Source organism: Paeniglutamicibacter sp. GQ140 (genome assembly GCF_059759235.1).
The window spans coordinates 285987-341051 of the sequence record NZ_JCAXDW010000003.1 but is presented as its reverse complement, the minus strand read 5'-3'; the positions used below and the strand labels follow the sequence as shown (position 1 = coordinate 341051).

Sequence of the window (55065 nt, the reverse complement as noted above, 5' to 3'; positions counted from 1 at the left end):
GACGTTGCCGGATCCGTAGTCCAGGACGGTGACCGTCTTGGCTGCCATCTACAGCGCGCCCTTGGTGGAGGGGATGGCGTCGCCGATCCGCGGGTCGACTTCCACGGCGTCGCGCAGCGCGCGGGCCAGGGCCTTGAACTGGGCCTCGACGATGTGGTGCGGATCGCGGCCCGAGAGCACCTCGATGTGGGCGCAGATCTGGGCGTGGAAGGTCAGCGACTCGAACACGTGGCGGGTCATCGACCCGGTGAAGTGGCCACCGATCAAGTGGTATTCCTGGCCGGCCGGCTCGCCGCCGTGGACCAGGTAGGGGCGCCCGGAGATGTCGACCACCGCGCGGGCCAGGGCCTCGTCCAGCGGGGCGTAGGCGGTGCCGAAGCGGCGAATGCCCGCCTTGTTGCCCAGTGCGGTGCGCAGCACCTCGCCGATGGTGATGGCGGTGTCCTCCACGGTGTGGTGCACGTCGATGTGGGTGTCGCCGGTGGCGCGCACCGTGAGGTCGATCAGCGAGTGCTTCGACAGCGCGGTCAGCATGTGGTCGTAGAACGGGACGCTGGTGCTGATCTCCGAGCGGCCGGTGCCGTCCAGATCAAGTTCGACAAAGATGGAGGACTCGCTGGTGATGCGTTCGAGGCGAGCGCGACGACCCGTGAGTTTTTCGGCAGACATGCACATTCCTTTAGATCAGGCGTTGAGACGAGGATGCGGGGCGGCGGCCGGCAGGTGTGCGGCCGGGCAAATTCTGCAAGCCGCCCGCCGCCACCGGCTCCACCGCTCCAAGTTTAGCGTTAGAGCGTGTGAGGCCCCTGATGGAGCAGTTCCTCGAGACGGACAAGGAACGCGGTGGTTTCGTCCTCGGTGCCGGCGGTGACCCGCAGGTGTCCGGGAATTCCCACGTCGCGGATGATGACTCCGGCCTCGAGCAGCCCTTCCCAGATGGCCTTGGTGTCCTTGACTCCCCCGAAGAACACGAAGTTGGAGTCGCTGGAGGCCGGGTGCAGGCCCATGCGGGTGAGCTCGTTGACGATGCGGTCGCGTTGCACCTTGATGGCCTCGACGTTGGCCAGCAGGATGTCCGCGTGCTTCAGTGCCGCATTCGCCGTTGCCTGGGTGACGGCAGAGAGGTGGTAGGGCAGCCGCACCAGGCGGATGGCGTCGGCGACTTCCGGGGCCGCGGCCAGGTACCCGAGGCGGGCGCCGGCCAGGGCGAAGGCCTTGGACATGGTCCGCGAGACGATGAGCCGTTCGCGACCGGGCAGCAGGGAAAGTGCCGACAGGGTCCCGGTGTGGGCAAATTCCGCGTACGCCTCGTCGACGATCACGATGGCGTTGCTGGCCCGGCCGGCCTCGTAGACGGCTTCGACAACATCCAGGCCCAGCGCGGTTCCGGTGGGGTTGTTGGGCGAACACAGGATGACGATGTTCGGTGCAGCCTCGCGAACCTGCGCAGCGGCGTCCGCCGCCGAAAGTCCATAGTCGGCCGAACGCACGCCGGCAACGTAGGTGGTGTCGGTTCCGGAGGCCAGCAGCGGGTACATCGAGTAGGTGGGAGGGAAGCTCATGACGGAGCGGCCCGGTCCGCCAAAGGCCTGCAGGATTTGCTGGAGGACCTCGTTGGAGCCGTTGGCTGCCCAGACGTTGTCCGCTTCCAGCCCGTGGCCAAGATAGGCGGCCAGGCGTACGCGCAGCTCGGTGAATTCACGGTCCGGGTAACGGTTCAACCCCACGGCGGCCGCCGAGACCTCTTCGACAATGGCGCGATGCACTTCGGCGGGGACCGGGTGGGTGTTTTCGTTGACGTTCAGCTGGATGGGGACGTCAATCTGGGGTGCGCCGTAGGGTTCGAGACCTTGAAGATTTTCTCGCAGGGGCAGATTTGCCAGGCGATTTAGCCGTTCATTCACGGGTCAAGTCTACGGCGGGGGCAGGTGGGCCCGAGAATCATGGCCGGCGCCAAGGGTAATAATCGGTTCGCAATGAGCCGATGCGGCGCCCGAGGACACGGCCGGGGCAGGGCCCTAGCTTCCGGTGGGAACGAAGAGTTCGGCGCCCGGGAGCAGCACGGAGCTGTTGAGGTTGTTGAGGTCGCCGATCTGGCGGACCGCTTCGCGGGGTTCGAGTTGCGGTGCGAATTCGCGGGCAATGCCCCAAAGGGTGTCTCCCTCGATGACGGTTACGCTCACTGCGTTGACGCCCAGCGGGATGTCCGCGGAAGCATTTGCCGGGGAGAGGAACAGCCCCAGGAGCATGAGCACTGCGGCGCTCACCACGAAGATGGGAAGCCCGATCAGCACGAATTTCCCGCGGCGGGTCAGTCGTAGCGGAGCCAGCGACGGCTGCGGTTCGGGCAGGTAGTCGTTGGATGTAACAAGGTGGAGCGGGGCCGAGAAAGCAGTGTTTGCCACGTCTTTGCCTTTCCTCTGAATTCGCTGGTCCGACCGGGTCCAGTTGGCCCGCAATCGAACATGCGACGGTTATTCGAACGCACCTTTCGAACATGTGTTCGTAGTGCGTATCTTATTTCTAGCACTTTTCGACGACACGTGTCCAGATCTGTTCGAACAAATCTTTGAAAGCAGTGACTTTGTCTACTAGGATGGTGGTTGTGGGGCGATGTATTTACTACACCAGCCCACACCGACAATTTGCGGCACGCGCGGGCAACCGGCGACGATCGGGATGAGGCATTGACAATGACGACCGAACAACGAACCCCTCGACGCGACGCGAAGAGCCTGACAATCCGCCAGAAGAAGGTTCTGGAAACCATCCAACGCTCCGTGAGCAGCAACGGGTACCCGCCGTCGATGCGGGAAATCGGGGACGCTGTGGGACTTGCCAGCCTCTCCAGCGTGACCCATCAGCTCAGCCAGCTCGAGAAGCTTGGCTACATCAGGCGCGATCCGCGCCGCCCGAGGGCAATGGAGATCCTGCTGCCGCTGCAGCTCAAGAGCGAGGCAAAGCTGGAGGTCGTGGAGGGCCAGTCGGAGCTCAAGGCAGCCAACGGCATGAACGTCTCGGAGCTGACGACCTCCGCCGACACCGCCATGGTCCCCCTGGTCGGGCGCATTGCCGCCGGCGGGCCGATCCTGGCCGACCAGGCGATCGAGGACGTTTTCGCACTGCCGCGCCAGCTGGTGGGGCACGGTGAGCTCTTCATGCTCAAGGTCAGCGGCGACTCGATGATCGATGCGGCCATTTGCGACGGCGACTGGGTTGTCGTGAGGCGCCAGCCCACGGCCAACAACGGCGACATCGTCGCGGCGCTGCTCGAGGACGAGGCCACCGTGAAGACCTTCCGCCAGCGTGACGGGCACACCTGGCTGCTGCCGCAGAACTCCCGATACGAACCGATCCTTGGTGACGCCGCAACCGTCATGGGCAAGGTCGTATCGGTCATGCGTTCCGTCTAGGGCCGCAGCAACAACTCATCCCCAAAACACCCGTGGGGGCCGATCACCGGATCGGCCCCCACGGGTGTTTTGCTTCCCCTGCCCATCAACCGCAAACGGGACGGGCAGCGCCAGGGGCTCAGCCTTCGCTGAGCCGTTCGAGCGCGGAGATGACGGTGGCCTTGTTCGGCGTCGCCCACAGCGGCGGCAGCGAGGCGCGCAGGAAGGTCCCGTAGCGTTCGGTGGCCAGTCGCGAGTCCAGCACCGCAACCACGCCCTTGTCATTGACCGAACGGATCAGGCGGCCCGCGCCCTGGGCCAGCCGCACCGCGGCATGGCTCGCGGCCACGGCCATGAAACCGTTTCCGCCGTGCTTGGCGATATCGCGGCTGCGCGCCGAGGAAAGCGGATCATCGGGGCGCGGGAACGGGATCTTGTCAATGATGACCAGACGGCAGGCGTTGCCCGGGACGTCCACGCCCTGCCACAGCGTCATCGTGCCAAACAGGCAGGTGTCCGGTTCGGCCGAGAACTGGTCGACCAGCGCCTTCATGCTTGATTCGCCCTGGCACAGGATGGGGATGTCCAGGCGCGCACGCAGGATTTCCGCGGCTTCCTCGGCCGCCCGGCGCGAGGTGAACAGCGCCAGGGCACCGCCGCCGGAGGCCTTGATCAGGTCCTCGATTTCGGACAGGGTCTCCTGGGACATTTGGCGCCCGGGCTTGGGCAGGTGCTTGGCAACATACAGGATGCCCTGCTTGGGGTAGTCAAAGGGGCTGCCCACGTCGACGCCGTTCCAGGTCGGTGCTCCGTCGCCCACCAGGCCCAGGGAACCGGCAACCGGCTCAAAGGCGGCGCCGATGGCCAGGGTCGCGCTGGTGAGGATGACGGTGCGGCCGTCGAACAGGCCCTCGCGCAGCTTTCCCGCGACGGACAGGGGGGCAACCATCAAGGTCGGCTGGCTGGATTCGTCGGGCTGGACATAGCCCTCCCCCGGGCTGAAGTGGCCGGGCCGCGACGCCCAGATCACCTCGCGTTCCTCGGTCATTTCAAGCATCTTGGTGCATTGATCCACCAGGTACGTGACCTGGGAGCGGGCCATCTGGCGTCCGCCGTCGGCGGGCGCGTTGGCCTCGGGCTTCGAGTCGGAGAGGACCACGCGTGCGGCCTCGGCGATCTGGTTGATGGCAGCTTCCTGGTCCTCGTTCAGCCCGCGGGCCATGAGCCCGGTGGGGACGCCCTCCAGGGCACGCTGCAGGGCCTTGGCGCCCTGGTTCAGCGCGTCCACGCTCACCGAGCAGTGCTTGCGGGCGGCCGAGGCCGCGGTCTGGACCATGTTCACCGACAGGGGCCGCGTCACCGAACTGGTCACGCGGTCCTGCAGTTCGTGGGCCTCGTCAATGATGACGGTGTCGAAGTCCGGCAGCACGGCCAGGCCCTCGAAGGCAGAGACAGCCAGCATGGCATGGTTGGTGATCACGACGTCGGCGCTGGCCGCGCGGGCACGGGCCAGTTCGCTGAAGCACTCCGAGGCCATGGGGCACTTTTGGGACCCCAGGCAGTCCATGGCGCTGACCGATACCTGGCGCCATGCCTTGTCGCTGACCCCGGGCGTGATGTCGTCTCGGTCTCCGGTGTCGGTTCGTTCGGCCCACTGGCGCAGGCGCACCACTTCCTGGCCCAGCGCCGAGCCGGGGCCATCGGAGGACCCGCCGAGGACGGGGGTGCCGGATTCCATCGAAAACAATGCGCCTTCGTCGTCGTCCGGGTAGCCGCCGCCGAGCTTGTATTGGCACACGTAGTTGGAGCGTCCCTTGACCAGGGCCACGTCCATTTCGCGCGGCAGCTTGTCCTTCAGCGAGCTCAGCAGGCGGGGCACGTCGCGGCCGACGATCTGCGCCTGCAGCGCCAGCGTTGCGGTGGAAATCACCACGGGCTTTTCCGATTCCAGCGCGTGGGCCAGCGCGGGAACCAGATAGGCCATCGACTTGCCGGTTCCGGTTCCCGCCTGCACCAGCAGGTGTTCACCGGTCTCCATGGCCCGCACGACCTGGCGGGTCATTTCGTGCTGCCCCGGCCGGCTTTGTCCGCCCATGCTGGACACTGCCTCGTCCAATAGGGCGATGACCTCTGTTTCCTCAGCCATGAATACTAAATTGCTCCACTTCTGCGGCCATGCTTTCGCGGACCTTCACCATCATGCGGGTTCCCGATTCGGTGTGTTCGACGGCCAGGATCTCGGCCTCGGCGCCGTGGAGCTTGTTGACCACGTCGCCTCGATCATAGGGAATCATCAATTCTAGTTGGACATTGGGCCTCGGGATTGCGGCGCTGATCTTTTCGAGCAGTTCCTGGATGCCTTCGCCGGTGCGTGCCGAGACGATGGCGTGGTTAGGCTCGCGCTGGCGCAGGCGCTCGACCACGAACGGGTCCGCGACATCGGCCTTGTTCAAGACCATGAGCTCAGGGATGTTTCGCGCATCGACGTCGTTGAGCACCTCGCGGACGGCCTGGATCTGGCCTTCGGGATCCGGGTGCGCGGCGTCGACCACGTGCAGGATCAGGTCCGATTCGGCAACCTCCTCCAGCGTGGAGCGGAAGGCCTCGATCAACTGGGTGGGCAGCGACTTCACGAAGCCGACCGTGTCGACGAGCGTGTAGTTCAGTCCGTCGCGGGTCTCCGCCTGGCGGACCGTCGGATCCAGCGTCGCAAACAGGGCGTTCTCGACCAGGACCCCGGCGTCGGTGAGCCGGTTGAGCAGCGAGGACTTGCCGGCGTTGGTGTACCCGACGATGGCCACCGACGGCACCGCGTTGCGCTTGCGGTTTGCCCGCTTGGCCTCGCGGGCCGGCAGCATTCCCTTGATCTCCTTGCGGAGCTTTGCCATGCGGTCGCGGATGCGGCGGCGGTCCAGTTCGATCTTCGTTTCACCCGGGCCGCGGGAGCCGATGCCGCCGCCGGCGGCACCCACGCGGCCGCCGGCCTGGCGGGACATCGATTCGCCCCAGCCGCGCAGGCGCGGAAGCAGGTATTCGAGCTGCGCCAGTTCGACCTGGGCGCGGCCCTCGTGGCTCTTGGCGTGCTGGGCAAAGATGTCCAGGATCAGTGCCGTGCGGTCAATGACCTTGACCTTGACGACGTCTTCGAGGGCACGGCGCTGCGAGGGGGCCAGCTCGGTGTCGATGATGACGGTGTCGGCCCCGGTCGCGGCAACGATTTCGCGCAGTTCCATGGCCTTGCCCGAGCCCAGGTACGTGCCGGGATCGGGTTTCGCGCGGCGTTGGACCATCCCGTCGAGCACTTCCGAACCGGCGGTTTCGGCCAGGGCGGCCAGCTCACGCAGCGAGTTTTCCGCGTCCTGGGCGGTCCCCTCGTTCCAGATGCCGGCCAGCACGACGCGCTCGAGGCGCAGCTGGCGGTATTCGACCTCGGTGACGTCCTCGAGTTCGGTGGACAGGCTTGCCCCGCGCTTCAGGGCGCGGCGTTCGGCCAGCTCCTGCTGGTCCCCGTCGGTGGACGAATGCTCACCGGTGAGCTTGCTCAGCGCCTGGGCGCGGCCGGAAAGGACGCCCTCGTCCTCGGGAGCACCGAAGTGGGTGCTCTTGCTGGCGGCGGCCTTGTCGCTGGCCAGGATCCGTTCGATGGCTGCCTGGATCTGGGCCTCGTCCATGTCGTTGTCCTGCGGGCCGGAAGGCTGTGGATTGGTCATGTTCCCCTTAGTTTGCTGTAATCCAGAATAGTGCCCCGTACCGACAAGAGCGTCCTTGTGCGTGGATTGATTGCCGGGGTGTCCGTGTTCGTTGAATGGATGCATGGTTTGCTCCTTGCCTGGGGCGCCGGATGTGGAGAGACGTCCCAAAGGTGGTGTCCGTGTCATGAACCGGGCACGGGGCCCGTTCGGGATCGGATGGCGATTGCGTGGGTTGCCGGGCGGTGCGCACACGGCGGGGGCCGTGTCGATCCGGATGCCGGACGCCGCGCCGCGGAACCTTGTCTCGCAAAACGTCGTTGGTCTTGGAAGGTCGACTGCGGCGGGGTGACTTTTCGGCGCGACGCTCTCGGGCCCGGCAGGGGTCGACTTCCGGCCAAGGAGCAAATGGCTCTCTCGGGGAAGGACCGGGGACCGTCGCGTGTCCGGTGCGCCTTAAATGTAAGTCATACGGAAAACTCTATCACTTGCCCCGGCGGCGCGCATTGAGGCATCTCACACATTTTTGCGGCCGAATCCGGGGCCAGGGTTTGGGTTTGCCGCCCCCGGGCGGTTAACCTGCCAAGATGACCCCGGAACATTATTTCAGCGCCCAGCCTTCCACCCCAGAGAAGCGGCGCCACATCAGCGTCAAGTTGCGCGGCGCCGAGCACAAGCTGCAAAGCTCCGGCGGCATCTTCAGCCCGGACCGGATCGACAAGGGAACCGCCATTCTTCTGGACGGTGTTCCGGACCCCTCGGCCAGCGGAAACCTCCTGGACATCGGCTGCGGTTGGGGCCCCATCGCACTCTCGATGGCACTGGCCTCCCCCGCGGCAACGGTGTACGGGGTCGACGTGAATGAACGAAGCCTCGCCCTGACGCGTGACAATGCCGCGACCCTGGGCCTGAAGAACGTGGTCGTTGGGCTTCCGGAGGCAATCGACCCGGACCTGCAGTACAACACCATCTGGTCCAATCCGCCCATCAGGATCGGCAAGGAGGCCCTGCACGAGCTTCTGCTGCTGTGGCTGCCGCGACTTGCCCCGGGCGGGACCGCCTGGCTGGTGGTCCAGAAGAACCTGGGTGCCGATTCCCTGCAGAAGTGGCTGGGCACCGTCATGCCCGATGACTGGGGCATCGAGCGGGTCTCAACGGACAAGGCCTTCCGCATTCTGAAGATCTCACGCCCCGAGGCTTCCTAGTCCCCTGTGTGCCGATGGCCGGGTTCCCCTGGGGGAACCCGGCCATCGGTGTCAGATCTCGGTGATCTCGCCGCGGGACACCAGGACCGCGGGGCCGCTGAGCACCACGTGTTCCCGGCCCGTGGCACCCTGGGTGAATTCGATGCCCACCTCGCCGCCGGGCACCTGGACCTTCCAGTTGAGAATGTCCTGGGCGTGGGCCCAATGGCGGGTGGCCGCCGCGGCGGCGCAGGCCCCCGTGCCGCACGACAGGGTCTCGCCCACGCCGCGTTCGTGCACGCGCATGCGCAGCGACCCGACGCCGTCGGTGACGATGGGGTCGGCGGCCAGGACGTATTCGACATTCGTTCCCTGCGGGGGCAGCGGCTGGACGTCTGGGATCACAAAGAGTTCCAGGTCCTCCAGCTCGCCGGCGTTGGCCACGGCGACGACGGTGTGGGGGTTGCCCATGGAGATGCTCAGGGCACCGCGCGCCTTGTCCAGGCCGGTGGTGGTGACCCTCGAATCGAGCCCGTTTTGGGTGGCGGCCTGCTCGAAGATGAACTCCCAGGGGCCCATGTCCACGGCGTAGCCGTCCTCGAGCCGGGTGACGACCTTTACCCCGGCGCGCGTGCCGATGGGAAGCCGGGAGCCCACCGGAAGGTCCACCAGCTTTTCGCTCAGCAGGAAGTGCACGAAGACGCGCACCCCGTTGCCGCACATCTCGGAGATCGATCCGTCCCCGTTGCGGTAGTCCATGAACCAGTAGGCGTCCGGGCTAGTTTCCAGCACTTCCCGGCCCTCGGCCAGGGTGGCGGAGGGAACCGCGCGGATCAGCCCGTCCCCGCCGATGCCGCGGTGCCTGTCGCACAGGGCGGCGACCTGTTCGGCCTCCAGCCGGTGTTCATCGAGCGGATCGGCAATGAGGACGAAATCGTTTCCGGTTCCGTGCCCCTTGGCATAGGGAAGCCGCCCCACGACGGACTGCAGGCTTGGGGTGGTCACTGGTGTGGGGTCGTTCGCGATCATGGTTACAAGAATACGTGCCGCAAAACCCCGGCACCTATTTGGGTCCGGGCGGGACCCGGTGCGGAATCAGGATTCCCGGATGCGGGCAAGGACCCGGGATGCCAGGGTCCTGTCCGTGGGGTCGAACCAGCTGACCCGGTCATCGGCACCGAACCAGGTGACCTGGCGCCGGGCGAATTGCCGGGTCGCGATGACCGTCTTTTCCGTGGCGTCCTTTTCCGACATGGTGCCGTCGAGCACGGCCAGGAATTGCGCGTAGCCGATGGCCCGCGACGCGGTCTTTCCCTCCCGCAGCCCCTGGGCATCGAGACGGCGCACCTCCTCCAGCAGGCCGAGTTCGACCATCCTGCCCACCCGAGCCGCGAGGCGCTCATGCAGCGCGGTGCGGTCGATGTTCAGCCCGATCTGGAGTGCCGGGGCGTGGTATTGGCGTTGGGGCATGAACGAGCTGAACGGCTTGCCGCTGATTTCGTGGACCTCCAGGGCGCGGATCAGGCGCCGGTCATCGAGGTTCCTGGCCGCGGAGGCCGGATCCACCTCCGCCAGGCGTGCGGCCAACGGGGCAATGCCCGCTTCGGCGGCCTCTGCCTCCAGCCGCCGGCGAATTGCCGGATCGGTCGGCGGGAAGTCGATCTCGTCCAACGCCGCCCGCACATACAGGCCGGACCCGCCGACCAGGATGGGCACCAGGCCGCGGCCGCGGATGTCGTCGAAGGCATGGCGCGCCTCGGCCTGGAAGCGGGCGACGCTGGCCTCCTGGCGGACATCCATGATGTCGAGCAGGTGGTGCGGTATCCCGCCGCGTTCTTCCGGCGGAAGCTTGGCGGTGCCGATGTCCATGCCGCGGTAAAACTGCAGGGCGTCGGCGTTGACGATTTCGCCGCCCAGCTCCCGCGCCAGGGCGATGGACAGGTCGGACTTCCCCGTCCCGGTGGGGCCGACGACCGCGAGGACCGGCAGCTGCTCGGAAGCCATGCCCCTAGCCGCGCACCATCAGGGAGGGCATGCCCAGGTTGGTCTTGCCCCCGGCCGCGCCCGAACCGGGGGCGGGAACCGCGCAGCTCTCGGCCTGGGCGCGGTCCCAGGCGTCACCGGCGCGCGAACGGCGCAGCGAGTACTGTTCGGCGCACGGGTCGGAGACCAGGTGGAAGGCCGCGGCACCGGTGATCGGCACGGTGACCAGGTCTCCCGGGCGCGGCGCCTCGGCGCCGGCCGGCACGGAGAAGTGCACCAGACGCTGGTCGGTGGACCTGCCGGAGAGGCGGTGGGTTTCCCCAGCCTTGCGGCCGGACTGCTCGGTCACCAGCACCTCGACGGTGCGCCCGACCTGCTTGGCGTTCTCTTCCTTTGCAATGCGGTCCTGCAGCGCCGTGAGACGTTCGTAGCGTTCCTGCACCACGGCCTTGGGCAGCTGGTCGGGCAGGTCCGCGGCCGGGGTGCCGGGGCGCTTGGAGTACTGGAAGGTGAAGGCCGTGGAGAAGCGCGAGGCCTCCACCACGTCGAGCGTCGCCTGGAAGTCCTCCTCGGTCTCGCCAGGGAAGCCCACGATGATGTCGGTGGTGATGGCCGCGTGCGGGATCTGTTCGCGGACCTTGTCCAGGATGCCCAGGAACTTCTTCGAGCGGTAGGAGCGGCGCATGTCCTTCAGGACCTTGTCCGAGCCCGACTGCAGCGGCATGTGCAACTGCGGCATGACGTTGGGGGTCTGCGCCATGGCCTCGATGACGTCGTCGGTGAAGGCGGCGGGGTGCGGGCTGGTGAAGCGCACGCGCTCCAGGCCCTCGATCTGCCCGCAGGCGCGCAGCAGCTTGCCGAAGGCCAGCTTGTCGCCGAATTCGACGCCGTAGGAGTTCACGTTTTGGCCCAGCAGGGTCACCTCGATCGCGCCGTCGGCGACCAGCGCCTCGATCTCGGCGAGGATCTCCCCGGGCCGGCGGTCCCGCTCCTTGCCGCGCAGCGAGGGCACGATGCAGAAGGTGCAGGTGTTGTTGCAGCCCACGGAAATCGACACCCAGCCGGCATACACCGACTCGCGGCGCGTGGGCAGGGTCGAGGGGAAGACGTCCAGGGACTCGAGGATCTCCAGTTCCGCCTGCTTGTTGTGGCGCGACCGGGCGAGCAGGGTCGGCAGCGAACCGATGTTGTGGGTGCCGAAGACCACGTCGACCCAGGGGGCCTTCTTCAGGATGGTCTCGCGGTCCTTCTGGGCCAGGCACCCGCCGACGGCAATCTGCATGTTCGGGCGTTCGCGCTTCAGCGGTGCGAGCATGCCCAGGTTCCCGTAGAGCTTGTTGTCCGCGTTCTCGCGCACGGCGCAGGTGTTGAACACGACCACGTCGGCGACCTCGTCGGTCAGGGCCTCGTCCTTGCGTTCCAGCCCTGCGCCCTCCAGCAGGCCGGAGAGGCGTTCGGAATCGTGGACGTTCATCTGGCAGCCGAAGGTGCGCACCTCATAGGAGCGGGGCATCTCGTCGCCGTCAATCTGGGTCATCGGTTCATGCTCAGTCACCGTTCAAGGTTACCCAAAGTTTCGTGGCGCACCATCCCGGGGCCGGCAAACGTCCAGGCGGTGTCATTCGACGTCCTCCGACATCCCTGAAACAACACCACGCGTTCACCAGCGACCGGTCAGGTGAATCACGTCCGCGCCACGCCACCGGTAGCCACGGACGCCAGGATCCTTCCATCGCGTTGCTGTTCGGGCAGCTGCGCGTAGCTGCATCGGAGCGCGCCGTCCCCCGCGTCCGGATACTCCCCTCAGGCGTCCTCGAGCTCGGCGAGCCCTCGGTACGCGGCCTCACGGATGTGTTCCAAGAGTTCGTGAAAGCGGTTCGTTTGCTTCCTCAGTAACCTGCCGTTTTGGTAAAGCATCAGGTCATTCGCGCTCCCCGCGCCGCCCCTGAGGGATTCCAGAATCCCCTTGTAGATCCGGCTCGCTTCCGAGTCGGTCGACGCCGTGCCAAGTTCGATGGCTTTCACCCGAAAGATCTCGGACCAATCGGGTTGCGAATATTCGGCAAGGATCTCCGAAAGCTCCGTGACCATGCGAACGAGGTTTTCGATACCCAATGTGCCCGTTTTCCCTTCACGTCGGCTTTTCCCGTAATCCATGTCCCCACTATCAAGACGGTTTCAACTCGACGATTGGGAGCGTGGAACGCGGATTTCCTACATGCGTCGCTGTCGCAGCCGGCTGTAAATCCATCGATGGTTTTCGTCTTGATGACGAGTTCCGCACATCTTCATTTCCTCGCGCCGCGGTTCGCACGGCTGCGAACGGCCAGGGAGTCTGGCGCCTTTACCGTGGCCAGCGTCCCGCAGGGCACTGCCCCCGCGACTGGGCGCCACTGGTCGATCATCAGCCTGCATGCACTCGTGTCTAGCCGCGGGAACCGCCCCACCAACGAAAACGTCGGGCGCCGCGGACATGGCCGCTGGCAAATTTCCGCAGTTCGTCAATAAGTGCGTTGAAACGGTTCGTCGCCTCCGAGTTGACGGACCCGTCCGCATTCGTGACGGGCCTGTCGCTGATCGTCATCGGGCCCGCCCGGAGCGATTCCAGGACCTCCCGGCAGATTTCCGCCAAACGGTCGCGCGAAACGCCCGCCTCGAGTTCGCGGGCGAATTCGTCGTAGGCACGGGCCGCCTCCGGCAGTCGTTCCTTCTCAAGGTATCCGGCGAACTCGCGCATGATGCCAGCGATGTCCATGAATGGTTCCCTTTCTAGTTCAGCGGCCACGGTGATCCCTTCAAGGATGCTTCCGGCGCCTCGCCGATAGGCGGCGGAGCCAGCTGCGCTTGTTTCAGTCGGTAATCGGACCTGCCCTCAAGCTCGGCCAGCCCTGCATGTGCGAATCGGTCGAGATCCCGAGCGACGCCGGGGATTTCACGCGGAAGGTTTCAAAGCATTCCGGCCGCGAGTGTCCAGCGAGGATTTCGGAGATCTCCTGGATCATGTGGATCGGGTCTTCAGTGTTGTCGAAGGCAACATCAGAACGGCAGCCCCCAGGCGTCGCGCTCCAGGGGCCACATGACATGACGGTCCTACAGGATGTCCTCGTGGAACAAGGATTGCCACCGATACAACCCGCCGTCGTATTCGAGCAGGACCCGGCGATGGAGCAAATCGTGGAATTCCCGGCCCAGCAACGGTTCGATGAGTTCGCGGCTCTTGTCCGTCCGTTTCGTCCACTCGGGCCACCGCTGGCCCACGGGAGTGCATTCGACCTCCATGAGGCGGCGCTGGTCCCCGGTTTCGTCCGTCAACCACCGCTTGCGGATCTTGGGCAGGTTAAGCGTATGCGCCCACGCCCAGGCTGTGTCTTCTTCCGGCACAAACTCGTAGACGGCTTCCAACGCTGCAGGCTCGACGCCATGGGCTTTCCCCAAACGCTCCAAGGCAAACGCGAACCGCCGCGGCACCGCTACCTTCTCGGAGCGCACCGCTTCGGCCAAAAACCCCAGCGCCGCGCCGGGTTGGCCCGCGCCGACCAGCCCATAGGCGTGCACCCGTGCCTCGGCAGACAGGACGTCCCGGAACCACGAGGCAACCCACTGGACATCCATCAGGGCACGTCGTGCTTCGGCACCCTCGAGGGGCCATTGCTGGTCCGCTGCTCCGGGCCGGGACGAAACCCAGGCCCCACGTCGCCGTTCGCCTCCGGTCTGCCAGCGTGCCCGGTCCGCCGCGGAGACGACGCCCCGCGCCGCCGCTTCATCCATGCGCTCCTCGTTGGTCAGCAACAGCGATGGCCACGAGGTCGCGCTCAGCAGGCCGACGGGGTCCTTGTCCCGGACGCGGAACGCGGGAATCGCCGCGCCGGCCGGCATGGCCTCCACGTCGTAGACCCTGCCCCTGAAGATGTCTGCCGGGGCGTTTCCAACCCGGCGCACCCGGTACCCGGGGGCGCCATCGTCCGGTCCGGTGGAGTCGTGGTCCTGGTTTGTCATTAGGGAACCCTCAAGTCGCTGTTGGGCTGTTCGGCATAGGTGTACCCGCGGTAGCCGTTCACTTCCACTCGTTCCATTTGGTAGAACGGGCTTCCGTGCAGGTCGACCCCGATGTCCGTCAGGTTCTTCCCCTGGGCCATCTGGGACCTGATCCAGAGCCGGTTGACGTCAAGATCCACCCGATCCTGCAGCCAGGAGGCCGGCCGGTGCAGCACGTTTCCCTCGCTGGTTTCGAAGAGATTGCGGATCCGTGCCGGGGTCCCGTTGTAGTAGCCGGCCCCCGTCGCGTCGGCGAACGGCGTCACGCGCCCGTCCATCCACCGTCCCATGATCGCGGTGTCCGCATCGGGCCGCGTGGTCAGGGGGCGGATGACGTTGTTCACGACGGGGCCGGAACGCAGCAGCGCACGCCCGGCGTAGGTTCCGGCGCCGGCGCCGAACCCGCCCGTGGCCGCACCCATGCCCATCCCCGTCCCGGTGGCCTGGAGGTAGCCCAGCGGTGTGTGAGGTCCCGGCCCGGTGCCATAGGTGTAGGCATTTCCGGCTCCGCCCGACGTGGCTCCGGCCGCAACGCCTTCGGCGACGGCCGCCCTGACACCGTTTACCCCGAGCGCGCCCATGCGCCCGGCCATGACCGCGCCGCCCAGGCCGCCGGTCACCGCCATGACGGCGGTCTGGCCCCAGTTCACGTCTCCCGTGGTGGCCTTCTGGATGATGACGTCGGCACCGGCACCGATCAGGGCCATGCCCACCGGTCCGCCCACGCCGGTGGCCATCAGCACGCCGCCGGCCACGACCATGGCCCCTCCGGCAACGTATTCCCAGTTCTCGCTCATCCAGTCCCCGGCCGCGGCCAGGGCTCCGTTGTTCGATTCCCGGTAGGCGGTCAGCTCGGCCTCGGTCACCGGGCGCAGGCCCAGCGGGTCGATGGCGTGCAGCGGGTCGTTGCCGGCATACGAGTAGGGGTTTGACGCCCATCCGGCACCTGCCACCGGATCCAGCGGATCGACCGAGAGGAAGCCGCGCGTCGCGGGATCGTAGGCGCGGGCGCCGAGCCAGTCCAGGCCCGCCACCTGCACCCCGCCGTTGGCGCCGATGCCCAGGCCCGCAGGCAGGCCCGGCACGGTGCCGGCCGCCATGGCCCAGGGGTTCGTCGCCTCGGTCGGGTGGGCGCCGCGCCAGCCGGCTCCCAGCAGGCTGCCGTCAACGGCGGCCAGCCCGCCGGGCAGGGCGGTGACCGAACGCTCCCCGATGGAAACCACGCGCGGGGCGTACTCGGCGGTGTCCCACCAGAGCGCGGTGCCATCCACCTCGGCCAGCTCGCCCAGTGCATCCACCCACAGCGTGTGCAGCGCCCCGGATCCCTGCGGGTCGGTGTGCTCCACCGTGCGCAGGGTGCCCAGCCCGGACCATCCGTAGCGGGTGGCCCCGTCCGGTCCCGTGCCCGCGGTGCGCCTGCCCGAGGCGTCATAGGTGTACTCGGTCCTCCCCGCGCCGGTGGCGGTGGCCAGCAACTGGCCGGCCGCGTCGTAGGTGGAGGCGGTGGTGTGCCCGTTGGCGGTTTCGGCAACCATCCGGCCGGCCGCGTCGTAGCGCCAGGTGGTAACGGTTCCGTCGGCCTCCTGCATGCGTTCGAGCTGGCAGGCGCCGTCGTAGGCGTAGCGGGTCTCAGTCCCGCCGGTGCGGATCGCGGCGATGCGTCCGTCCGCATCGCGCACCAGCTCGGTGGCCTGGACCCCGTCCGGGGTGGTCACGGTGTGGCGCACCAGCGCCCCGGCCTCGTAGTCCCAGGCCTGCAGGGTGTCCCCCGCGGTGGCGCCCAGCAGCTTCCCGGCCGCGTCGTGGGCATAGGTGATGGTGCCGAACACCGGGTGTTCCACGGCCGCGAGGCGGCCGGCGGCGTCGTGCCGGTATCCGGTGCGCGTCCCCTGCGGGTCCAGCAGCGCGGTGCGCCGCCCGTCCGCGTCGTATTCCCAGGCCACGCCCGCACCGTCGCGGGTTCGGGAGACCAGCTGGCCGCGCCGGTTGAAACGCAGCTCGTGCAGCACGGACCTAGAATCTGGGCGGCTGCCGTCGGTGATGCGCACGGCGCGCTCGCGCGCATCGCGCTCGATCTGCACCAGGATCTGCCCGTCCACGGATGTGGTGGCCGCTCGCCCCGCGGCGTCGTAGCCCCAGGCGAGGCGCTGCCCGCCGGGGGCCCGCTGCCAGAGCGGGCGGCCGGCCGTGTCGTAGCCGGCAGTCGTGGTGCGGCCCAGCGGGTCGGTTTCCGACACGACCCGGTCCCCCTGGTCGTAGGTGCGGCGCACCACCGATCCCAGCGGGTCGGTGCTGGACACCAGGCGGCCGCGTTCGTCGTACTCGTAGCGGGTCACCCCGCCGAGGCCGTTGACGGCCTCGGTGAGCTGGCCGGCGGCGTCGTAGCGGAAGCGCCGCATGCCGAACACCGCGTCGGCGGCCCCGGTGAGCCGGCCCGCCTTGTCGTAGTCGTAGCGGGCGGTGCCGCGCGCCGGCAGGCTGCGGGAGATGACCCTGCCCATGGCGTCGTAGCGGATGCGCTCGGACTGGCCGTCGGGGAAGGTGCGGGCGACGATGCGCGAATCGGCGTTGTAGGCCAGGGTGGTGCGGGCCCCGGAGGCATCGATGTTCGCGCACGGGCGTCCGGCAGCGTCGTATTCGATGCGGGTCACCGCCCCGGTCGGGGACACCTGGGCGGTCACCCGGCCGGCGGCGTCGCGTTCGAGCCGGGTGAGCCCGCCCTCGCCGTCGACGAGCTCGACCACGCGTCCGCACAGGTCATAGGTGGCCAGCTCGCTGCTGCCGTCTGCCTGCTCGGAGGCGACCGGGCGGCCGTATTCGTCGCAGCGCAGCGTGCCGCGCTCGAATTCGTCGGCGACGCCGAACGCGCCGGCGGCCGGGTCCACGGAGAATTCCTGGCGCACCCCGGTGGGATCCACGACCGCGGACAGCTCCCCGTTCACCCCGTACTCCCGTGCCCAGCTGTTGCCCTCCGGGTCGGTGATCCCGGTCAACCGGGAGAGCGTGTCGTGGGCGAAGCGCCATTCGGCGCCGTCGGGCAGCTGCAGCGAGACCACCTGGCCCAGGTCGTCGAAGCGGCGCGCCACCGCGCGGCCCAGCGGGTCCACGGTGCGTTCCAGCTGGCCGTGGGCACCGTGCTCCATCACCGTGCGTGCGCCCAGCGGGTCGGTGATGACGGCCAGGGCGCCTCCGGGAGCGTATTCGAAGCGCCACAGCGCCCCGTCGGCGTCGCGGCGCGACGTCAGCCGCCCGGCGCCGTCGTAGAGGTAGGAGGTGCGGGCCCCGCCCGGGGAGACGGCCTCGGTGACCCGGCCGGCCTCGTCGCGGTGCAGCCGGGCGGTGTTTCCGAAGGCGTTGGAAATGGCCTTCAGGTCCCCGAACCGGTCGTGGGCGAACTCCATGACGACCCCGGTGGGATCGGTGATGCGCGCCAGCAGCCCGTGGTTCCATTCCAGCTCGGTGCGCCCGCCCTCCGGGTCGATGACCACGCTCGGGTTGCGCGCGGCGTCATCCGGATACTCATAGGTCACCACGGCGCCGGTGCCACTGACCACGGTCAGGGGCCGGTCCGCCGCATCGTAGCCAAAGTTGAATTCGGCGCCGGTCGGGGTCAGGGTGCGGATGCGCCGGCCGCGCTCGTCGTAGGCGTGCACGCTGAGGCTGCCGTCGCGTTCGGTGGCGGACACCAGGTTGCCCCACCGGTCGTAACCCATCGACTGGCGGTTGTCCTGCCCGTCGATGACGCCGACGAGCCGGCCCTTGGCATCGGCAATCCAGGTGTTGGACCGGGTGCCGTCCTCGTCGGAGACCACTGTCAGCCGGCCGGGCAGGTAGGCAAATCGGGTGGTGCGCCCGAAGGCGGAGACCTGGGTGAGCACCCGGCGCCGGTCGTCGTAGGTGTTCACTGCCTCGGCCACCCCGGCGGCATCGATGACGGCTTCGATCAGCCCGACTTCGTTCCACCGATAGGTGCGGGTTCCGCCCGGACCGGCGGCAGCGACCAATTGCCCGGAGGCGTCGTAGGCGAAGTCCACCCGGCGACCGTCCGAGGCCTCGAGCCGGGTGATCCGCCCGCCGTCCTCGGGCTCGCCGGAGTATTCGGCACTGACCCACCGGCCGCGTTCGTGTTCCAGGCCCGTGATCCGCCCGTGGGCGTCGTGCAGCGCGGTGATGCCGCTGCCCGGGCCGCGGTCGGTGGACAGCCACGTGCCCGATGCAGTGAACACCCATCGGGCGCCGGCGTTGTCCGAGGCAACCAGGACCTCGGCCGTGTCCGCGTCCGGGGTTCCGGTGCCGTCGTGGGCCGGTTCGCCCGAGGCTGTCATTGAGTCGCGCCGCAGCCACCAGTTTTCGCCGTCGGCGCGGTCCCAGCCCTCGCCCAGCCGCGGAAAGCGCACCTCTCGTCCGTCTGGCAGGACCAGGGAGGCGCCTTCGTCGTCCAGCTCCAGGCGCACCTCGAAGATCGAGGCCCAGCCCGGACCGAAGACCCCGGTGGCCTCGGACAGGGAGTTGTACATCCGGGTCGCGGCCAGGTTCGCTGCCGCCCCGGCGAAGCCGAGGTCGACCTCGGGTTCCAGGAAATTGCCGGTCGAGGTGTTAACCGGGTCGTTTGAATAGCCGGTCGTCGGCGGTCCGCCGTAGGCCTGCGCCGGGGTAATCGTCAGGTCCTGGCGCGATGCACCAACACCCTGGGAAGCCAGCGCCGCCAGCAGCGCGGCGTTCGACAGCTGCGAGACGTTGCCTTCGCCGCCCGCGGCGGCAAACGCGTCGGCAATGGTGCGCGCCCACAACACGTCCTGTTCGTTGGCCTCAAGCCACTTTTCGAATCCGCGGACCACGGGGCCGGCGCTCAGCCGGCCGTAGCTGCAGCGGGCCGAGAAGTCGGCCAGGTGCCCGCGCAGGGAGCCGGGCGTCCCGGCCAGGTCCGAGTTCAGGTTCGCCGATCCGGTGGCAAATGTACGCAGGTCGCTGGGCCGGGCTGCCGAGGTTCCGCCGCCACCGCCGCCGTTGCCCGGATTCGGGGTTTGGCGTACGCCGGTCCGCGGTTCGGATGCCTGGACCGAGACCGGGGCGGACGGCGGGCCGACCGGCGGATCCTCTTCGCCGAAGACCGCGTCGACGGCGTTGAGGAAGATATTCGCGTCGCGTTCGTCCTTGCGTTGCTTCCATTCCCGGGCCAGGCGCCGGCGCTCGTTTTCGCTGTGCGCCTGTTCCTTCAGTTGCTTGGCGCCGTCGGCCGCTTCGCGCAGCCGCGCCGCAAGTTCGCTCGCATCGGAAGAGGCCACGCGGGCGTTGTCGGCAAAGAGCTGGGAGAAGTGGCCCTTGAATTCCGTGCGTGCCGCTGAGACCAAGGAAGACCGCGATCCGGCCTGCCCCTCGATCTTCGACGCCGCGGCTCGGAACGCGCCAATCAACGCATTGGCGGTACCGAAATCAAATGCAACGTCGTGCTCAAAGGCCCCCAGATTGGCCACGTAATACTCCCTCATCAGCCCGCGGGAACAGCCAGTTCCCCGAAAAAACCACCCGGGCACCGTCGATGCCCCGAAAAGATATTGAATGCGCCCCCGTCGTCTGTCCGGCAGGGCCGGTGACAACGGGGGCGAAGGAAAATCCGGCTAGTTGCCGCCGCCTGCGGTGAAGATGTTCGTCGAGATCTGGTTCAGCTGGCCACGCAGCTGCTCGAGTTCGGTGCGTGCCTTGTCCAGCGCGGCCTTGGTTTCCGGCCATGTGGTTCCCCGGAATTGGGCTGCCAGCGGGCCGTCCCATACGTTCGGGTCGGAGAGGAGGCGTCCCTGGGCGTCCAGCTGGCTGATCTGGTCGGTGAAACCGCCGTTGATGATCGCCTGGATCTGCTGGATGGCGGTCTTTGCCTGCTCTGTTGATAGGACACGCGACATGAAATCCTCCAAGGATTCGTGGGGTGGTCAGCAACTCCAGCGCGATTGCCGGAGACTCGAACGTGAATAACTCTAACAAGATGACATGGATTTTTCCAAGGATTACAGGCCGTGGGATCCACCTTGGGTGCACCGCGACGCACGAGAGACGGTGGGCATCCGGCCGGATCCCGCCCATCGATTGCCCGGCGACCCGGATCGGGCGGCAATTGCCGTCCGGCAGCAGCACCGGGGAAGTCCGCGTTTTAGTCCTGCTCTCCGAAGCGGACTTCCCACTCTTCACGCGCGATGCGGAATGCCATCGAACCGCCGTAGCCCTTGCGTGCGAGCATCCCGACCAGGCGGCGCAGCGCCTTGTCGCGGTCCGCGCCCATTGAATCGGGCCGCAGCTTGGTGCGCACCAATTCCCTGGCGCGTTCTTCCTCGTCGCCGTCGTCGATCTGTTCCAGGGCCTGCTGGGCGGTCTCGTCGTCCACGCCCTTTTCCCGCAGTTCGCGCTTGATTGCCCCGCGGGCCAGGCCGCGGCTGCGGGCGCGGGACCGCACCCAGCCCTCGGCAAACGCCTCGTCGTCCACGAGCTGGATCTCCTCGAACCGGTCCAGCAGTTCCTCGGCGATGTTCTCGGGGATCTCCTTTTCCAGCAGCTTCGTCTTCAGCTGCGCCCGGCTCTTGGCCGAGGCGGTGAGCTGCCGAAGCAGGATGGCGCGTCCCTTGGTGGCATATTGCTCATCGCTCAGCTCAAGTGGTTCCTTGGCTTCCCGCGGGGTCCTCTCCCGGGTCCGGGGAGTCCGGGTCGAGGTGCGCTTGGCACCGGAGGGAGCCGAGCGTCCGCCGCCGCCCCACGATCCCGTGCCGCCGGCGCCGCGCTTGGGGGTGCGTGCCGAGCCGCGTCCGGCGTATCCGGCGCGTTCCCCGAAGGCGGGCTTCGCCTCCGGCGGTCCGGGAGCCTCCTCGGGCGGCGGGGCCGTCGAGGCCGCCTCGCTGTGCGCCCAGACGGGGATTTCGGAGAGGTCGCCCCAGTCCGAATTGCCGTCGGCCGGGAACGACCAAAGCGGCCGTTCGGCTCCCTGTGGGGAGTCGGACGAACCGCCCTGGTGTTTGGTGGTGCCCACGGAACTAGGACTCCTTGACCACGCGCAAGGTCTCGCCGTTCTTGTCCTCGGCGGCCTGGCCGATGCCAAGCTTCTCGAGGATCTGGCGTTCGAGTTCGTTGGCGAGGTCAGGGTTGTCGCGCAGGAACTTGCGGGCGTTCTCCTTGCCCTGTCCGAGCTGGTCCCCGTCATAGGTGAACCATGCACCTGACTTCTTGACGAAGCCCTGGTCCACGCCGATGTCGATGAGGCTGCCTTCGCGCGAAATGCCCTGGCCGTAGATGATGTCGAATTCGGCCTGCTTGAACGGCGGGGCCATCTTGTTCTTCACGATCTTGGCGCGCGTGCGGTTGCCGACCGGCACCGTGCCTTCCTTCAGCGTTTCGATGCGGCGCACGTCGATGCGGATCGAGGCGTAGAACTTCAGCGCCTTGCCACCGGTGGTGGTCTCCGGGCTGCCGAACATCACGCCGATCTTTTCGCGCAGCTGGTTGATGAAGATCGCCGTGGTGCGGGTCTGGGACAGGCGGCCGGTGATCTTGCGCAGGGCCTGGCTCATCAGGCGGGCCTGCAGGCCGACGTGGCTGTCGCCCATCTCGCCTTCGATTTCGGCCCGGGGCACGAGGGCTGCCACGGAGTCGATCACGACGATGTCGACGGACCCGGAGCCCACGAGCATGTCCATGATTTCCAGGGCCTGCTCGCCGGTGTCCGGCTGTGAAACCAGAAGCGCATCGGTGTCGACGCCCAGCTTCTTGGCGTATTCGGGATCCAGCGCGTGCTCGGCGTCGATGAAGGCGGCGATGCCGCCCATGCGCTGGGCGCTGGCCACGGCGTGCAGGGCAACGGTGGTCTTACCGGAGGATTCCGGACCGTAGATCTCCACCACGCGGCCACGCGGCAGGCCGCCTATGCCCAGCGCGATGTCGAGTGCCACCGATCCGGTGGGGATGGCGGCAATGGGTGCAACGGTCTTGTCGCCCAGTCGCATGACCGAACCCTTGCCGTATTGCTTGTCGATCTGTGCAAGTGCAGCTTCGAGGGCCTTCTCGCGATCTTTACCAACGGCCATTGTTCACCTCGGTTGTTAGGGCCACCCAATGAGGGGTTTGGCCGGTACTCTTTGTCTATCCACGAGCGTACGACGGGTGGCCGACACTTTAGTTTCGGGGCGTCGTTGCTGTGGAAAACCCGGCAACGTGCACCCCGACGAACTCTCACTGAGAACTCTACACTCTTCCGAACAGATATTCGAAGGCGGTGGGCGTGTTCCTCGAATATTCTACCGCTTCTTGATCGGCTGGTCCCTGCCCAGGCGGCGCTCGGGCGGCACATCCTGCATCTCGCAGACCGCCAGCCACACGTCCCGCGGAGGGACCCCCTTGGCCAGCGCCTCCTGGGCACTGACCCCGCCCACGGCGGACAGCACCAGGGAGGAAGCCAACGTGCGGGAATAGCCCGCACCGAACTCGTCGTCCATCAGACGCCAGAAATCACTCAATCGCACCTTCGCAATTGTGCCACGGGAAGCCCGGGCCTTAAGCAACAAGACCCCCGTGCCGGAGTCCTGTTCACGATGAACGGACGCCCGCACGGGGGCCCTGCAACGGAGCCCGGGTACACCACCGGGTCCGTGTGGGTTGTCTAGTGGCTCGGGGCCAGGCGCTTGCCGAGTTCAACCGGATATTCGCCAGCGAACTCGCTGGTCAGGTCCACGGGAACCGTATCCGGAATGGTGATGCCTTCTGCGATGGCAACGCGGTCGCTGACCTCGCGGAGCATCAGCGAGAGCGGCACCTCGAGGGCGCCACAGATCGAGGAGAGAAGCTCGGATGAGGCTTCCTTCTGTCCCCGCTCGACCTCGGAAAGATATCCCAGGGAGACGCGGGCACTGTGGGAGACTTCGCGCAGGGTGCGTCCCTGGCGTTGACGTACATCGCGGAGCACGTCGCCGATTTCATGTCGAAGGACTACCATCTTGCGCTCCTCTTTGTCGCGGCGGACCTCGCTCTGTAGGCCCACATCACGCCAACGGACCACACCGTTTACCGATACTGGTTGCTTGACCATGTGCATTGCCTTTTGTTCTCCGGTCCTAAGATGCCTTGTGGGGCGATCGGTGCGGGTCACTGTATTGTGCCCGTCATGGGTAATAACTGCCGGGAGTCGTTTTTTGTTCCCACGCCCCCACCTTAGCCATTGCCGCGGGTTATTTGCCACAACAATCGCAAATCGATCTGCATTGGTGTCACAAAACGATTCATAGCCACCATGCCCCATCAAGCTGTGTGCTTGCTGGGCACCAGGTGGGAAGCAAGCAATTCCAGTGCCGCCACGGTGCTCGAGAACCGGATCCCGGCCCGGTCGCCGGCAAAGCGGTGCTCGGTGAAGCCGCTGCCCGAGCCCGAGGCATAGCCCAGGAACACGGTGCCCACGTCCTTGCCGTCGTGGGCCTCCGGACCTGCGACACCTGTTGCGGAGACGGCGAGGTCCGCCCCGCAGGCGCGCCGGGCGCCCACGGCCATCTGCCGGGCAACCTCCCCGTCGACGGATCCCCGCTCGGCCAGCAGCGCCGGATCCACGCCCAGCACCCTGGCCTTGACCGAACTCGAGTAGCTCACCACCCCGCCCTGCAGCACCGCGGAGGCGCCGGGCACCTCGGCAAGTGTTGCCGCGATCATTCCGGCGGTCAGGGATTCGGCGGTGGCAAGGCTGGTCCCCGCGGCCTTGGCGGCGGCGATGACCCGACCGGCCAGTTCGGCGCAGGTGCTTGCGTCCTGGGGTTGTGTCATCTGCCCGGGTCCTTTGGCGTTGGCGGGCGGCGGCTAGCCGCGCGGGGTGGCCGCGGCGCGCAACTGCCAGGCCTTGATCAGGTAGTCCAGGCCGGTGACGACGGTGACTGCCAGGGCCAGCAGCATCACGATGAACGCCACCGCGTGTAGCCAGTCCAGCGTGTGGGTCCACGGCAGCAGGTAGAGCAGGATCGCCGCGGTCTGCATCACGGTCTTGAGCTTGCCGCCGCGCGAGGCGGCCATGACGCCGTAGCGGATGACCACGAGGCGCACGAGGGTGATGCCCCATTCGCGCACCAGGATCACCAGGGTGATCCACCAGGACAGCTCGGCCAGGATCGAGAACATCACCAGCGCGGAGCCGGTGAGCAGCTTGTCGGCGATCGGGTCGGCGATCTTGCCGAAGTTGGTGATCAGCCCGCGGCTGCGGGCCAGGTCCCCGTCCAGCTTGTCGGTGTACATGGCCGCGGCGAAGATCGCCACGGCCACCCAACGCATCAGCCCGTAGTCCTTCTCGTCGGCCACCAGGGCCCAGACGAAGAACGGGACCATGAGGATGCGCAGGACGGTGAGCACATTGGCGATGTTCAGGGTCGGCACGTGGGCCGGTTGCGGGTTCGCTGGGGTTTCAGTCACGCCTCAAGGCTACCTTCCGGTGAGGTTCCAGGCGTCTTCCGAGCCCTCGTCGTCGGCGCCGTCGTGGTAGTCAACGGCCTGTTCGAAGCCGTCGAGGTCCTCCGCGACCAGGTCGGTGCCGTAGTGGTTGGCGTTGGCGTTCTCGGCCAGCGCCGCCTCGGTCGCGGTCGGGACCACGTCGCCGGCGCCGGTCTCGTCCCCGCGCATCGCGGCGAGCACCTCGGGCAGGTCGTCGGGCTTGACCAGCACGTCGCGGGCCTTGGAACCCTCGGAGGGTCCCACCACGCCGCGGGACTCGAGCAGGTCCATGAGCCGGCCGGCCTTGGCGAAGCCCACGCGCAGCTTGCGCTGCAGCATCGAGGTGGAACCGAACTGCGTGGTCACCACCAGCTCGGTGGCCTGCAGCAGCAACTCCAGGTCGTCCCCGATGTCGTCGTCGATCTGCTTCTTGGGCGCCTCGGCGGCGACGTCGTTGCGGTACTCGGCCTTCAGCTGGCCCTTGACGTGCTCGACGACCGAGTGGATCTCGGATTCGGTGACCCAGGCGCCCTGCACGCGCATGGGCTTGGAGGTGCCCATCGGCAGGAAGAGCGCGTCGCCCTGGCCCAGCAGCTTTTCGGCGCCGGGCTGGTCGAGCACCACGCGTGAGTCGGTGACCGAGGAGGTGGCAAAGGCCATGCGCGAGGGCACGTTGGCCTTGATCAGGCCGGTGACCACGTCAACGGACGGGCGCTGGGTGGCCAGCACCAGGTGGATGCCGGCGGCGCGCGCCAGCTGGGTGATGCGCACGATCGAGTCCTCGACGTCGCGCGGGGCGACCATCATCAAATCCGCGAGCTCGTCGACGATGACCAAAAGGTACGGGTAGGGCTTCATGATCCGCTTGGAGCCCTCGGGCGGGACGGCCTTGCCGTTGCGCACCGCCTTGTTGAAGTCGTCGATGTGCTTGAAGCCGAAGTTGGCCAGGTCGTCGTAGCGGGTGTCCATTTCCTTGACCACCCACTGCAGCGCCTCGGCGGCCTTCTTCGGGTTGGTGATGATCGGGGTGATCAGGTGCGGGACGCCCTCGTAGGCGGTGAGTTCCACGCGCTTGGGGTCGACCATGACCATGCGCACCTCGTCCGGGGTGGCGCGCATCAGGATCGAGGTGATCATCGAGTTAACGAAGGAGGACTTGCCGGCGCCGGTGGCGCCGGCCACCAATAGGTGCGGCATCTTGGCGAGGTTCGCCACGACGAAGCCGCCCTCGACGTCCTTGCCCACGCCCATGACCATCGGGTGGTCGGTCTTGCGGGCGTTGTGGCTGCGTAGCACGTCGCCCAGCACCACGATTTCCTTGTCGGCGTTGGGGATCTCGATGCCGATCGCGGACTTGCCCGGGATCGGGGAAAGGATGCGCACATCCGAGGAGGCAACGGCGTAGGAGATGTTCTTGGACAGGGCGGTGACGCGCTCGACCTTGGTGCCCGGGGCCAGCTCGATCTCGTAGCGGGTGACCGTGGGGCCGCGGGAGAAGCCGGTGACCTTCGCGTCGACCTTGAACTGGGTGAGCGTGTCGGTCAGCGCGGCGACGACCGCGTCGTTGGCCTCGGAGCGTTCCTTGGACGGCGGGCCGGCGGGCAGGAAGTCGGAGGCCGGCAGCGTGTAGGTGACGTCCCCGGAGAGCTGGAGCTGTTCGGTGCGCGCCGGGATCGGCGGCAGCGGGGCGGCGGCCGGGCGCGAGGGGATCTGCGGGATCGCGCCGGTGGCGTCGTCGTCGTAGCTGGCCAGGTCGATGGCGCTCATCGCCTGGGTGTCGGCCTCGGGCTCCCGGCCCAGTCCCACCGCGTCCATGATGGCGGCGCGGTCGCGCTCGTCCTTGGTCGGGCGGCGCACGCCCGGGCGGATGGCAGGCTCCTCGTGGGCGGTGTCGACCGCCTCGTCATAGAGGTCCACCGGGTGGCTTCCGGGTGCGATCGTGTGGTCGTAGGCGTCGGTGATCACGGCCTGGTCGTAGGCGCCCTCGCCGGTGTTGCCCAGCAGGTCCTCGGCGGACCTCTCATCGGCGTCCTTGTCCTTGCCGAAGAACCGCGTCTTCTTGCGCGGCTTCTTCTCCGGCTGCTCGTCGTAGAGGTAGGACTGGTCGTGCTCCTCCCCCGTGAGCTCCACGGTGCCGGTGCGGGCCCCGGGCTCCGGGTGCTGGCCCATGAGCTTTTCGTAGCCCTCGCGGAAGCGCGCGGGGATGTGCCTGAACGGCGTGGCGGTGAGGATCATCAGGCTCAGCAGCGCGAGCACGATCATCACGGCCATTGCCCCGGGGCCGGAAATGAGCCCCGCCAGCGGCAGGGTCGCCAGGGCGCCGAGCATTCCGCCGGCCCCCCAGAGCTCGTCAAAGGGCGCGGAGATGGCGGGCAGTCCCCCGACGACGTGGGAGATCCCGGATCCGGCCAGCGAGAGCAGGGCCAGGCCGATGCCCACGCGGTTGTTGGCGCGGTGCTCCTCCGGCCAGCGGAAGAGCCGGATCGCACCGACGAGCAGGATCGGCGGCATGAGCGCGGCCATGAACCCGAAGCTGCCCCCGGCCACCGCGTGCACGAACGCGCCGTAGCCCGGTGCCTCGCGCAGTCCCCACCACTCCACCGAGGCGATGACCACGGCGAGGATGACCAGGAAGAGCCCGGTCCCGTCGCGGCGCACCTCGTAGGGCGGGTGCACGTCGCGACCGACCTTGCGGAAGGCCCCGCCGGTGACGCGCGCGATGCCCATCCAGGCGGAACGCACCATGCGCACCGGCAGCGGGAAGTCGTGCTCGACCGGTGCGGGTGCGCCCTTGGAGCTTCGGGTCGTCTTGGACGGGGAGGTCGACGCACGCGGTTTGCGCGTGGTCGTTTTCCCCTCGCCTTGCGAGGAGGTACGTGGGGCCATGGCTCTAGGGTATCGCCCGCCGGCCCCGGGACCCCGAATTTACACGGTTCACCGGGGAACCGGGGCTGTGGAGAAGCATCACAGGCGTTGGCGGCGTGCAAGGAATCGTTGTGGAACGGGGCAGCCGCGGCGAATGTATACGGAACTGATTCGAAGCCTTGGTGCTGGCTCAAAGACCAAACGGCACCGATCCATTCAGCTTTCCGGCATCATCGCTTGGTTTCGTTGGGATGTTTCGTGTGCACTTGCTCGATGTAGACGTTGTGGCCCACGGTGTAGAACCAAAGGCGGGCGTCGCCCTTCGCCGTGGGCTTGTGCTGCCATCGTTCATGCGTGGACCCATCACGTTTCACCATGCCCAGTTCGCCTTTGAGCCGATAGTTCGTGGGCGTACTCACCATCGGTGTACGCGTCAAGAAGTCCCAGGTGTCTACCAGGGAATTCCGGGTCGTCGCTTTCAGGTCATTCCAACCACGTGCAGCCTGAGTCGTTGCGAACCAAATGTCAAATTCGCTTTTCTTCGTCGGGCGCTCGACCTTCTCGCCTTTCGCCATACGCTATGGACGCTCGACTTTTTCGGCCGCGTCAAGCCACTCCACCGGAGCCTTGCCAAGGCCGGCAGCGATGGCAGTGGCGGTTTCACGCCAGGAGGTGAGCTCTGCAATGGCCAGATGGGGCTGGTTTGTGGCAAATGATGCACGAGCAGCCGTCAAGATATCGTGGACGCAGGCTTCCTGATCGACGGGGCCCAGGGCGAGCATCCACGGGTAGCGGTCGGCCATGCGGCCGACAAGCGTTCCTTCCGTGTCCGTGGATACAGCAACGAGCTGGGCGGCGAGTTCCAGTAGTGCGGTACGCGCCCGATCCGCGCTCCCGGACATCAGCACCAGGGACTCACCGTCACGACGTGTGACCTCGACAGGATGATCTGCTGCGGCCGCGAAGACATCGGCGGACCCGCGGCTCAGCTCCGATGACTGAAACGTGGTGCGGGATAATTCTCTTGTGCTCATGCGCCCACTCTAACTCAGAACGTGTTCTGAATTCAATGGCTAGTCTAGTCATGAGCCCTACTAAACCGTGGCGGTTTTCGGCACTATTTCGCCACGAAGGGCACCCGCGGACCTGCCCACGGCCCCGTCACAGTTTGTTCGGACAACGAAGCAATGATCTGTAAACAACTTTCCCAGTTCGGTCCGGGCCCTTTCCATCAGCCAATTAACGGCTTTGTTGCCGCACCCGACACGGTGCGGTTCTGGACGCCCATGCGCGGCCTCGTTGGTGTCTGCGGGACGGGAATGGGCCTCGAAAAGGACGGACAACCCTAGAAATCTCCCACAGAGCCCACAAACAAAGAATCCCGCACCGTCTTCACGACGATGCGGGACACTTCATTTGGGTGCTTAGGCCTCGAGCACGACCGGGACGATCATGGGCTTGCGGCGCAGCTTGCGCGACACCCACGAGCCGATGACGCGGCGGACGATCTGCTGCAGCTGCTGCGTGGTGTGCGTCGGGTTGTTGCGCACCGCATCCTCGAGGGCCTCGGCGATCTTGGGCTTGATCTCGTCAAACACATTGTCGTCCTCGGCCACGCCGCGGGCGTGGATCTCGGGTCCGGAGATCAGCTTGCCGGTCTGGCGGTTGATCACCGAGATGATCGAGATGAAGCCCTCCTCGGCGAGGGTGACGCGGTCCTTGAGGTCCTCGTCGGTGATGGTGCCGACCTTGGAACCGTCAACGTAGACGAACCCGCAGTCGACCTGGCCGACGAGCTTGGCCACGCCGTCCTTGAGGTCCACGACCGAGCCGTCCTCGGTGAGCAGCACGTTCTCCGCCGGCACGCCGGACTGGGCGGCCAGGCGGGCGTTGGCGATCAGGTGCCGGGTCTCGCCGTGCACCGGCATCACGTTCAGCGGCTGGACGATGTTGTAGCAGTAGAGCAGCTCGCCGGCCGAGGCGTGGCCGGAGACGTGGATCTTGGCCATGCCCTTGTGGATCACGTCCGCGCCCAGGCGCATCAGTCCGTTGATCACGCGGAACACCGAGTTCTCGTTACCCGGGATCAGCGAGGAGGCCAGGATGACGGTGTCGCCCGGGCCGACCTGGATCCGGTGGTCGCCGGTGGCCATGCGCGAGAGCGCGGCCATCGGCTCGCCCTGCGAACCGGTGGACATCAGCACGACCTTGTTGTCGGGCAGCTTGTCCACGTTCTTCATGTCCACCAGGATCCCGGCGGGGATGTGCAGGTAGCCAAGCTTCTCGGCGATGGTCATGTTGCGCACCATGGAGCGGCCAATGAAGGCGACCTTGCGTCCGTGGACGGCGGCGGCGTCGATGACCTGCTGCACGCGGTGCATGTGCGAGGAGAACGAGGCGACGATGATGCGCTTGCGCGCACGGCCGAAGAGTGACTCGAGCACCGGGCCGATTTCCTTTTCCGCGGTGGTGAAGCCGGGGACGTCCGCGTTGGTGGAGTCGGTCATGAACAAATCCACGCCCTCGTCGGCCAGGCGGGCAAAGTGGCGCAGGTCGGTGATGCGGCCATCGAGCGGCAGCTGGTCCATCTTGAAGTCGCCGGTGTGCAGCACGGAGCCGCCCTCGGTGCGGATGAACACGGCCAAGGCGTCCGGGATCGAGTGGTTGACGGCAACGAACTCGGTCTCGAACGGGCCGAAGGTCTCCACGTCGCCCTCGGCAACCTGGCGCAGCACCGGCTTGATGCGGTGCTCCTCCAGCTTGGCCGAGATCAATGCGAGGGTCAGCCGCGAGCCGATCAGCGGGATGTCGTTGCGCAGGCGCAGCAGGTACGGCACGGCGCCGATGTGGTCCTCGTGGCCGTGGGTGAGCACGACGCCCACGACGTCGTCGAGGCGGTCCTTGATGTAGCTGAAATCGGGCAGGATGACGTCCACGCCCGGCTGGTGCTCCTCGGGGAAGAGCAGTCCGCAGTCGACGATCAGCAGCTTGCCGTCGATTTCGAAGACGGCCATGTTCCGCCCGATCTCGCCAAGGCCACCGAGCGGCACGATGCGCAAGGTGCCCGGCTTGAGCTTGGGCGGAAGGTTGTGGAGCACCGTATCGGTGGCCACGGTGGAGGAATCGGTCATGAATGAATTACCTTTCTAGATCTCCCATCCGCCCTCGCGCAAATCGGTGCGGATGGTTTCGAGTTCCGTTTCCGACGGTGCCACAAGTGGCAGTCGGACCACGGTGTTCGGCAGGACTCCCTGCCAGTTAAGAATGTGTTTTGCCGCAACGGCGCCCTGGACGTGGCCCATCACGGCGCGCTGGATCGGGTCCAGCTCGAAGTGCGCGGCGCGGGCGGTGGCCAGGTCCCCGGCGAGCATCGCGTCGACCAGGATGCGGTACTTGGCGGCTGCAACGTGGGCGGTGACCGAGACGACGCCGACGGCGCCCGCTGCCATCAGCGGCAGGGTCAGTCCGTCGTCGCCCGAGTAGACGTCGAGGTCGGTGTTGGCCAGCACGGTGGTGGTGGACTGGTAGTCCGCCTTCGCGTCCTTCAGCGCCACGACCAGCGGGTTCTTCGCCAGCTCGATGATGGTTTCGGGGGCCATGGCAATGCCGGCGCGTCCCGGGATGTCATAGAGCATCACCGGCAGCTGCGTCGCCGCGACGATGGCCTCGACATGGGCGATGACACCGGCCTGCGAAGGCTTGTTGTAGTACGGGGCCGTCACCAGGATGCCGTGGACCCCCGCCTCCTTGGCCGCCAGCGAGAGCGTGATGGAGTGCGCGGTGTCGTTGGTGGTGGAGCCGGCCAGGACCTTGGCGCGGTGCCCCACGGCCTTGACGACCGTGGCGAACATGGCAATGTTTTCCTCGTCGCGCAGCGTCGAGGTTTCCCCGGTGGTGCCGGTGACGACCAGGCCGTCGCAGCCCTCGTCGACCAGCTTGACGGCCAGCTTGGCGGCCGCATCGAAGTCGACCTCCCCGTTGTCCTTGAAAGGGGTCACCATGGCGGTGAGCACCGTTCCGAAGGTGTAGTTCTTGCCCGGGGTATGCAACGCAGATTCAGCCATGGTTCCAAGGTTACACTTTGCACGCACGAAGCCTTGATTCGGCACATGCGTTTAGGCTGTAAACATGACGCAATTCTCCTCCCGCGCCACGTCCCGCCGTGCCCCGGGTTCCGGCGGCACCGGGAGCCGCACCCGCATTGCCGGGGTCGACGCGGCCCGCGGGCTGGCGCTGCTGGGGATGGTTGCGGTGCACATCATGCCGCTGCGCATGCTCGATGCCGACGGGTCCCCCGCCGCCACGTGGGCAGCGGTCTTCTTCTCCGGCCGGGCCTCCGCGCTCTTCGTGGTGCTGGCCGGGGTGGGCCTCGCGCTGCTTTCCGGCGGCTCGGGGAGCATCGGCGCGCCCAGGCTAGCGGGCATCCGCCGCGCGGTGGCGGTGCGGGCGCTGCTGGTCTTCGTGATCGGCCTGGGGCTGGGCATGCTTGACACCAATGTGGCGGTCATCCTGGTCCACTACGCGGTGTTGTTCTTGTGCGCGATCCCGTTCCTGGGGATGCGCGCCCGCACGCTGGGCTTCTGGGCGGCCGGCTGGCTGGCCCTGGCCCCCTTCGCCCTGCATCTGGCCCGCCCCTGGGCCGCCGGGCTGCTCGAGCCGCACCGGCTCGGCGCCTCCCCGCTGCCCGAGGACCTGTTTACCCCCGCGGTGTTCCTGGCCGACCTGCTGCTGACCGGCTACTACCCGCTGCTGGCCTGGTTCGGCTTCATCCTTGCCGGCCTCTGCGTGGGCCGCCTGGCGCTCGAGCGGCCCCCGGTGGCCCTGGCCGTCGGCGCGGCGGGCGCCGCGCTCGCGGTGGGGGCCAAGGCCCTCTCGGCCTGGCTGCTGGACCAGCCCGGCGCGCTCGCCTCCCTGGCCAGGGCCGCGGGGCTGGGCCGGGAGGAACTGGCGGTGGCGCTGGTGACCGGCCAGCGGCTGGGCAACGCGTCCGACAGCCCCTGGTTCCTGGCGGTCTCCGCCCCGCATGCGGGCACCCCGCTGGACATGCTGCACGTGGTCGGCTGCGCGCTGGCGGTGCTGGGGGCGGCGCAATTGCTGTGCATGGCCCTGTCCGCGCTGCTCGGCCAGGTGGGCGAGATGCTGCTCTGGCCGCTGACCGGGGCCGGCGCCGCAACGCTCACGCTCTATGCGACGCACCTGGTGGCCCTGGATCTTTTCAGCGACGTCTCCGCCCCGCTGCCGCGCACCGGGTTGTTCATCGCCTACGCGGTGGGCTGCCTGCTGGCCGGGCTTCTCTTCAAGTTCCTGGGGCGGCGCGGGCCGCTGGAGGCGCTGGTGCATGGCGTTTCGACCACGTTGTCGCGCAGCAAGTAGGCCGGTGGAAGACCGGCGCGGCTCCCTCGGATGGCCTGGCCGGGGCTACAACGCCATCACCACCAGCGCCGCCAGCGGCAGCGCGCCCTCCCCAACCACGCCGCCGACACCGCTGCCGCGTGGCCTGCCCATGGCCCTGCGGTCCGCCACCAGCAGGACAAGGGCGCCAAGTGCCATGAAGAGGCAGATATACACCACCAGTATCCGGCCCGCGCTTTCCTCCCCCGCGGCCCACAACCACACGCCTCCCACCATGCCAAGGGCAAGAAAGAGGTTGTAGAACCCAACGCAAAACGCCCACAGCCCCACCGCCGGAACATCTGCAGACTCGACGAGGAAGATCCGCCGGTGGACGCCGGGGCGGTGGAAAAGCAGGCTTTCCCAGGCAAACACCACGATGTGCACCAGTGCCGCAAGCAGTGCCAAGACCCAGACGACGGCGGTCATGGTCTCGCTTCCATTCCCTCAACCGTGACATCGTGGCGACCGAGCACCGTTGCCAGCAATTCAAAGGTTTCAGGCTCCGACAGTCCCGCGGTCACGGTTTGGTCCAAGTCCAGGTGGAAGCGGCCCATGCCGGTACCCATGCTGATCACCAGAAACCGGGCCGAGCTGCTCATCACCGTGAAGGTATGCCGCGCTGCCGGCGGAATGGATATCGAGTCGCCGGGCCCCATCTCGGTGGAGCTGTCCCCGACCTGTACCAGCATGCGTCCAGCGAGCAGGTAGTACGCCTTGCCCCACCCCGTCCGGTGGAGGGGTGTCGCGGGACCACGTGGGGCATCTACTTCAAAAAGCTCGTATTCGTTGCCCGTGTGGCCCGCATCGATCTTCACGACCAAGGTGGCATCCGGCGCCCGCAACTCGCGCCCAAGGCCCGCCGCCACGAACTGCATTTCCTGTTTCATGGTTAGACGGTAGGTCCGCACCGGCTCGCTGTCGATCCCATGAATCTGGGGTTTTTTCGGCACTCGTCCGGTGGGATCATGGTGGTATGTGGGAGGGACGTGCCCAATATGCCGGCCGTGAGATCGCGGCCCTCGCCGCAACCGGCATGGGCGTAGGTGAACTGCACGCCGCGGTGATCGAACTGGTCGGTGCGGTCGTCGATGTCGAGCTGACCTGTTGGGCATCCATGGACCCCGAATCCCTGGTCATCAGCGGCATAACCAGCGGACAGAACCGGATTCCGGTTGCCTTCGAACCGCTGCTGGCCGAGGCCGAATACTCAAACAGCGAACCCCACCGGTTCGCGGCCATGGCCCTGCGCGGGGAAACCCTGTCCAGGTCCTCGGACCTTCCGGAATTGGAACGCAGCCGCAGCATCCGGTTCTCAGCGGTGTGGCGCCCTCTGGGCCTGGACCGCGAGCTGCGGGTGGTGTTTCAACGCCACGGGGCCTGTTGGGGGGCGGCCGGGTTGGTGCGTATGGGAAAGGACTTCACGGATCGGGAGGTTGAGTTCCTGTTGGCCGTGGCCCCGGCGATCACGACGGCAACCAGGCTGTGCATACGCTCGGAACTGCAGGCCGGGCCCCCGCCGTCCGGACCCGCAATAGCGGTACTGGATCGGGACGGCACACTTTGCTCACTGACCCCCGGGGCCCGAAGCTGGCAGGAACGCATCGACGCGACCGCCCCGGGCCGCTTCCTGACCATGATGCACGTGGTGGCCATCGGCGCGAGTGGTTCCGCAAGTGGCGAGTTCCGGGCCAAGGTGCGCGATGCCACCGGTAGGTGGGCGATGCTGGAGGCCTCCCCGCTGCTGGGCACCCGGGAAGATTCCGTTGCCGTGGGCATCAAGGAGATCGGCGCGGAGGACCTTGCCGGCCTGATGCCTGCCGCCTATGGCCTGACAATGCGTGAACGGGAAATCTGCACCGAGGTCCTCTCGGGGCTCACAACCACGGAAATCGCGCAGCGGCTATTCATTTCCCCGAACACCGTCCAGGACCACCTGAAGTCCATCTTCGCCAAGGTTTCGGTGCACAGCCGCGGCCAGCTCGCCGCAAGGATGCGCCCCGGCCTTGCACCGGCCGTGCCATAGCTCTCCCGCCGCTCGATCCGCTTCCCATACGCTTCGGAACGGAATCCACCGCGATTCGCCTCGTGCCTGGGCGTGCTTCCACCCCGGCAGGTCATTTCGCCCCGCAGGCAATGAGCGTGTCTTGAAGGCATGGGCGGTCGGCCCCGCTGCCCTGTTCCCGTTCGTGGGCCGGCGCGTTCCGCTGGAGCCCCGGATGCCTTCTGCCTTACGGATACGCTGGCGTGCCGCGTTGGGGTTGTCCATCCACGGCGGACCTCTTCGCCGGGGCAGCAGCAAGCCGCTGTGGGATCATAAGGGTTTGCTCTACTTCAAGATCGGGATGATGGTGCGATGATCGACGACCCCCGCCGGGTGCCCGGTGATCCGCTGAGCCCCCATGAACGTGCCCTGCTGGAGCGCCTGTGCTCGGGCACATGGCGCGGCACCAGCGAGGCGCTCCAGCAGCTGGCCCACGCCCGCTGGGGCGGACTTGAATTCGATGATTGCGAATGCTTCCTGGTCGAGGTGCCCGAGGACCTGGATCTTCCAAGAATTCCCCAGCGCTCGGGCGGGCCGTTTGCCACCGTGGACGTCCTCGACGGCAACACCGCCCTGGGCCACCTCAACCTCTGGGCGGTGGACGGACGACTGCATTCGGTGGACTACATGACGTTCGACGGCCCGGACGAGAAGCTCCCCGCCGTGGAATTACTCGGCGACGAACCCTTCAAAGGCTGAACAGGGCCACGGCCGGGGCTTGGCGATCGAACCAGGCGTTGCGATTCCCGGCTTCCGCCCGTTGCCGGGATTCCTCTGGCCCAGCACTTGCCGTGATTAGCAGAGCTTCCCGACGCCGGTTCGCAGCACCATCGCCCCGGTCGTTGGCATCGAAAGCGAGCCGCTACGGGTCCACCAGCAGCGAGAGCAAGGATTCCCGCGTCGCCGGCCCCACCCTCAGCACATCGAGGATCTCGCGGGTTCCCCCGGCAACTTCCCTAACCATCGGGAGCTTGTCCGCCAACCAGGAGTCCACCGTGTTCGTCGTCCATTCGGCCTGCTGGTCGATGGTGGGTGAATGGTTCGCGACACCGGCCATGGCACGGACCGATGCGGCGTAGTCCGCGGCGACGAAATCCGGGTCCACGCCAGCATTGCCCAAAAGCAGTGCGCAGATCATCCCGGTGCGGTCCCGCCCGGCTGCAGTGGACCAGCACGCCCGGGGTGGATGCGGCAATGGCTTCGAGCGCCGCCCGCACCAGGTGCGGCTGCAGGCGCCAGTTGTGGCTCCAGTATTCGGGGGGAATCCAAAATCGGGAAACACGTCTGACGGAACGCGGGGTCTTCGTGGTCCTCGGTCGGTGTGTGACGGATCGTGAACCCGGCGAGCGCCTCGGCCGGAACCACCGGGTCCGTGGTTTGGGCTCCGGTCTCATAGGCACAGCGCAGGTCCACGATGGTGGACAGCCCCCAGTGCCGGGCCGCGTTCCAGCCCGCGGTGTCGAGTCGCTCCCGGCGCGGCCCCCGTGCCAGCCGGCCCGGGATTGTCGCGCCGCCACCGGCAAGCGATGTCGGCAATCCGCCCAGGTCCCTGGCATTGGGGTACCCGCCCCACGCAAGTTCGGTCATCCAGCCACCCTACGACGTCCAGCGTTCGCGATCCGGAACCACGGGCGCGTCCCTGCGTGCCGCCGCGAGGCTCGGTGCGGGCCTTGCCGATCCCCCGGCCTGGTGGCACCGTGGAGGAATGGTGACCTCGGTGCGTGCCGCAACGGATTTCAACGACGTCCAAACGATGCTGGGCCCGAAGCGGGATCCTGATGCGACGGCGTGCTGGTGCCTGGGCCACCGTCTGGGCGGCTCGGCGAGCGCGGACAGGTTGCGCCGGGGGGCCGACATCGTGCGGGGACTGTGCGCGCAGGACCCGCCGCCCGGGGTCCTCGCCTACGAAGGCGACAACGTGGTGGGCTGGGCGGGGGTGCACCCGCGGGCCGACACGGCGCTGGCGCGCAGCCGCACGATCCCGCACGTCGATGACCTCGAGGTCTGGTCGGTGTGGTGCATCCGGGTGCGGGCAGGTCACCGCGGCCAGGGCATTTCCCACGCGCTGCTGGCAGGAGCGGTGGAATTCGCCCGGGGATCCGGCGCCCCGGCGATCGAGGGATACCCGCTGGACAACCAAGGCGGCCAGGCGGATCGCACCTCCGCGTACGTCGGCACCCGTGCCCTTTTCGAACGCGCGGGATTCGCGAAGGCCGCAGACACCGGCTCGGTCATTGGCGGCTACCCGCGCGTGTTGATGCGGCTTGACCTGCGCTGAGGAGGCAGCGGCGCCGTCGACTTCCAGTAGGTCGGAATCCCCCCACGATGCCGCCCGGACCGCAGCGGTGTGGGTGTGTCGTCTTCCGCGGCGTGAAGTCATGATGAAGCCGAGTCCTGCGTTTCGGGCGCCAGTGGCCTGCGCGGCCGGGACGGGCGTCACCCGGGCAGCGACGTGGCGCCGCGGACGGTGAGCGGGCTCTGGACCGACAGGGAAACCCGGCGGTCGTCGTCGTCGGCGGCGGTCCACGCGATCTGCACGATCCACTCGCCGTCCGGATCGGCGAGGCGGTAGACCGTGATGAACGGCATCGTTCCACCTTGGTCGACCGTCGGCTCCGCCGTCCAGCGCCGGTCCAGGAGGTACGTGCCGGCCGCGCCTGCCGCCTCGGCGGGCGTCGCGTCGGTGGCCACCTCGACGGTCGACCAGGTCGTCCAGAAGGCGGTGTCGAGCTCCCTGCGGCCCAGCGCATTCTGCTCGCCGATCTGCGGCTCGGAGGTCATGCCGACCTCGGATGCCCCGTTCCCGGGAACGTGCCCGAGCATCCCCGCGTGGATCTCCTCGGCGCGGTCCGTGTACTCGTCTAGCCGGCTCTCCACGGCCGGTGTCGAACACCCCGCGAGTGCCACGGCCACCATGATGATCACGCCGAACCAGGCCCCACGCAACGTCCGCATGCCACCAAGGTAGCATCCGACGGATCCCCTGCGCCCGAAACCGGCTGCTTGGAACACACACTGCGTCAGTCCGGGCGGCCGGAACCGCGTTGAGGAGGCTGCGGCAGCCGAATCAGAGTCGGATGAGCAGGGTGCCCTCGTCGAAATACGGTCCGGCCGGAACAAACCCGAGACGTTCGTAGAGCAGCCGCGCGGGGTTGCCCGCCTCGACGCTGAGGCTGATCGCGGGCAGGGCCAGGGATCGTGCCTGCCCGAGGATGGCGGTGATCAGCCGGCTCCCCAGTCCGCGGCCGCGCTGTCCCTCGGCAACCCAGACGCAGAGTTCGGGGATCGACTCGTCTACAAAGCCGTAACCGGGCGCGGCCGCTGAGAAGTAGCGCAGCCACACGACGCCAACAGGTGTCCCGGCCGGGTCCTCGGCGACGAGGCCGAAGTCGTGGGGCCCGGGCCACCACGTGAAGTAGCGGGCGAAGGTGGGCATCTGCAGGATCTGGTCGAAGGTGAAGCGCGGTCCCGGCCAGTTCGCGTTGCCCACCGTGGCACGCGCCAGCAGATCCTGCTCGTCGTTCCCCAGTGGTCGAATGATGGACGTCTCCCCCGCGTTCATCGTCATGTTTGCAACCCTACCGAGTCGGGGCCGCCCCATCCACGATGTGTCGCACCGCGACGGCCTATTGCCCGGAGATGAGCGTGACGGTCTGCAACAGGCCCGGCACCAGCACCAGGCCCAACAGGCCCGAGGCGATGGCCCAGCCGAGTGATCCCGTAGAGGTGTGGAAAGCATGGCCCGTCGCCGCCGTCCTCAATACGGATCTCTGTTCCTGCGGCGGCAATCACTGCGCGTCCGGCTCCAACACCACCAGCTCGCCGGCAAGATCAGGGAAGATGTAGGCGGCGACCGCCGGAAGCTGCCCCGGGAACGAGCAGTTGATGAAGCCGACCTCGGCCAGCGTTGCGCCCGGGTCGAATGTCGAAAGACGCCCGCGGCTTGGGCCTGTTCCCAGAATTGCAGTTCTGCAAGGTGCAAGATCTTCGTCATGGCCCCAGCTCAGACAGCTGGACTCGCCAGCGGTTCCTGCAAACCGCCTGAAGGGCCATCAATCATGCCTTGGGGGCTATCTACTTACTGTTGGCCAGAGCGAAGGTGTTGGCCATGCGCATCGACCGTGGGGCGCGATTACCATGAAGCCAATCGCGGAACCCGAGGCAGCGATTGGATAAAGCGCCAATGCAAGTGGATGGGTTCCACCTTGTTCTTGATTACCAGATGTCTCGAGTTCCAATTCGACAAAGCCGCTAAGACGGCCACGGACAACAACTGACTAACCTGCCACGGGACTTACACAAGCCCTAAACATCACGATCAACGGATCAAGATCCAGGTTTTCGCGAGCGAGCCTGCTGGTCTCGTTGAGTTGATCTCCGTATACCGCCCCCCAATTGATGAACCAGCTTGCAGAATCCGCCACTCGGTTCAAGAATTCACGCTGCGTTCGACCGTTGCCTTCACGAAACGGGTGAATGTAATTGACGCTGTTGTAGTAATACGAAAGCTTGTTCACGAACGCTCCGTGGTCAAGCCCCTTGAGGTGCTCGTCATCACTGAGTTGCTGGGCGACACTTGCTGCGGCACGCTCAATGAGGAATACGGGACAGAACGGTTCATTGTCGGCGCGGGCCAAGTCAGTGATCCGGATCGTCCCAGCCCAAGAGAAGATATCGCCGAAAATATGGCGGTGTATCCCTTGCATCTCCCGAAGATCCCGCGTCGCTGCAATGGAGACACTACCGTTTAGCAGCTGCACCACGCGGGCAGCCACGAGATCAGCTTCGACAGCTGCAAGTTGTTGACGCGTAGTTGCGCCGACGAGGTTCCTGAGTATCCCGGTTGCTGGGTCCAGGTAGGGGTCGGGCGCCGAACTATCGAAGTCAGTCGAGCCCAAACCGAGCACGTGCTTTGCGTACCAGTTCTTCAGATGTCACTTTTCCGGCGACATAATCTTCGGAATCTGCGCGGAATTCGTCACTGACTTCAAGGCCTTCAAGGCTCATGCTGTGGGTCGCAGCTTCAACCCAGGCAGATCGCTGGTCAGCAATGGTCATGTCGTTTCCTTTCCGCACCGCACTGGCGCAACGTCAACAAAACTTACCACCGATCCTTAGACAGGAGATGCAGACGGGAGCACCAATCGGGCTAACGATTCAATTCTAAGCCGGGTAGGTCGATCGGCCGCCGCTTGCCCCATGACCCACAACGCGAGGAAATACTGTGCGCTAGAGCCGTGAGACGGGCTCCTTGACAGAGACGAAATGGACAGCCGAGTCGAACGCCGCGGCTAGGTCGAACACGAAGAGCAGAAGGATGACGCCGGCGCAGCTCTCGGTTTCCAGTTATGCCTGGAGTCCCAACTCTGGACCGCGGCCATCAGCCAGCAAGACAAAAAGAGCCGGGCATCGTCATGAGCGCAGAAAATCCGGTGGATCTTTTCGATCCACCGGATTCCCTGCGAGCGCCTATTACTTATTCAGCTGCAGCCCCACGAGCACCGGATCGTGGTCCGAGGAGCGGAACTGGTCCGGGGAGAACAGCTGCGCCACGTTGTAGTTGTAGCGGCTGTACTCGTAGGCCACCGACTCGGTGGCGTTGATGTTCCAGATGGTTTGACCGGTGACCTGTGGCGCGACCTCGCTTGAGGCAAGGATGTGGTCAAGGGAGCCGGTGCGGCCTGCGAAGAGGTAGCTGCGGGTGTCCGCCGCTGCACCAAGATCCATGTAGCCGGCCTCGGCCAGGACCTGGATCGGTTCCTCGGCGGAGTAGGCGTTGAAGTCCCCGGCCAGCAGCACCTTGTTGGTGTTGCGTTCCTTCTTCAGTCCCTCGGCGAAGGCCACCAGGGCCTCGGCCTGCTCGACGCGCGCGGCGTTCCAGGCCCCTGCACCGTCGCCCTTGTCGGCGTTCTCCGAGCCGTCCTTCGGGTCCGAGCCCTTGGACTTGAAGTGGTTGGCCAGAACCAGGAAGCGGCTCTTGGAATTTCCGCCGACACTCTGGAAGGCCTGGGCCAGCGGATCGCGCGCGTTGTCGAACGCCGCGTCGTCCAGGATCACCGACTCGTCAATGGGCTTCACCGCGCTGCTCTTGTAGATCATCGCGGTGCGGATGACGTCCTCGTCTGCCGGGACTGCCACGGGGCTGGGCACGAACTTCCACTGCTGCGTGCCGGCTGCCCGGTTAAGCGCCTCCACCAGGGTGCCGAGCGCGTGGTCGCGATCGAGCCCGAAGCGGGCGGAGTTCTCGATTTCCTCCAGCACCACGACGTCGGCGTCGAACTTGTTCAGCGCCGAGACGATCTTGGCCTGCTGGCGCTGCAGGTTTTCCTCGTTCGCGGCGCCGCGGGCGTCGCAGCCGCCGCGCACCGTGACAGGCCGGCCGGCGCGGTCGGTGTAGTAGGTGCAGCAGGAGAGCTGGGTTCCGGTGGTGGTGAAGTAGTTCAGCACGTTGAAGCTGCCGACGCTGACGTTTCCGCCGACCTCGGCCGGCGCCTCGGTGCTGGCCTGGGCGAAGGACGCCGGGATGTCGGCATCCTCGGCCCCGGTGACCTGCCCCTGGGGCTGCAGCCGCCACAGGTCGTAGCGGTAGTCCATGATGACCGGCCCGGTGAAGGTGGCCTGCGCACCGACGCTGACGTGGTGGCCCGCCGAAAGGTAGGGCAGCGGGACCGACTTGTTGTTGTTCGATCCGAGGAAGTTCAGCGTGGCGCCGTCATCCAGCACCAGGGAGCGGCGCTGGTTCTCGGCTTCCAGGGCCTGGGCCCCGGCGCTGCCCGGGGCGAAGGCGTCGGTGGCCTGGCGCAGGGTGCGCTCGCCGGGCAGGATCTCGCTAGCGCCCTCGGCGAGGGTCATTTCGCCGAACTGGTTCAGCGAATAGTTGTCGGCAACAGTCCATTCGCCCTGCGGATCGACGAGCATGGATTCGAAGCGCTCGCGCTCTGCGTCCGAGGAAGGGATGTCGATGGCCAGGGGCTTGACGGCATCGGCCGGCTCGGTGAGCACCGTGACGCCGGAGGCCGAGGCGCTGAGCTGGGTCAGCCCGAAGTATTCCCCGACCGTCCCGGAGACCTCGACGTGGTCGCCCACGGCAACCTTGGCCACCCCGCCTGGCGAGTAGACGAAGATCCCCGAGCTGCCCTCGGCGGAAACCTCGCTTCCGCTGCCCGCACTCTGGACGTAGAAGCCGCGGATGCCGCCCTCGGCGTAGGCGCCGGTGACCACCGCTCGAACGGTGACCTGCTCCCCGAGCATCCCGCTCGCGGCACCCGTGCCCTGGATCGTTTCGATGGACGTCGTTTCGTCGACCGCAGCCGTGGCCGGGGCGATTGCCCCCACGGCCATTGCGGCTGCCAAGGTCACGGTGGCGAAAGCCGCCGTTGCGCTTTTCTTCATGATTTCCCTCGGTCGTCTGTCTCTCCGTGACGCGGTGGCGCACGGGGTCTGGCCCGATCAGATTCGATCACCGGGAAATGAATTCGGCATGAATGGCACTTGAACCGCGCCGACGCCCTTCACCGGGTGGCCATTGAACCATCCAAGTCCATGCCGTGTGCCACGTCTAGATGATGGGCTGCCATACCTACGTGCAGAGGAACGGCTTGATGCCACGCGGTCAAGTTCTTGGCGGCTATGCCCGACAAGGGCAGGCCCACACAGGTTCCTTTTCTGGAGGTTCGCAACCCGACGACCAGTGCCAAGACCAGGACTGCCGGCTCGGCATGGGTGGATGGATCATTTGCGGTTTTATGGCTGCGGACGCAACAGCCGTCACATAGCCTGCGGCTGACCTGTTTCTTTCAAGCGAAGGCCCGAATCGGGTCCCAAGCAATGAATTGACACCGGTTACTGCTAGTTTCAGTGCATGAGCGAGCATGATGGAATCGATCCCGACTTCAACTTCTTCGATGACACTCCGGAGGGCAGGGATCCCGACAGTCACAGCCCGACTCTCCGGCGATACCACCAGCTACTGTGGAGCAAGCCTCTACCCAGTGGGCAGCCGTTCGAGCTTCAGGCGGGTCGTGCGCTCTCACCGTATCTTGTGTATGAAGCGAACGGCACGAGAATTGTTCTCGGCAGCGACACGATTGCAACCCGGCATCGGAAGAAGTTGAGTCACCTCTACGCGCAGCTTCCAGACGAGGTCAATGACAGGTTCCTGCGGCGCTCGTACACCATCTGTGGCTTCATGATCTTCCCGGTCTCCCGGGCCAGCCTCAACCAGCGTCGGGGCATTCATCCTCGGATACAGGATCGATGGGATCTGACTCTCGAGGCAATCCGACGCTTTTACGAGGGCGGCGCCAGTCCCTTGGCCGGGACCATTGAACGCCATGAAAACTACTTTGCGCTTTTCGGCTCTTTCGCCGGATTCGTCGATCATTTTCATCTCGGCGACTTCGTGGATGCGAATGGCGCAGTACGCTTCTTACTCCCCTTCGACAACTTCGAATCGCCTGCGTTGCCCTCCGACCTTCCAACATACGCGCGATACCGCTCGGACAACCTGGAATTGTTTGAAGCACGCCGCTTGCGCATCCTGAACGCGATCAGGCAGTAGCCGCTGCATGCTCGCCCCATGACACGGTCCGTCATCTGGGGATTGCGAACAACGTGTTGGGAATCCCGGTCGGAATGTCGACCCGCGTGCAGGCTAGGTATGTATGGAAAGCGTTATTACGGACGAATCTCAGTCCCCTCACAATTTGCTTGACGTTGTCGAACCCCGGCCGTCAAAGAAATATGCCCCCTGGTGCGGTTCGGGAAGAACCGCTCCAGGGGGCATCGATCGTGCCTCGGGCCTGCCTACTTGCTGTCGGCCAGGTAGAAGCCGATGGCCGTGCGCATCGATTCGCGGGCGCGGCGCCGATCCCCTGCGGCGTCGTAGGCGAGGGCCAGGCGGTGCCAGGACTTCCAGGACGCGGGGTTGGCCTCGGCCTCTTCCTTGTACTGGACGAAGTCCTCGTCGGCTGCGGCCTTGACGATGCGCCCGGAGGGCGTGCGCGGCAGCGTGTCCTCGGGCAGCAGGCCCTCGGCGGCCAGGATCGCGGCCATCTTCTGGGTGCGGGCGCCGAAGAGCACCTCGCGGACCAGGATCCACACCCCCACCAGCGGGACCACCAGGGCGGCGACGCCGATGACCTTGGCGATGGGTTCGTCTGCGGAGATGAAGCGGACCGCCGAGCCAAACGCGGCGACCAGGTAGAACACGAAGAGCAGCAGGATGGCGCCGACCCAGATCTTGGTTTTCATGTTTCTCTAGCGTCCCAACTCGAGGTAGCCGTCAAGGCCGTAGACCAGCCCCGGGCGCGAGGCCACGGTGCGCAGGCCCAGCAGAACGCCGGGCATGAAGGAGGCGCGGTCGTAGGAGTCGTGGCGCAGGGTGAGCTGCTCGCCGGCCCCGCCGAGCAGGACCTCCTGGTGGGCGACCAGTCCGCGCAGGCGCACCGAGTGCACGTGGATCCCGTCGACCACTGCGCCGCGGGCGCCGTCCAGCTGGGTTTCGGTGGCGTCCGGGCCCGGGGCCACGCCTGCGGCGGCGCGCTCGGCGGCAATGAGTTCGGCGGTGCGGACCGCGGTGCCCGAGGGGGCATCGACCTTGTTGGGGTGGTGCAGCTCGATGATTTCCACCGATTCGAAGTAGCGTGCCGCGGTGGCGGCGAAGGCGCTGGCCAGCACCGATCCCAGGGCGAAGTTCGGGGCGATGAGCACGCCGGTTCCGGGGTGTTCGGCCAGCAGCGCCGTCAGGGATTCGCGCTTGGCGTCGTCCCAGCCTGTGGTTCCGACCACCGCGTGGATGCTGTGTTCGACGGCGAAGCGCACGTTTTCCTCGGTGCTTGCCGGCACGGACAGGTCAACCACGTGCGTGGCCCCCGCCTCCAGGATGGTTTCCAGGGAATCCCCGCGGCCCAGCGCGGCAACCAGTTCCATGTCCGTGGCGGAGTCGACGGCCTTGACGGCCTCGGCCCCCATTCGTCCCGATGCGCCAATCACGGCGACTTTCAGTGGTGCACTCATGGCTTCCAGCTTATCGGGAATTTGGCGCCGGCACCGCGTCGGTGACCGGCGCCACGAGCGCGGACATGGTGGGCTGCATTACAGCCGGGCCCCTGCCGGGATGGTGCTCCGAGATGTGGCCCGGCGGTCGACAGGGAAGAAGCGGGGCAGCAAAAAGGCCGCCGGAAAATACTGACGTGGATTCCGGCGGCCCCTCGGTGGTGTTAGCTGGCGTCGACGACGTTCCAGCTGCGGTCCTCGCGGTTCCAGGCCACCGAGGCGTCGCGCAACTTGCGCAGGGACTTCAGGACGTCGCGGTTGATGGCCGGGTGCCCGTTTTCGTTCGTGTAGACCCACTCATCGCCGAAGGCCTCCGCGATGCGGGGCACCAGTGCTTCCTGGTGGACGGTCTTTTCTTTGTGAATCGCGTCAAGGATCCACTGGGCAATTTCTGGTGCATTGGTCATCTACTCAGGGTACCGGCGCGCAGGACGCACCACACAACGCGCGCCGGTTGGGACGCCTCGGGCTCAGGCGCTGCCCACCCATTCAACCTCGCCGTCGGCGAAGAACTGTTCCTTCCACACCGGGACGTGGGCCTTGACGGTTTCCACCAGGTCGCGGCAGGCGTCAAAGGCCGCCCCGCGGTGGGCCGCGGCGGCGGCTGCCACCAGGGCGGCGTCCCCGATGCGCAGCTCCCCCACCCGGTGTGCCGCCCAGAGGCGGGTCCCGGGGTGGCGGGAAGCTACCTCTGCCACCAGTTCCACCATCCGCGCCGGGGCGCTGGGGTGGGCGCTGTAGGTCAGCCGCAGCACCTCGCGGCCGCCGTCGTGGTTGCGCACGATGCCGCCGAAGGTGACCACGGCGCCGGTGTGCTCGGACTCCACCGCGTCCCAGGCGGTGTTGGCGTCGATCGGGGTGTCGCTGATCCCGGCAAAGACCGCTTCGCCGGGGGCGCCGGGTGCGCTAGTGGACATGGCCGCCCTCCAGCTGCTCGCAGATGTGGGTCAGCAGCGGGGTGAGCACCGTGAGCCCGTCCATGACCCCGGAGGGGGAACCGGGCAGGTTCACGATGAACGTCTCCCCGGAGATGCCCGCGTACCCGCGGCTCAGCGCGGCCATCGGCGTCTTGGCGCGGCCCTCGGCGCGCAGCGCCTCCATGATGCCCGGGACCATCCGGTTCAGCAGTGGTTCGGTTTCCTCAGGCGTCATGTCATCCGGGCTCAGCCCGGTGCCGCCGGAGGTGATGATGACCCGCGGCTTGGACAGCAGCAGGCCCTGCAGCGCCGCGCCGACGGAGGGCCCGTCCGGCACGATGATGGCGGGGATGACGTCGAAGTTCTGTTCCTGGAGCCAGTCGGCAATGACCGGGGCGCTGGCATCCTCGTAGATGCCCAGGGCGGCACGGGTGGATGAGATCAGGATGGCGGCCTTGCGTGGGGCCCCCAGTGGTTCGCAGGCGCTCATGCGCTTATTTCTCCTTCGGGGTTCGGAAGTTGTTTCGGGGTGATGTCCCAGGAGCCGGACTTGCCGCCGGACTTGGCCAGCACGCGCATGTCGGTGATACTCGCATGCTTGTCGACGGCCTTGATCATGTCATATAGGGCCAGGGCCGCGGTGGACACCGCGGTCAGCGCCTCCATCTCGACCCCGGTCACGCCGCGGGTCTTCACCGTCGCGACGATCCGCACGGCGTCCTGCGCGTCCAGCCCGAAGTCGATCACGACCTTGGAGATGGGCAGCGGGTGGCACAGCGGGATGAGTTCGGAGGTCTTCTTGGCCCCCATGATCCCCGCGATCCGGGCCACGGCGAGCGCGTCCCCCTTGGGCATCCCGGAGCTAGTGATCAGCTTCATGACCTCCGCGGTGGTGTGGACGAAGGCCTCGGCGGTGGCTTCCCGGTTGGTCTCGGCCTTGGCGCTGACATCGACCATGTGGGCGCTGCCGTCGGCGCGCACGTGCGACAGCGCCGCACCCGCAGGTTCGACAGGCGGTTCGGGGGTGGTTTCACGGGTCATGAGCCGTCTCCAATGATCAGGATCTCCACGCGGCTTCCCGCGGGCAGGGTGGTGGTGTGCTCATCGACGAGGATGAAGGCGTTGCTGGCCGCCAGGGCGGCCAAAAGGTGTGAGGAGGCCCCGCCGACGGGGGTGACGGTGCCGTTAGCGTAGCTTCCGCGGCGCACCTGAAGCTTGCCGGGCACCGAGTCCAGGTCGGCGGCGAGCGTGGCGGTGGCCCGGGCGCGTTCGGGCAGTCCCAGGGCGGCGGCCAGCACCGGGCGCAGGAACATCTCGAAGCTGACGTAGGCGCTGACCGGGTTGCCGGGCAGCGCGATGAAGGGCACCGGGTCGCAGCCGGACAGGGACAGGATCCCGGAGCCCTGGGGGCCGCCGGGTTGTATGGCCACAGAGCCGAACTCCACGCCGTGCCCGGCGAGCACGGCCTTGACCACGTCAAAGGCGCCCTTGGAGATGCCCCCGCTGCTGAGCACCAGGTGGTAGTCCCGGTCGCTGGCCTTCAGCGCCGCCCGCAGGGAGGAGGTGAACTGTTCGGGCGAGTCATCCAGCACCCCAGCGGTCGTGACCTCGCAGCCGGCGGCGGCCAGGGCGGTGTGCAGCAGCGTGGTGTTGGCATCGTGGATCTGCCCCGGGCCCAGGGTTCCGCCCGGTGCCACCAGTTCGTCCCCGGTGGACAGCAGCAGCACGCGCGGGCGGGCGGTCACGTTCAGCTCGGCCAGCCCCAGCCCCGCGGCAACGCCGAGCGCCGTGGGGCCCAGCCTCGTCCCGGCGCCCAAGACCACCGTGCCCTCGGCGATGTCGCTGCCGCGGGCTCGGACGTAATTGCCCTCGGAGCTGGAGTCGGGCAGCACCACAGTGCTTCCCTCCGCGAGTTCCGCGCTTGTGGGAAAACTGTCGGGGGCTGCCGCCTCGATGGGGATGACGGTGTTGGCACCCTGCGGCATCGGGGCACCGGTCATGATCGGTGCCGCAGTCCCCCGCGCCAGGGCCGTGGCGCCCTGGCCCGCGGCGATGGGCGCGACCACGCGCAGCGGGCCGGTGCCCAGGTCCGAGGCATTGACGGCGTACCCGTCCATCTGGGAGTTGTCCCAGGGCGGCAGGGCCCGCGGGGCCACCAGATCGGAGGCCAGGTTGCGGCCCAGCGCATCGTCCAGAGGCACCGGCTCGCTGCCCGGGGATCGCAGGGCGGTACCGAGCAACGCCTCGATGGCGACTTGGTGCGCGGCGACGCTGCGACGGAATGGTGGTCTCATGCCTTCCATCCTAGGTCGCAACCGGCAAGGGAGGATTCCCGAGGCCTGGGAATGCCAAGCTCCGACGGGTAGCGGGACCATGGGCACCGCGGCAAACTGCCACGCTCTTTATTTCCAGGCTTGCTCGGCTGTTCCACCCACGCGAGGAACCGAGCTTCCGTTCAAGCAGGAAAGCGACATTTTCCCTTGCCCGCGGTCTTCGGACATTTCCACACGAATTCGTTTGGCAGCGTCCCTTTGATGTTGCGTTCGGGGGTAGCTGGGACCCGATTGCGGTCATTGGGGATCCACCGTCCTGCGTAGCCGCGCCGTTTTGCGGGACACCGCACCGACCACTGCCCGGGGCATTCGGCATGTGCTGCGGCATTTACGCTCGTGGACAATTTTATACAATCGACTGCCGATGGAAGGCGAACCTCCACGGCAGTCGCAAGGGCCGATCACGAGCGAGCAAGGGCACCGCAGGCAAGAAACCCAAGTGCGCCGTCTTCGACCTCGCATTGCGCCGGCTGATTGCCTCGAAGCAGAACGGCGCGAGGATTGACGGCGTGCCGGGCATGATGCATCCGTTCGTCAATCTACAAGATGCATACTAACCACATGAGCCAACCAAATGAACCGCTCCCCACACTCCTCGATCAAGTCTCCGGACAAACAAATGTGACATACGGTGATTTAGCTTTGATAGGTGCAGCACTTTTGACAACTGTGACGACGGTGGCCCAGCTGGGCTGGGCTTCGCCTGGAAGTAGCCTTGATTACAGTTCTAGAGTGTCGGACTCTCACAACATGATCGTGCGTGACTTCATCGCGTGGACATCCCACCGAAAGTCCCTTGCGGACGGATGCGAAGAACGCCTCCGCGCCTTCGTGGACGAGAGCGGTTGGACCAGACACGTAATAAGTCAAATGGGCAAAAATTTAGAATTCGGGAACTAAAATTAATAGCTCTAGAACCGATCTCAGCAATTATTTATGCAGCGACTACCCGTGGCGCCCATATTGTCGCCACAGGTTAACGTCATGAATCCAAGCAGCCAAGACCTAGGCTCCGAGCAATAGCTATCCGAAACAGCTTGAACCAATCAGAATCCCATTGAATCGAAAATACCCGAGATGAGTGAAGCATCCCGGGCATTTCACAAGCCATTCGAGCGAGACTAGACGCTGAATCGGATTTCCATGGTGTTCCGCTTCATCGCGCAGGGGATCATGTCCATACCCCGGCTTGTCTCTCCGTTGTACGGCTTGCATCGCCGGACCGATGGCCGGCAGTCGCATGTAGCCAGGCACCAAGCCTCAGCTGGACTGCGTGGTTTCCCCTTGGGGGTCGAAGAGATCGTCAATCCTGCACCCAAAGACCGCGGCCAAACGGAAGGCCAGCGGCAATGACGGGTCGAACCGGCCGCGTTCGATGGAGATGACCGTCTGGCGGGAAACGCCGAGTTCGTCGGCAAGGCGCTGCTGGGACCAGCCACGCTCCTGCCGGCGTTCGTGCAGGGAGTTCTTCACGCTCAGCCCCGCTTCTTGGCCATGAGGTACCGCACCCAGGTGCTGAAGAACCCGAGTACGATGACGCCGGTGAGCGCCCAGACTGCATCCAGCTCGTACCCCGTGATGGACAGGATCCCCAGACCCAGGCCGGTCAGCATGATGGTGTCGCGGAAGGCGCCGGCCGTGGCGGTATCCATCCAGGTCGATTCGATCGAATCGTCCGGCTTGTCGATGGCCCCGCGCAAGCTCTTCCTGTCGACAACGACCGCCCAGACCAGGCCCACGAACCCCCAGGACATGACGAGCGCGAACACTCCGGCCATGTATATCGCCTGCTCGCCCTCGGCCACTCCCGTCCAGAGGGTCAGGGCACCGACACCGGAGGCAAGCAGGAGCCCGGTCGGAATGGCGAAGGCCATGGCGGGAAGGCGGCGGCCGGCGAAACGGATACGACCCCAGCGTGTGCGTGTGTCGGTTTCGATACCTGTACTCATGAACACTCCTCATGTAAAGCGTGCTTGACGTGTAAAACTAGCTTGACATGTAAAGCCCGCTTGACGCAAGTGCATGTCGCCGGATCGGTGGCCGTTTCCGCGGAAGCGGACTCGTCGCGTAGCAGCGCCCGGCATGCGGCCCCGGCCGGCGGTGTGCTGTCCGCGAAGGCGGCGCCACGGAGCAGGCAATGTCCAGCCCGGTGGACTACCCTCGATATATGGCGACGAACACAGAAACACCGCGCAGCACCGTCAGCCTGCCCATGCCCACCATCCTCACACCGGCACCCGCAGACGCCCCCGGACTCAGCGACAAGTTCGGCCGACAGGCCACCGACCTGCGCATTTCCCTGATCGACAAGTGCAACCTGCGCTGCACCTACTGCATGCCCGCCGACGGGCTGGCCTGGCTGCCCAAGTCCAAGCTGCTCACGCTGGAGGAAATCACCCGGATCGTGCGCATCGGCGTGCGCGATTTGGGCGTGCGCGAACTGCGCCTCACCGGCGGCGAACCGCTGGTGCGCGTGGACCTGGCCCAGATCATCGCCGCGGTGCGCGCCGAGCACCCGCAGCTGCCGGTCTCGCTGACCACCAACGGGGTGGGGCTGGCCAAGAAGGCAGCGGCGCTCGCCGAGGCCGGGCTGACCCGCATCAACGTTTCCCTTGACACGCTGCACGCCGAGACCTTCGCCAAGCTCACCCGCCGCGACCACATCGACTCGGTGTTCGCCGGCATCGACGCGGCCCTGGCCGCAAACCTGGCCCCGGTGAAGATCAATGCCGTCTTGATGCGCGGGATCAACGACGAGCAGGCCCCCGAGCTTTTGGCCTGGGCGCTGGAGCGCGGCCTGGAGCTGCGCTTCATCGAGCAAATGCCGCTGGATGCGGACCACGTGTGGCGCAAGGACAACATGGTCACCGCCGCGGATCTGCGCGCCTACCTGGAGACCCGCTTCCGCCTGTCCCCGGACACCAAGCCGCGCGACGGCGCACCGGCCGAACGCTTCCTGGTCTCCACGCACGCCGACCCCGAAACCATCCTGGGCGCGGTGGGCATCATCGCCTCGGTCTCCGAGCCATTCTGCGCCGACTGCAAGCGCACCCGAATCACCGCCGAGGGCAAGGTCATGAGCTGCCTGTTCTCCCGGGAGGAAACCGACCTCTCCGCGCTGCTGCGCGACGGCTCGGACGATCGGGCCATTGCCGAGCGCTGGCGGGCAGCGATGTGGGGCAAGCCCCGGGCCCACGGCATGGACCACACCGGGCTGGGATCCAAGGACTTTGTACAATCGGACCGCTCCATGAGCGCCATCGGAGGATAATGCGCATTCGATACTTCGCCGCCGCGGCCCAGGCCGCGGGCAAGACCGAGGAACGCCTCGACCTGCTCCAGCTGCCCGGAGCCACCCTGGGCAGCGTGCTCGAGCACCTGGCAGCCAACACCCCCGCCGCTGCCCCTGTCCCCGACGGGCCGCTGCTGCGCCGCACCACCTCGCTGGCCACGGTGCTGGGGCGCTGCAGCTTCCTGGTCAACGGCGTGAGCGAACAGGACCGCTCCCGCGCCCTGCGTCCGGGCGATGAACTGGACGTGCTGCCGCCCTTCGCAGGCGGATAGCGGCACTGCTCAGCGCCCGCGGCGCCCGGCCCACAGCCCGTGCAGCAGCGGCAGCGCCGAAAGCCACATCAGCACGGTGCCCAGCACCGCATCGTCCCCGCGCAGCACCGCGCCGGCGAGCAGCAGGGCACCGAACACCAGTGCCGAGGCGGTCCGCCTCCCGGTGGCCTCGACCCGCGCCAGCCGGCGTTCAAGCTTCGGGTTTGCCACCGCGAGCGAGCCGTCCTGAAGCCCGGCGACTAGCGCGTCGATCCGCCGCGGCAGGCCCAGGCCCAGGGTCGCGGCCTCCAGCAGCTGCCCGGCCACGTCCTGGACGATATTGCCGCGCTGCTCCCGCAGCAGCTGCGCGGCATAGGGCTCGACCGAGTCCCAGAGGTTGAATGCCGGATCCAGCGAGCTGCACACCCCGGAGGTCAGCGACATCGCACGGATCACCAGCAGGAAGTTCTCCGGCACCTGGAAGGGCAGCGACCGGATGACGTGACCGAACTCCTCGGCGAACTCGCGGAACTCCCTCGGGTCAACCTCGCGCAGCTCGGCAAAGCCCATGCCGCCGAACCTGGCGAAGAGCTGCGTCAGCGCGCGCTCCAGCTCGGCGGTGTCCGCAGTGGAGACCAGCACGCCCAGCTCCCCGATCGCGGCCACCAGTCCCTTCCCGTCGCGCCCGGCGGCCGAGATCAGCAGTTTGCGCAGCCCGCTGCGGGTGTTGGGCGGGACCTCGCCCATCATGCCGAAGTCGATGAAGGTCAGCTTCCAGGGATGCGGGGCCCGTGGGTCGGTGGCCGGGGTGACGAAGATGTTGCCGGGATGCGGGTCGGCATGGAAGAAACCGCTGGTGAACAGCTGCTCGAACATCACCGCGGCGAACACCGGGGCCACCTCGCCCGGGTCGATGCCCGCGGCGCGCAGCCCGGCCAGGTCGGTGACCTTGATGGCGGTGACATCTTCCAGGGTGAGCACGCGGCGGGTGCAGCGCTCCCACACGACCCCGGGCACCGCCACGCGGTGGTCGTCTTCGAAGTCGGCGCCGAAGCGCTCGGCGTTGGCCGCCTCGTTGAGGTAGTCGATTTCCTGCAGGCTGGTGCCGGCAAACTCCTCGACCAGCGCCGGGGCGTCGGCGCGCCTGGACACCACGCGCACGTGGCTGAGCCAGCCGGCCACCTTGCGCAGCGCCGCCAGGTCGGTGGCGACGATCCCGTCGATGCCCGGCCGCTGCACCTTCACCACCACGGTGTCGAACCCGGCCGCCGCGGCGTCCTCGGGCATCAGCCGCGCCCGGTGCACCTGCCCGAGCGAGGCGGCGGCGATCGGCACCTGCTCGACAGAGGCGAACACCGATTCCAGCCCCGTGCCCAGCTCGGCCTCGGCCAGCGCGCGAATGGCGGGGAACGGGACGGGCGGCACCTCGTCCTGGAGGCCCTCGAGCTCGGCGGTGATTTCCGGCGGCAGCACGTCCAGGCGCGAGGACATGAACTGGCCGACCTTGATCATCAGGCCGCCCAGGTTCACCGCGAGCACATGGAAGCGCTGTGCGAAGCGCCGCATGCGCCGGGGACGGGTGCGCTCGGCAACCCGGGCCAGCCCGAGGCGGGGCAGGAGCAATTCGAAGAACCACGTCACGGTGAGGTTCCAGGCGGCGAAGCGCAGGATGCGCCGGTAGCGGGCGCGGGTGTTGCCCGCTCCCGCCATCACGTCCGCGCGGTCCCCGGGACCGGAGGCCACCCGCTAGCCCTGGGCGAGGATCGAGTACAGCTTGCGGCGTGCCTCCTCAAGCACCGCCACAGCCTCCTGGACCTGCTCCGGGGTGCCGGTGCGGCCGACCTGGGCGGCGGCCTGGGCGAGCTCGACGCCTGCCTTGGGCAGCGATCCGCCGCCGGATCCCGCCGATCCCCCGGCGGGCTCCCACGGCACCGAGAGCTTCGAGTCGGCAACCTCCTCGCGGCCGGCCTCGGTCAGCGAGTAGATCTTGCGGCCATTGGATTCCTCGGCGTTGACGGACCCCTCGTCAGCCAGCAGCTGCAACGTGGGGTAGACGGAGCCGGCGCTGGGCTTCCAGGCCCCGCCGCTGCGCTCCTCGATCTCCCGGATGATTTGATAGCCGTGCATGGGCCGCTCGGCGAGCAGGGCAAGGACCGCCGAGCGCACCTCGCCGCGTCCGGCGCGGGTGCCCGCGCGCTTTTCGAAGCGTGAACGCAGCTCCTCGACGGCCTGCCACACGCCGTCGAGGTTGTTGGCGGAGAATCCGCCCGTTGGATTTGAGTGGTGCATGATGCTCTCCTCTATCGCTAACGACGTACGAACGATACTTAAAGATACATCGCGCGATACTGGGTAATCCATGGGTTTGAGCCGCCAATTTCCCCAAAACCAAGGAACTTTCGCCCATACAGCCCTCCGGGCGACAATCGCTCAGGCTATATCTTTCGCCTAAACCCAAAAGGCGATCCCCGCCACCGTCGCCCGTGAGGGCCTTGGTGGCGGGGATCGCCTGTGGTGTCCGCGGTTGCGGAAAGGATGGCGCTAGGAGCGGTCACCCACGGCGTCGCGTTCCGAGCTGGACATGCGGCTGGAGCCCAGGACGTCCCCGGCCTTCCAGTCCGCCCATCCCGGACGTTCCTTCATGAAGGCCTCGATCTCGTCCTTGGTGGCCTCGAGCTTCGGGTCGTGCTTGAGGTACCAGCGGGTCTCGCGGGCAATCATGCCCGAGAGGATCAGCAGGCCGATCAGGTTCGGGATGGCCATCAGGCCGTTCATCATGTCGGAGAAGTTCCACACGGCGGTCAGCTGGGTGGTGCAGCCCACGTACACGACGAGCGAGAAGATCACGCGGAACGGCATGACGGCCTTGCGTCCGAGGAGACGCTCGATGTTGCGCTCACCGTAGTAGGACCAGCCCAGGATGGTGGAGAAGGCGAACATGACCAGGCCAATGGTCACGATCCAGTGCCCCCACTCCCCCGGCAGCCCGAAGGTGAAGGCGTGTCCGGTCATCAGCGATGCGGAGATCTGCTTCCCGGTTTCCGGGTCGACATAGTTCCAGGCGCCGGTGGTGATGATGACCAGGCCGGTGCAGGTGACAACGATGATGGTGTCGATGAAGGTCTGGGTCATGGAGACCAGGCCCTGGCGGACCGGGTGGGTGGTCTGCGCCGCGGCGGCCGCGATGGCTGCCGAG

57 protein-coding genes (2 of these 57 running past the window's edge) are annotated in these 55065 nt (G+C 66.9%); 9 read left to right on the top strand and 48 right to left on the bottom strand.

Annotated features, from left to right (window positions below):
• The 4 genes from hisH to AC6CHY_RS06345 form a co-directional block, all read right to left on the bottom strand.
• Positions 1 to 48: the beginning of an imidazole glycerol phosphate synthase subunit HisH gene (hisH, locus tag AC6CHY_RS06360; RefSeq protein ID WP_217390559.1), read on the bottom strand. It extends 588 nt beyond the left edge of the window; the window shows 48 of its 636 coding nt (coding positions 1-48); the start codon lies at positions 46 to 48; the stop codon falls past the left edge of the window.
• Positions 49 to 669, bottom strand: coding sequence for an imidazoleglycerol-phosphate dehydratase HisB (gene hisB, locus AC6CHY_RS06355; RefSeq protein WP_217390558.1), 621 nt, complete (start codon positions 667 to 669; stop codon positions 49 to 51). It lies immediately after the preceding gene.
• A 119-nt stretch (positions 670 to 788) separates the two neighbouring features.
• Entirely contained in the window at positions 789 to 1904 is a 1116-nt protein-coding gene (locus AC6CHY_RS06350) for a histidinol-phosphate transaminase (RefSeq protein ID WP_217390557.1), read from the bottom strand.
• Positions 1905 to 2018: 114 nt separating this feature from the next.
• Entirely contained in the window at positions 2019 to 2405 is a 387-nt protein-coding gene (locus tag AC6CHY_RS06345) for a LysM peptidoglycan-binding domain-containing protein (RefSeq protein ID WP_498226122.1), read from the bottom strand.
• A gap of 288 nt (positions 2406 to 2693) precedes the next feature.
• Between AC6CHY_RS06345 and lexA the strand changes: the two genes are divergently transcribed.
• Positions 2694 to 3413, top strand: coding sequence for a transcriptional repressor LexA (gene lexA, locus AC6CHY_RS06340; RefSeq protein ID WP_217390556.1), 720 nt, complete (start codon positions 2694 to 2696; stop codon positions 3411 to 3413).
• Between the two features lie 118 nt (positions 3414 to 3531).
• Here the strand turns inward: lexA and AC6CHY_RS06335 are convergent, their stop codons facing one another.
• Both AC6CHY_RS06335 and hflX read right to left on the bottom strand, forming a co-directional pair.
• Positions 3532 to 5538, bottom strand: coding sequence for an ATP-dependent DNA helicase (locus tag AC6CHY_RS06335; protein WP_498226121.1), 2007 nt, complete (start codon positions 5536 to 5538; stop codon positions 3532 to 3534).
• Positions 5531 to 7102, bottom strand: a complete 1572-nt coding sequence (gene hflX / locus AC6CHY_RS06330; protein WP_217390554.1) for a GTPase HflX — start codon at positions 7100 to 7102, stop codon at positions 5531 to 5533. The genes AC6CHY_RS06335 and hflX overlap by 8 nt, the downstream gene beginning before the upstream one ends.
• A 566-nt stretch (positions 7103 to 7668) precedes the next feature.
• Between hflX and AC6CHY_RS06325 the strand changes: the two genes are divergently transcribed.
• On the top strand, positions 7669 to 8286 hold the full coding sequence (locus tag AC6CHY_RS06325) for a class I SAM-dependent methyltransferase (protein ID WP_217390553.1): 618 nt from the start codon (positions 7669 to 7671) through the stop codon (positions 8284 to 8286).
• Between the two features lie 51 nt (positions 8287 to 8337).
• On the opposite strand, the gene dapF is transcribed toward AC6CHY_RS06325, so the two are convergent.
• From dapF to dapA, 20 genes are all read right to left on the bottom strand, one after another.
• Complete coding sequence (dapF, locus tag AC6CHY_RS06320) at positions 8338 to 9294, bottom strand: diaminopimelate epimerase (RefSeq protein WP_498226119.1); 957 nt, start codon at positions 9292 to 9294, stop codon at positions 8338 to 8340.
• Positions 9295 to 9360: 66 nt separating this feature from the next.
• Positions 9361 to 10269, bottom strand: a complete 909-nt coding sequence (miaA, locus tag AC6CHY_RS06315) for a tRNA (adenosine(37)-N6)-dimethylallyltransferase MiaA (RefSeq protein WP_498226118.1) — start codon at positions 10267 to 10269, stop codon at positions 9361 to 9363.
• 4 nt (positions 10270 to 10273) lie between these two features.
• On the bottom strand, positions 10274 to 11785 hold the full coding sequence (miaB, locus tag AC6CHY_RS06310; protein WP_217390550.1) for a tRNA (N6-isopentenyl adenosine(37)-C2)-methylthiotransferase MiaB: 1512 nt from the start codon (positions 11783 to 11785) through the stop codon (positions 10274 to 10276).
• Positions 11786 to 12051: 266 nt separating this feature from the next.
• Positions 12052 to 12405, bottom strand: coding sequence for a hypothetical protein (locus AC6CHY_RS06305; protein WP_498226116.1), 354 nt, complete (start codon positions 12403 to 12405; stop codon positions 12052 to 12054).
• A 268-nt stretch (positions 12406 to 12673) separates the two neighbouring features.
• The gene (locus AC6CHY_RS06300; protein ID WP_498226115.1) at positions 12674 to 13003 is read right to left on the bottom strand and encodes a hypothetical protein; all 330 of its coding nucleotides are present in this window, start codon (positions 13001 to 13003) and stop codon (positions 12674 to 12676) included.
• Between the two features lie 94 nt (positions 13004 to 13097).
• Complete coding sequence (locus tag AC6CHY_RS06295; protein ID WP_498226114.1) at positions 13098 to 13250, bottom strand: hypothetical protein; 153 nt, start codon at positions 13248 to 13250, stop codon at positions 13098 to 13100.
• An 88-nt stretch (positions 13251 to 13338) separates the two neighbouring features.
• Positions 13339 to 14244: a hypothetical protein gene (locus tag AC6CHY_RS06290; RefSeq protein WP_498226112.1), complete on the bottom strand. Its 906-nt coding sequence runs from the start codon at positions 14242 to 14244 to the stop codon at positions 13339 to 13341.
• Positions 14244 to 19757, bottom strand: coding sequence for a DUF6531 domain-containing protein (locus AC6CHY_RS06285; RefSeq protein WP_498226110.1), 5514 nt, complete (start codon positions 19755 to 19757; stop codon positions 14244 to 14246). The genes AC6CHY_RS06290 and AC6CHY_RS06285 overlap by 1 nt, the downstream gene beginning before the upstream one ends.
• Before the next feature lie 144 nt (positions 19758 to 19901).
• Positions 19902 to 20183, bottom strand: coding sequence for a pyrophosphorylase (locus AC6CHY_RS06280; RefSeq protein ID WP_217390545.1), 282 nt, complete (start codon positions 20181 to 20183; stop codon positions 19902 to 19904).
• Between the two features lie 245 nt (positions 20184 to 20428).
• Positions 20429 to 21295 carry a regulatory protein RecX gene (locus AC6CHY_RS06275; protein WP_498226109.1) on the bottom strand — a complete coding sequence of 289 codons (867 nt, stop codon included), beginning with the start codon at positions 21293 to 21295 and terminating at the stop codon, positions 20429 to 20431.
• 4 nt (positions 21296 to 21299) lie between these two features.
• Complete coding sequence (gene recA, locus AC6CHY_RS06270; protein ID WP_498226107.1) at positions 21300 to 22346, bottom strand: recombinase RecA; 1047 nt, start codon at positions 22344 to 22346, stop codon at positions 21300 to 21302.
• 210 nt (positions 22347 to 22556) lie between these two features.
• Positions 22557 to 22781, bottom strand: coding sequence for a DUF3046 domain-containing protein (locus AC6CHY_RS06265; RefSeq protein WP_217390543.1), 225 nt, complete (start codon positions 22779 to 22781; stop codon positions 22557 to 22559).
• Between the two features lie 137 nt (positions 22782 to 22918).
• The gene (locus tag AC6CHY_RS06260; RefSeq protein ID WP_217390542.1) at positions 22919 to 23344 is read right to left on the bottom strand and encodes a helix-turn-helix domain-containing protein; all 426 of its coding nucleotides are present in this window, start codon (positions 23342 to 23344) and stop codon (positions 22919 to 22921) included.
• A 209-nt stretch (positions 23345 to 23553) separates the two neighbouring features.
• Complete coding sequence (locus tag AC6CHY_RS06255) at positions 23554 to 24066, bottom strand: CinA family protein (protein ID WP_498226105.1); 513 nt, start codon at positions 24064 to 24066, stop codon at positions 23554 to 23556.
• Positions 24067 to 24099: 33 nt separating this feature from the next.
• Complete coding sequence (gene pgsA / locus AC6CHY_RS06250) at positions 24100 to 24702, bottom strand: CDP-diacylglycerol--glycerol-3-phosphate 3-phosphatidyltransferase (RefSeq protein ID WP_498226103.1); 603 nt, start codon at positions 24700 to 24702, stop codon at positions 24100 to 24102.
• Positions 24703 to 24711: 9 nt separating this feature from the next.
• Positions 24712 to 27606 (bottom strand): FtsK/SpoIIIE family DNA translocase, encoded by a 2895-nt coding sequence (locus tag AC6CHY_RS06245; protein ID WP_498226101.1) that lies wholly within the window; start codon positions 27604 to 27606, stop codon positions 24712 to 24714.
• A 209-nt stretch (positions 27607 to 27815) separates the two neighbouring features.
• The gene (locus AC6CHY_RS06240; RefSeq protein ID WP_498226100.1) at positions 27816 to 28160 is read right to left on the bottom strand and encodes a hypothetical protein; all 345 of its coding nucleotides are present in this window, start codon (positions 28158 to 28160) and stop codon (positions 27816 to 27818) included.
• A gap of 3 nt (positions 28161 to 28163) precedes the next feature.
• On the bottom strand, positions 28164 to 28619 hold the full coding sequence (locus AC6CHY_RS06235) for a prevent-host-death protein (RefSeq protein WP_498226098.1): 456 nt from the start codon (positions 28617 to 28619) through the stop codon (positions 28164 to 28166).
• Between the two features lie 390 nt (positions 28620 to 29009).
• Complete coding sequence (locus AC6CHY_RS06230; protein ID WP_498226096.1) at positions 29010 to 30716, bottom strand: ribonuclease J; 1707 nt, start codon at positions 30714 to 30716, stop codon at positions 29010 to 29012.
• 15 nt (positions 30717 to 30731) lie between these two features.
• A complete protein-coding gene (dapA, locus tag AC6CHY_RS06225) occupies positions 30732 to 31649 on the bottom strand; it encodes a 4-hydroxy-tetrahydrodipicolinate synthase (protein WP_217390535.1) in 918 nt (305 codons plus the stop codon).
• A 64-nt stretch (positions 31650 to 31713) separates the two neighbouring features.
• Here dapA and AC6CHY_RS06220 point away from each other — a divergent pair, with 64 nt between their 5' ends.
• Entirely contained in the window at positions 31714 to 32958 is a 1245-nt protein-coding gene (locus AC6CHY_RS06220) for a heparan-alpha-glucosaminide N-acetyltransferase domain-containing protein (RefSeq protein ID WP_498226094.1), read from the top strand.
• 45 nt (positions 32959 to 33003) lie between these two features.
• Here the strand turns inward: AC6CHY_RS06220 and AC6CHY_RS06215 are convergent, their stop codons facing one another.
• Entirely contained in the window at positions 33004 to 33405 is a 402-nt protein-coding gene (locus tag AC6CHY_RS06215) for a DUF1304 family protein (RefSeq protein WP_217390533.1), read from the bottom strand.
• Positions 33402 to 33866, bottom strand: coding sequence for a cupin domain-containing protein (locus tag AC6CHY_RS06210; RefSeq protein WP_217390532.1), 465 nt, complete (start codon positions 33864 to 33866; stop codon positions 33402 to 33404). The genes AC6CHY_RS06215 and AC6CHY_RS06210 overlap by 4 nt, the downstream gene beginning before the upstream one ends.
• 86 nt (positions 33867 to 33952) lie before the next feature.
• On the opposite strand from AC6CHY_RS06210, the gene AC6CHY_RS06205 reads away from it, so the two are divergent.
• Entirely contained in the window at positions 33953 to 35002 is a 1050-nt protein-coding gene (locus AC6CHY_RS06205) for a helix-turn-helix transcriptional regulator (protein WP_498226092.1), read from the top strand.
• A gap of 330 nt (positions 35003 to 35332) precedes the next feature.
• Positions 35333 to 35719, top strand: coding sequence for a hypothetical protein (locus tag AC6CHY_RS06200; RefSeq protein ID WP_498226091.1), 387 nt, complete (start codon positions 35333 to 35335; stop codon positions 35717 to 35719).
• Between the two features lie 163 nt (positions 35720 to 35882).
• Here AC6CHY_RS06200 and AC6CHY_RS06195 read toward each other — a convergent pair whose 3' ends face one another.
• Together AC6CHY_RS06195 and AC6CHY_RS06190 are read right to left on the bottom strand one after the other, a co-directional pair.
• Entirely contained in the window at positions 35883 to 36158 is a 276-nt protein-coding gene (locus AC6CHY_RS06195; RefSeq protein ID WP_498226089.1) for a hypothetical protein, read from the bottom strand.
• Complete coding sequence (locus tag AC6CHY_RS06190) at positions 36155 to 36607, bottom strand: tyrosine-protein phosphatase (protein ID WP_498226087.1); 453 nt, start codon at positions 36605 to 36607, stop codon at positions 36155 to 36157. The genes AC6CHY_RS06195 and AC6CHY_RS06190 overlap by 4 nt, the downstream gene beginning before the upstream one ends.
• A gap of 118 nt (positions 36608 to 36725) precedes the next feature.
• On the opposite strand from AC6CHY_RS06190, the gene AC6CHY_RS06185 reads away from it, so the two are divergent.
• Complete coding sequence (locus AC6CHY_RS06185; RefSeq protein ID WP_498226085.1) at positions 36726 to 37298, top strand: GNAT family N-acetyltransferase; 573 nt, start codon at positions 36726 to 36728, stop codon at positions 37296 to 37298.
• A 158-nt stretch (positions 37299 to 37456) separates the two neighbouring features.
• Here AC6CHY_RS06185 and AC6CHY_RS06180 read toward each other — a convergent pair whose 3' ends face one another.
• The 6 genes from AC6CHY_RS06180 to AC6CHY_RS06155 form a co-directional block, all read right to left on the bottom strand.
• Positions 37457 to 37975 carry a hypothetical protein gene (locus AC6CHY_RS06180; protein ID WP_498226083.1) on the bottom strand — a complete coding sequence of 173 codons (519 nt, stop codon included), beginning with the start codon at positions 37973 to 37975 and terminating at the stop codon, positions 37457 to 37459.
• Positions 37976 to 38087: 112 nt separating this feature from the next.
• A complete protein-coding gene (locus tag AC6CHY_RS06175) occupies positions 38088 to 38588 on the bottom strand; it encodes a GNAT family N-acetyltransferase (RefSeq protein WP_498226081.1) in 501 nt (166 codons plus the stop codon).
• Between the two features lie 58 nt (positions 38589 to 38646).
• Positions 38647 to 38781, bottom strand: a complete 135-nt coding sequence (locus AC6CHY_RS06170; protein WP_498226080.1) for a hypothetical protein — start codon at positions 38779 to 38781, stop codon at positions 38647 to 38649.
• 516 nt (positions 38782 to 39297) lie between these two features.
• Positions 39298 to 39795 carry a Fic/DOC family protein gene (locus AC6CHY_RS06165; RefSeq protein ID WP_498226078.1) on the bottom strand — a complete coding sequence of 166 codons (498 nt, stop codon included), beginning with the start codon at positions 39793 to 39795 and terminating at the stop codon, positions 39298 to 39300.
• Positions 39796 to 39904: 109 nt separating this feature from the next.
• A complete protein-coding gene (locus AC6CHY_RS06160) occupies positions 39905 to 40078 on the bottom strand; it encodes an antitoxin VbhA family protein (protein ID WP_217390527.1) in 174 nt (57 codons plus the stop codon).
• A 414-nt stretch (positions 40079 to 40492) separates the two neighbouring features.
• Positions 40493 to 42412, bottom strand: a complete 1920-nt coding sequence (locus tag AC6CHY_RS06155) for an ExeM/NucH family extracellular endonuclease (protein ID WP_498226076.1) — start codon at positions 42410 to 42412, stop codon at positions 40493 to 40495.
• Between the two features lie 469 nt (positions 42413 to 42881).
• Between AC6CHY_RS06155 and AC6CHY_RS06150 the strand changes: the two genes are divergently transcribed.
• Complete coding sequence (locus tag AC6CHY_RS06150; protein ID WP_498226074.1) at positions 42882 to 43580, top strand: DUF6994 family protein; 699 nt, start codon at positions 42882 to 42884, stop codon at positions 43578 to 43580.
• Between the two features lie 245 nt (positions 43581 to 43825).
• Here the strand turns inward: AC6CHY_RS06150 and AC6CHY_RS06145 are convergent, their stop codons facing one another.
• The 9 genes from AC6CHY_RS06145 to AC6CHY_RS06105 form a co-directional block, all read right to left on the bottom strand.
• Positions 43826 to 44272 carry a hypothetical protein gene (locus AC6CHY_RS06145; RefSeq protein WP_498226073.1) on the bottom strand — a complete coding sequence of 149 codons (447 nt, stop codon included), beginning with the start codon at positions 44270 to 44272 and terminating at the stop codon, positions 43826 to 43828.
• Positions 44273 to 44278: 6 nt separating this feature from the next.
• The gene (dapB, locus tag AC6CHY_RS06140; protein ID WP_498226071.1) at positions 44279 to 45037 is read right to left on the bottom strand and encodes a 4-hydroxy-tetrahydrodipicolinate reductase; all 759 of its coding nucleotides are present in this window, start codon (positions 45035 to 45037) and stop codon (positions 44279 to 44281) included.
• 203 nt (positions 45038 to 45240) lie between these two features.
• A complete protein-coding gene (locus tag AC6CHY_RS06135) occupies positions 45241 to 45483 on the bottom strand; it encodes a DUF6953 family protein (protein WP_407605638.1) in 243 nt (80 codons plus the stop codon).
• A gap of 63 nt (positions 45484 to 45546) precedes the next feature.
• Positions 45547 to 45993: a molybdenum cofactor biosynthesis protein MoaE gene (locus AC6CHY_RS06130; protein ID WP_498226069.1), complete on the bottom strand. Its 447-nt coding sequence runs from the start codon at positions 45991 to 45993 to the stop codon at positions 45547 to 45549.
• Entirely contained in the window at positions 45983 to 46483 is a 501-nt protein-coding gene (locus tag AC6CHY_RS06125; protein WP_498226067.1) for a MogA/MoaB family molybdenum cofactor biosynthesis protein, read from the bottom strand. The genes AC6CHY_RS06130 and AC6CHY_RS06125 overlap by 11 nt, the downstream gene beginning before the upstream one ends.
• The gene (moaC, locus tag AC6CHY_RS06120; protein WP_498226065.1) at positions 46480 to 47034 is read right to left on the bottom strand and encodes a cyclic pyranopterin monophosphate synthase MoaC; all 555 of its coding nucleotides are present in this window, start codon (positions 47032 to 47034) and stop codon (positions 46480 to 46482) included. Before moaC ends, AC6CHY_RS06125 begins: the two co-directional genes overlap by 4 nt.
• A complete protein-coding gene (locus AC6CHY_RS06115; protein WP_254456346.1) occupies positions 47031 to 48287 on the bottom strand; it encodes a molybdopterin molybdotransferase MoeA in 1257 nt (418 codons plus the stop codon). The genes moaC and AC6CHY_RS06115 overlap by 4 nt, the downstream gene beginning before the upstream one ends.
• Before the next feature lie 1299 nt (positions 48288 to 49586).
• Positions 49587 to 49799, bottom strand: a complete 213-nt coding sequence (locus tag AC6CHY_RS06110; protein ID WP_498226063.1) for a helix-turn-helix transcriptional regulator — start codon at positions 49797 to 49799, stop codon at positions 49587 to 49589.
• A gap of 2 nt (positions 49800 to 49801) precedes the next feature.
• A complete protein-coding gene (locus AC6CHY_RS06105; protein ID WP_217391062.1) occupies positions 49802 to 50275 on the bottom strand; it encodes a hypothetical protein in 474 nt (157 codons plus the stop codon).
• Between the two features lie 263 nt (positions 50276 to 50538).
• Between AC6CHY_RS06105 and moaA the strand changes: the two genes are divergently transcribed.
• Positions 50539 to 51597, top strand: a complete 1059-nt coding sequence (gene moaA / locus AC6CHY_RS06100) for a GTP 3',8-cyclase MoaA (RefSeq protein ID WP_498226208.1) — start codon at positions 50539 to 50541, stop codon at positions 51595 to 51597.
• Positions 51597 to 51890, top strand: a complete 294-nt coding sequence (locus AC6CHY_RS06095; protein WP_498226061.1) for a MoaD/ThiS family protein — start codon at positions 51597 to 51599, stop codon at positions 51888 to 51890. The genes moaA and AC6CHY_RS06095 overlap by 1 nt, the downstream gene beginning before the upstream one ends.
• A gap of 9 nt (positions 51891 to 51899) precedes the next feature.
• On the opposite strand, the gene AC6CHY_RS06090 is transcribed toward AC6CHY_RS06095, so the two are convergent.
• The 3 genes from AC6CHY_RS06090 to AC6CHY_RS06080 all read right to left on the bottom strand — a co-directional run.
• Positions 51900 to 53612, bottom strand: coding sequence for an ABC1 kinase family protein (locus AC6CHY_RS06090; protein ID WP_498226059.1), 1713 nt, complete (start codon positions 53610 to 53612; stop codon positions 51900 to 51902).
• 3 nt (positions 53613 to 53615) lie between these two features.
• Positions 53616 to 54158 (bottom strand): PadR family transcriptional regulator, encoded by a 543-nt coding sequence (locus AC6CHY_RS06085; RefSeq protein WP_498226057.1) that lies wholly within the window; start codon positions 54156 to 54158, stop codon positions 53616 to 53618.
• A 252-nt stretch (positions 54159 to 54410) separates the two neighbouring features.
• A protein-coding gene (locus tag AC6CHY_RS06080; protein WP_217391072.1) for an alanine/glycine:cation symporter family protein crosses the window boundary here: on the bottom strand, positions 54411 to 55065 show its end. It continues 854 nt past the right edge of the window; 655 of the gene's 1509 nt are visible here — the last part of the coding sequence; its start codon lies off the right edge, out of view; its stop codon occupies positions 54411 to 54413.

What these genes read in the sequence shown, in the direction of transcription:
- hisB (WP_217390558.1), bottom strand. Translation starts at nt 669, where the DNA reads ATGTCTGCCGAAAAACTCACGGGTCGTCGCGCTCGCCTCGAACGCATC.
- lexA (WP_217390556.1), top strand. Translation starts at nt 2,694, where the DNA reads ATGACGACCGAACAACGAACCCCTCGACGCGACGCGAAGAGCCTGACA.
- AC6CHY_RS06335 (WP_498226121.1), bottom strand. Translation starts at nt 5,538, where the DNA reads ATGGCTGAGGAAACAGAGGTCATCGCCCTATTGGACGAGGCAGTGTCC.
- hflX (WP_217390554.1), bottom strand. Translation starts at nt 7,102, where the DNA reads ATGACCAATCCACAGCCTTCCGGCCCGCAGGACAACGACATGGACGAG.
- AC6CHY_RS06325 (WP_217390553.1), top strand. Translation starts at nt 7,669, where the DNA reads ATGACCCCGGAACATTATTTCAGCGCCCAGCCTTCCACCCCAGAGAAG.
- dapF (WP_498226119.1), bottom strand. Translation starts at nt 9,294, where the DNA reads ATGATCGCGAACGACCCCACACCAGTGACCACCCCAAGCCTGCAGTCC.
- miaA (WP_498226118.1), bottom strand. Translation starts at nt 10,269, where the DNA reads ATGGCTTCCGAGCAGCTGCCGGTCCTCGCGGTCGTCGGCCCCACCGGG.
- miaB (WP_217390550.1), bottom strand. Translation starts at nt 11,785, where the DNA reads ATGACCCAGATTGACGGCGACGAGATGCCCCGCTCCTATGAGGTGCGC.
- AC6CHY_RS06305 (WP_498226116.1), bottom strand. Translation starts at nt 12,405, where the DNA reads ATGGATTACGGGAAAAGCCGACGTGAAGGGAAAACGGGCACATTGGGT.
- AC6CHY_RS06300 (WP_498226115.1), bottom strand. Translation starts at nt 13,003, where the DNA reads ATGGACATCGCTGGCATCATGCGCGAGTTCGCCGGATACCTTGAGAAG.
- AC6CHY_RS06295 (WP_498226114.1), bottom strand. Translation starts at nt 13,250, where the DNA reads ATGATCCAGGAGATCTCCGAAATCCTCGCTGGACACTCGCGGCCGGAA.
- AC6CHY_RS06290 (WP_498226112.1), bottom strand. Translation starts at nt 14,244, where the DNA reads ATGACAAACCAGGACCACGACTCCACCGGACCGGACGATGGCGCCCCC.
- AC6CHY_RS06280 (WP_217390545.1), bottom strand. Translation starts at nt 20,183, where the DNA reads ATGTCGCGTGTCCTATCAACAGAGCAGGCAAAGACCGCCATCCAGCAG.
- recA (WP_498226107.1), bottom strand. Translation starts at nt 22,346, where the DNA reads ATGGCCGTTGGTAAAGATCGCGAGAAGGCCCTCGAAGCTGCACTTGCA.
- AC6CHY_RS06260 (WP_217390542.1), bottom strand. Translation starts at nt 23,344, where the DNA reads ATGGTCAAGCAACCAGTATCGGTAAACGGTGTGGTCCGTTGGCGTGAT.
- AC6CHY_RS06255 (WP_498226105.1), bottom strand. Translation starts at nt 24,066, where the DNA reads ATGACACAACCCCAGGACGCAAGCACCTGCGCCGAACTGGCCGGTCGG.
- AC6CHY_RS06245 (WP_498226101.1), bottom strand. Translation starts at nt 27,606, where the DNA reads ATGGCCCCACGTACCTCCTCGCAAGGCGAGGGGAAAACGACCACGCGC.
- AC6CHY_RS06240 (WP_498226100.1), bottom strand. Translation starts at nt 28,160, where the DNA reads ATGGCGAAAGGCGAGAAGGTCGAGCGCCCGACGAAGAAAAGCGAATTT.
- AC6CHY_RS06235 (WP_498226098.1), bottom strand. Translation starts at nt 28,619, where the DNA reads ATGAGCACAAGAGAATTATCCCGCACCACGTTTCAGTCATCGGAGCTG.
- AC6CHY_RS06230 (WP_498226096.1), bottom strand. Translation starts at nt 30,716, where the DNA reads ATGACCGATTCCTCCACCGTGGCCACCGATACGGTGCTCCACAACCTT.
- dapA (WP_217390535.1), bottom strand. Translation starts at nt 31,649, where the DNA reads ATGGCTGAATCTGCGTTGCATACCCCGGGCAAGAACTACACCTTCGGA.
- AC6CHY_RS06220 (WP_498226094.1), top strand. Translation starts at nt 31,714, where the DNA reads ATGACGCAATTCTCCTCCCGCGCCACGTCCCGCCGTGCCCCGGGTTCC.
- AC6CHY_RS06215 (WP_217390533.1), bottom strand. Translation starts at nt 33,405, where the DNA reads ATGACCGCCGTCGTCTGGGTCTTGGCACTGCTTGCGGCACTGGTGCAC.
- AC6CHY_RS06210 (WP_217390532.1), bottom strand. Translation starts at nt 33,866, where the DNA reads ATGAAACAGGAAATGCAGTTCGTGGCGGCGGGCCTTGGGCGCGAGTTG.
- AC6CHY_RS06205 (WP_498226092.1), top strand. Translation starts at nt 33,953, where the DNA reads ATGTGGGAGGGACGTGCCCAATATGCCGGCCGTGAGATCGCGGCCCTC.
- AC6CHY_RS06200 (WP_498226091.1), top strand. Translation starts at nt 35,333, where the DNA reads ATGATCGACGACCCCCGCCGGGTGCCCGGTGATCCGCTGAGCCCCCAT.
- AC6CHY_RS06195 (WP_498226089.1), bottom strand. Translation starts at nt 36,158, where the DNA reads ATGATCTGCGCACTGCTTTTGGGCAATGCTGGCGTGGACCCGGATTTC.
- AC6CHY_RS06190 (WP_498226087.1), bottom strand. Translation starts at nt 36,607, where the DNA reads ATGACCGAACTTGCGTGGGGCGGGTACCCCAATGCCAGGGACCTGGGC.
- AC6CHY_RS06185 (WP_498226085.1), top strand. Translation starts at nt 36,726, where the DNA reads ATGGTGACCTCGGTGCGTGCCGCAACGGATTTCAACGACGTCCAAACG.
- AC6CHY_RS06180 (WP_498226083.1), bottom strand. Translation starts at nt 37,975, where the DNA reads ATGCGGACGTTGCGTGGGGCCTGGTTCGGCGTGATCATCATGGTGGCC.
- AC6CHY_RS06175 (WP_498226081.1), bottom strand. Translation starts at nt 38,588, where the DNA reads ATGACGATGAACGCGGGGGAGACGTCCATCATTCGACCACTGGGGAAC.
- AC6CHY_RS06160 (WP_217390527.1), bottom strand. Translation starts at nt 40,078, where the DNA reads ATGACCATTGCTGACCAGCGATCTGCCTGGGTTGAAGCTGCGACCCAC.
- AC6CHY_RS06155 (WP_498226076.1), bottom strand. Translation starts at nt 42,412, where the DNA reads ATGAAGAAAAGCGCAACGGCGGCTTTCGCCACCGTGACCTTGGCAGCC.
- AC6CHY_RS06150 (WP_498226074.1), top strand. Translation starts at nt 42,882, where the DNA reads ATGAGCGAGCATGATGGAATCGATCCCGACTTCAACTTCTTCGATGAC.
- AC6CHY_RS06145 (WP_498226073.1), bottom strand. Translation starts at nt 44,272, where the DNA reads ATGAAAACCAAGATCTGGGTCGGCGCCATCCTGCTGCTCTTCGTGTTC.
- dapB (WP_498226071.1), bottom strand. Translation starts at nt 45,037, where the DNA reads ATGAGTGCACCACTGAAAGTCGCCGTGATTGGCGCATCGGGACGAATG.
- AC6CHY_RS06135 (WP_407605638.1), bottom strand. Translation starts at nt 45,483, where the DNA reads ATGACCAATGCACCAGAAATTGCCCAGTGGATCCTTGACGCGATTCAC.
- AC6CHY_RS06130 (WP_498226069.1), bottom strand. Translation starts at nt 45,993, where the DNA reads ATGTCCACTAGCGCACCCGGCGCCCCCGGCGAAGCGGTCTTTGCCGGG.
- AC6CHY_RS06125 (WP_498226067.1), bottom strand. Translation starts at nt 46,483, where the DNA reads ATGAGCGCCTGCGAACCACTGGGGGCCCCACGCAAGGCCGCCATCCTG.
- moaC (WP_498226065.1), bottom strand. Translation starts at nt 47,034, where the DNA reads ATGACCCGTGAAACCACCCCCGAACCGCCTGTCGAACCTGCGGGTGCG.
- AC6CHY_RS06115 (WP_254456346.1), bottom strand. Translation starts at nt 48,287, where the DNA reads ATGAGACCACCATTCCGTCGCAGCGTCGCCGCGCACCAAGTCGCCATC.
- AC6CHY_RS06105 (WP_217391062.1), bottom strand. Translation starts at nt 50,275, where the DNA reads ATGAGTACAGGTATCGAAACCGACACACGCACACGCTGGGGTCGTATC.
- moaA (WP_498226208.1), top strand. Translation starts at nt 50,539, where the DNA reads ATGCCCACCATCCTCACACCGGCACCCGCAGACGCCCCCGGACTCAGC.
- AC6CHY_RS06095 (WP_498226061.1), top strand. Translation starts at nt 51,597, where the DNA reads ATGCGCATTCGATACTTCGCCGCCGCGGCCCAGGCCGCGGGCAAGACC.
- AC6CHY_RS06085 (WP_498226057.1), bottom strand. Translation starts at nt 54,158, where the DNA reads ATGCACCACTCAAATCCAACGGGCGGATTCTCCGCCAACAACCTCGAC.